Annotated in this window: 52 protein-coding genes (2 of these 52 only partly in view); 19 read left to right on the forward strand and 33 right to left on the reverse strand. The window is 69.9% G+C overall.

Annotation, left to right across the window (positions count from 1 at the left end; translation table 11 throughout):
• Together NVV32_RS12090 and NVV32_RS12095 are read right to left on the reverse strand one after the other, a co-directional pair.
• Window positions 1-137: the 5' end (the start) of a DUF3817 domain-containing protein gene (locus tag NVV32_RS12090; RefSeq protein ID WP_055768444.1), read on the reverse strand. The gene continues 352 nt to the left of window position 1, outside the view; the window shows 137 of its 489 coding nt (coding positions 1-137); the start codon lies at window positions 135-137; its stop codon lies off the left edge, out of view.
• Window positions 130-1,068: an SURF1 family protein gene (locus NVV32_RS12095; protein ID WP_422390319.1), complete on the reverse strand. Its 939-nt coding sequence runs from the start codon at window positions 1,066-1,068 to the stop codon at window positions 130-132. The genes NVV32_RS12090 and NVV32_RS12095 overlap by 8 nt, the downstream gene beginning before the upstream one ends.
• A gap of 131 nt (window positions 1,069-1,199) precedes the next feature.
• On the opposite strand from NVV32_RS12095, the gene NVV32_RS12100 reads away from it, so the two are divergent.
• A complete protein-coding gene (locus NVV32_RS12100; protein WP_422390320.1) occupies window positions 1,200-2,921 on the forward strand; it encodes an ABC transporter transmembrane domain-containing protein in 1,722 nt (573 codons plus the stop codon).
• Complete coding sequence (locus tag NVV32_RS12105; protein WP_422390321.1) at window positions 2,914-4,659, forward strand: ABC transporter ATP-binding protein; 1,746 nt, start codon at window positions 2,914-2,916, stop codon at window positions 4,657-4,659. The genes NVV32_RS12100 and NVV32_RS12105 overlap by 8 nt, the downstream gene beginning before the upstream one ends.
• 178 nt (window positions 4,660-4,837) lie before the next feature.
• Here the strand turns inward: NVV32_RS12105 and NVV32_RS12110 are convergent, their stop codons facing one another.
• The 4 genes from NVV32_RS12110 to NVV32_RS12125 form a co-directional block, all read right to left on the reverse strand.
• A complete protein-coding gene (locus tag NVV32_RS12110) occupies window positions 4,838-5,263 on the reverse strand; it encodes a PTS sugar transporter subunit IIA (protein WP_235498709.1) in 426 nt (141 codons plus the stop codon).
• A gap of 159 nt (window positions 5,264-5,422) precedes the next feature.
• On the reverse strand, window positions 5,423-7,147 hold the full coding sequence (locus tag NVV32_RS12115) for a glycerol-3-phosphate dehydrogenase/oxidase (RefSeq protein ID WP_422390322.1): 1,725 nt from the start codon (window positions 7,145-7,147) through the stop codon (window positions 5,423-5,425).
• A 60-nt stretch (window positions 7,148-7,207) separates the two neighbouring features.
• On the reverse strand, window positions 7,208-8,347 hold the full coding sequence (locus NVV32_RS12120; protein WP_055768435.1) for a GuaB3 family IMP dehydrogenase-related protein: 1,140 nt from the start codon (window positions 8,345-8,347) through the stop codon (window positions 7,208-7,210).
• 156 nt (window positions 8,348-8,503) lie between these two features.
• Complete coding sequence (locus NVV32_RS12125) at window positions 8,504-8,998, reverse strand: FBP domain-containing protein (RefSeq protein ID WP_055768431.1); 495 nt, start codon at window positions 8,996-8,998, stop codon at window positions 8,504-8,506.
• A 576-nt stretch (window positions 8,999-9,574) separates the two neighbouring features.
• On the opposite strand from NVV32_RS12125, the gene NVV32_RS12130 reads away from it, so the two are divergent.
• Window positions 9,575-10,276: an LmeA family phospholipid-binding protein gene (locus NVV32_RS12130; protein ID WP_055768428.1), complete on the forward strand. Its 702-nt coding sequence runs from the start codon at window positions 9,575-9,577 to the stop codon at window positions 10,274-10,276.
• 14 nt (window positions 10,277-10,290) lie between these two features.
• On the opposite strand, the gene NVV32_RS12135 is transcribed toward NVV32_RS12130, so the two are convergent.
• On the reverse strand, window positions 10,291-12,120 hold the full coding sequence (locus NVV32_RS12135; protein ID WP_055768425.1) for an ABC transporter ATP-binding protein: 1,830 nt from the start codon (window positions 12,118-12,120) through the stop codon (window positions 10,291-10,293).
• A 45-nt stretch (window positions 12,121-12,165) separates the two neighbouring features.
• Window positions 12,166-13,782 carry an IMP dehydrogenase gene (guaB, locus tag NVV32_RS12140; protein ID WP_422390323.1) on the reverse strand — a complete coding sequence of 539 codons (1,617 nt, stop codon included), beginning with the start codon at window positions 13,780-13,782 and terminating at the stop codon, window positions 12,166-12,168.
• A gap of 274 nt (window positions 13,783-14,056) precedes the next feature.
• Here guaB and NVV32_RS12145 point away from each other — a divergent pair, with 274 nt between their 5' ends.
• A complete protein-coding gene (locus tag NVV32_RS12145) occupies window positions 14,057-15,691 on the forward strand; it encodes a ribonuclease J (protein ID WP_055768417.1) in 1,635 nt (544 codons plus the stop codon).
• A 291-nt stretch (window positions 15,692-15,982) separates the two neighbouring features.
• Here the strand turns inward: NVV32_RS12145 and groL are convergent, their stop codons facing one another.
• A complete protein-coding gene (gene groL / locus NVV32_RS12150; RefSeq protein WP_055768414.1) occupies window positions 15,983-17,599 on the reverse strand; it encodes a chaperonin GroEL in 1,617 nt (538 codons plus the stop codon).
• A gap of 72 nt (window positions 17,600-17,671) precedes the next feature.
• On the reverse strand, window positions 17,672-17,968 hold the full coding sequence (groES, locus tag NVV32_RS12155) for a co-chaperone GroES (RefSeq protein ID WP_055768411.1): 297 nt from the start codon (window positions 17,966-17,968) through the stop codon (window positions 17,672-17,674).
• A gap of 241 nt (window positions 17,969-18,209) precedes the next feature.
• Between groES and NVV32_RS12160 the strand changes: the two genes are divergently transcribed.
• Complete coding sequence (locus NVV32_RS12160; RefSeq protein ID WP_422390324.1) at window positions 18,210-19,424, forward strand: THUMP-like domain-containing protein; 1,215 nt, start codon at window positions 18,210-18,212, stop codon at window positions 19,422-19,424.
• 113 nt (window positions 19,425-19,537) lie between these two features.
• Complete coding sequence (locus tag NVV32_RS12165; RefSeq protein ID WP_422390325.1) at window positions 19,538-20,257, forward strand: HAD family hydrolase; 720 nt, start codon at window positions 19,538-19,540, stop codon at window positions 20,255-20,257.
• A 6-nt stretch (window positions 20,258-20,263) separates the two neighbouring features.
• Here NVV32_RS12165 and NVV32_RS12170 read toward each other — a convergent pair whose 3' ends face one another.
• Both NVV32_RS12170 and NVV32_RS12175 read right to left on the reverse strand, forming a co-directional pair.
• Window positions 20,264-20,557, reverse strand: coding sequence for a DUF503 domain-containing protein (locus tag NVV32_RS12170; RefSeq protein ID WP_422390326.1), 294 nt, complete (start codon window positions 20,555-20,557; stop codon window positions 20,264-20,266).
• 24 nt (window positions 20,558-20,581) lie between these two features.
• On the reverse strand, window positions 20,582-21,598 hold the full coding sequence (locus NVV32_RS12175) for a LacI family DNA-binding transcriptional regulator (protein WP_422390327.1): 1,017 nt from the start codon (window positions 21,596-21,598) through the stop codon (window positions 20,582-20,584).
• Between the two features lie 481 nt (window positions 21,599-22,079).
• On the opposite strand from NVV32_RS12175, the gene NVV32_RS12180 reads away from it, so the two are divergent.
• The 5 genes from NVV32_RS12180 (at window position 22,080) to NVV32_RS12200 (ending at window position 25,026) form a co-directional block, all read left to right on the forward strand.
• A complete protein-coding gene (locus NVV32_RS12180; protein WP_422390328.1) occupies window positions 22,080-22,412 on the forward strand; it encodes a hypothetical protein in 333 nt (110 codons plus the stop codon).
• A 19-nt stretch (window positions 22,413-22,431) separates the two neighbouring features.
• Window positions 22,432-22,926: a Cys-tRNA(Pro) deacylase gene (gene ybaK / locus NVV32_RS12185; RefSeq protein WP_055768392.1), complete on the forward strand. Its 495-nt coding sequence runs from the start codon at window positions 22,432-22,434 to the stop codon at window positions 22,924-22,926.
• 98 nt (window positions 22,927-23,024) lie between these two features.
• A complete protein-coding gene (locus tag NVV32_RS12190; protein WP_422390329.1) occupies window positions 23,025-23,447 on the forward strand; it encodes a GNAT family N-acetyltransferase in 423 nt (140 codons plus the stop codon).
• Window positions 23,444-24,052, forward strand: coding sequence for a GNAT family N-acetyltransferase (locus NVV32_RS12195; RefSeq protein ID WP_422390330.1), 609 nt, complete (start codon window positions 23,444-23,446; stop codon window positions 24,050-24,052). Before NVV32_RS12190 ends, NVV32_RS12195 begins: the two co-directional genes overlap by 4 nt.
• A gap of 77 nt (window positions 24,053-24,129) precedes the next feature.
• A complete protein-coding gene (locus tag NVV32_RS12200) occupies window positions 24,130-25,026 on the forward strand; it encodes a DUF4394 domain-containing protein (protein WP_422390331.1) in 897 nt (298 codons plus the stop codon).
• A 148-nt stretch (window positions 25,027-25,174) separates the two neighbouring features.
• Here NVV32_RS12200 and NVV32_RS12205 read toward each other — a convergent pair whose 3' ends face one another.
• A complete protein-coding gene (locus NVV32_RS12205; RefSeq protein ID WP_422390332.1) occupies window positions 25,175-25,564 on the reverse strand; it encodes an FAD-dependent monooxygenase in 390 nt (129 codons plus the stop codon).
• Between the two features lie 141 nt (window positions 25,565-25,705).
• A complete protein-coding gene (locus NVV32_RS12210; protein ID WP_422392041.1) occupies window positions 25,706-26,449 on the reverse strand; it encodes a PhzF family phenazine biosynthesis protein in 744 nt (247 codons plus the stop codon).
• A gap of 806 nt (window positions 26,450-27,255) precedes the next feature.
• Between NVV32_RS12210 and NVV32_RS12215 the strand changes: the two genes are divergently transcribed.
• Window positions 27,256-27,606, forward strand: a complete 351-nt coding sequence (locus NVV32_RS12215; protein ID WP_055768377.1) for a histone-like nucleoid-structuring protein Lsr2 — start codon at window positions 27,256-27,258, stop codon at window positions 27,604-27,606.
• A 244-nt stretch (window positions 27,607-27,850) separates the two neighbouring features.
• Here NVV32_RS12215 and NVV32_RS12220 read toward each other — a convergent pair whose 3' ends face one another.
• From NVV32_RS12220 to NVV32_RS12230, 3 genes are all read right to left on the reverse strand, one after another.
• The gene (locus NVV32_RS12220) at window positions 27,851-29,305 is read right to left on the reverse strand and encodes an APC family permease (protein ID WP_055768374.1); all 1,455 of its coding nucleotides are present in this window, start codon (window positions 29,303-29,305) and stop codon (window positions 27,851-27,853) included.
• 313 nt (window positions 29,306-29,618) lie between these two features.
• Entirely contained in the window at window positions 29,619-30,452 is an 834-nt protein-coding gene (locus tag NVV32_RS12225) for a S1 family peptidase (protein WP_422390333.1), read from the reverse strand.
• A gap of 311 nt (window positions 30,453-30,763) precedes the next feature.
• Window positions 30,764-31,450 carry a hypothetical protein gene (locus tag NVV32_RS12230; RefSeq protein WP_422390334.1) on the reverse strand — a complete coding sequence of 229 codons (687 nt, stop codon included), beginning with the start codon at window positions 31,448-31,450 and terminating at the stop codon, window positions 30,764-30,766.
• A 289-nt stretch (window positions 31,451-31,739) separates the two neighbouring features.
• Here NVV32_RS12230 and NVV32_RS12235 point away from each other — a divergent pair, with 289 nt between their 5' ends.
• From NVV32_RS12235 to NVV32_RS12255, 5 genes are all read left to right on the forward strand, one after another.
• Complete coding sequence (locus NVV32_RS12235) at window positions 31,740-33,815, forward strand: beta-galactosidase (RefSeq protein ID WP_422390335.1); 2,076 nt, start codon at window positions 31,740-31,742, stop codon at window positions 33,813-33,815.
• Complete coding sequence (locus NVV32_RS12240) at window positions 33,793-34,731, forward strand: carbohydrate ABC transporter permease (protein ID WP_055768363.1); 939 nt, start codon at window positions 33,793-33,795, stop codon at window positions 34,729-34,731. Before NVV32_RS12235 ends, NVV32_RS12240 begins: the two co-directional genes overlap by 23 nt.
• A 95-nt stretch (window positions 34,732-34,826) precedes the next feature.
• Window positions 34,827-35,660: a carbohydrate ABC transporter permease gene (locus tag NVV32_RS12245; RefSeq protein WP_055769295.1), complete on the forward strand. Its 834-nt coding sequence runs from the start codon at window positions 34,827-34,829 to the stop codon at window positions 35,658-35,660.
• 85 nt (window positions 35,661-35,745) lie between these two features.
• Window positions 35,746-37,086: an ABC transporter substrate-binding protein gene (locus tag NVV32_RS12250; protein ID WP_055768359.1), complete on the forward strand. Its 1,341-nt coding sequence runs from the start codon at window positions 35,746-35,748 to the stop codon at window positions 37,084-37,086.
• A gap of 85 nt (window positions 37,087-37,171) precedes the next feature.
• On the forward strand, window positions 37,172-39,064 hold the full coding sequence (locus tag NVV32_RS12255; protein WP_422390336.1) for an amylosucrase: 1,893 nt from the start codon (window positions 37,172-37,174) through the stop codon (window positions 39,062-39,064).
• Between the two features lie 21 nt (window positions 39,065-39,085).
• Here NVV32_RS12255 and NVV32_RS12260 read toward each other — a convergent pair whose 3' ends face one another.
• The 5 genes from NVV32_RS12260 to NVV32_RS12280 all read right to left on the reverse strand — a co-directional run bounded on the left by NVV32_RS12260 (window position 39,086) and on the right by NVV32_RS12280 (window position 43,536).
• Window positions 39,086-39,883 (reverse strand): shikimate 5-dehydrogenase, encoded by a 798-nt coding sequence (locus tag NVV32_RS12260; RefSeq protein ID WP_422392042.1) that lies wholly within the window; start codon window positions 39,881-39,883, stop codon window positions 39,086-39,088.
• Window positions 39,884-39,936: 53 nt separating this feature from the next.
• Window positions 39,937-41,268 carry a hypothetical protein gene (locus NVV32_RS12265; RefSeq protein ID WP_422390337.1) on the reverse strand — a complete coding sequence of 444 codons (1,332 nt, stop codon included), beginning with the start codon at window positions 41,266-41,268 and terminating at the stop codon, window positions 39,937-39,939.
• Window positions 41,265-41,744, reverse strand: coding sequence for a hypothetical protein (locus NVV32_RS12270; RefSeq protein ID WP_422390338.1), 480 nt, complete (start codon window positions 41,742-41,744; stop codon window positions 41,265-41,267). Before NVV32_RS12270 ends, NVV32_RS12265 begins: the two co-directional genes overlap by 4 nt.
• An 86-nt stretch (window positions 41,745-41,830) precedes the next feature.
• Entirely contained in the window at window positions 41,831-43,186 is a 1,356-nt protein-coding gene (locus NVV32_RS12275) for a hypothetical protein (RefSeq protein WP_422390339.1), read from the reverse strand.
• A gap of 2 nt (window positions 43,187-43,188) precedes the next feature.
• On the reverse strand, window positions 43,189-43,536 hold the full coding sequence (locus NVV32_RS12280; protein WP_422390340.1) for a DUF6507 family protein: 348 nt from the start codon (window positions 43,534-43,536) through the stop codon (window positions 43,189-43,191).
• 236 nt (window positions 43,537-43,772) lie between these two features.
• Here NVV32_RS12280 and NVV32_RS12285 point away from each other — a divergent pair, with 236 nt between their 5' ends.
• Window positions 43,773-44,912, forward strand: a complete 1,140-nt coding sequence (locus NVV32_RS12285; protein ID WP_055768341.1) for a glutamate--cysteine ligase — start codon at window positions 43,773-43,775, stop codon at window positions 44,910-44,912.
• Window positions 44,913-44,989: 77 nt separating this feature from the next.
• Here the strand turns inward: NVV32_RS12285 and NVV32_RS12290 are convergent, their stop codons facing one another.
• The 7 genes from NVV32_RS12290 to NVV32_RS12320 form a co-directional block, all read right to left on the reverse strand.
• Window positions 44,990-45,232: a hypothetical protein gene (locus tag NVV32_RS12290; protein WP_422390341.1), complete on the reverse strand. Its 243-nt coding sequence runs from the start codon at window positions 45,230-45,232 to the stop codon at window positions 44,990-44,992.
• 116 nt (window positions 45,233-45,348) lie between these two features.
• Complete coding sequence (locus NVV32_RS12295) at window positions 45,349-45,669, reverse strand: HPr family phosphocarrier protein (RefSeq protein ID WP_422390342.1); 321 nt, start codon at window positions 45,667-45,669, stop codon at window positions 45,349-45,351.
• A gap of 91 nt (window positions 45,670-45,760) precedes the next feature.
• The gene (locus tag NVV32_RS12300) at window positions 45,761-47,737 is read right to left on the reverse strand and encodes a beta-galactosidase (RefSeq protein WP_422390343.1); all 1,977 of its coding nucleotides are present in this window, start codon (window positions 47,735-47,737) and stop codon (window positions 45,761-45,763) included.
• Window positions 47,738-47,827: 90 nt separating this feature from the next.
• Window positions 47,828-48,472 carry a hypothetical protein gene (locus tag NVV32_RS12305; RefSeq protein WP_422390344.1) on the reverse strand — a complete coding sequence of 215 codons (645 nt, stop codon included), beginning with the start codon at window positions 48,470-48,472 and terminating at the stop codon, window positions 47,828-47,830.
• Entirely contained in the window at window positions 48,469-49,389 is a 921-nt protein-coding gene (locus NVV32_RS12310) for a carbohydrate ABC transporter permease (protein ID WP_422390345.1), read from the reverse strand. Before NVV32_RS12310 ends, NVV32_RS12305 begins: the two co-directional genes overlap by 4 nt.
• Entirely contained in the window at window positions 49,386-50,369 is a 984-nt protein-coding gene (locus NVV32_RS12315) for a carbohydrate ABC transporter permease (RefSeq protein WP_422390346.1), read from the reverse strand. Before NVV32_RS12315 ends, NVV32_RS12310 begins: the two co-directional genes overlap by 4 nt.
• A gap of 19 nt (window positions 50,370-50,388) precedes the next feature.
• A complete protein-coding gene (locus NVV32_RS12320) occupies window positions 50,389-51,681 on the reverse strand; it encodes an ABC transporter substrate-binding protein (RefSeq protein WP_055768323.1) in 1,293 nt (430 codons plus the stop codon).
• Window positions 51,682-51,844: 163 nt separating this feature from the next.
• On the opposite strand from NVV32_RS12320, the gene NVV32_RS12325 reads away from it, so the two are divergent.
• On the forward strand, window positions 51,845-52,828 hold the full coding sequence (locus tag NVV32_RS12325; RefSeq protein WP_422390347.1) for an acetylxylan esterase: 984 nt from the start codon (window positions 51,845-51,847) through the stop codon (window positions 52,826-52,828).
• A gap of 25 nt (window positions 52,829-52,853) precedes the next feature.
• On the opposite strand, the gene NVV32_RS12330 is transcribed toward NVV32_RS12325, so the two are convergent.
• The 4 genes from NVV32_RS12330 to NVV32_RS12345 form a co-directional block, all read right to left on the reverse strand.
• A complete protein-coding gene (locus NVV32_RS12330; protein WP_055768316.1) occupies window positions 52,854-53,285 on the reverse strand; it encodes a DUF1801 domain-containing protein in 432 nt (143 codons plus the stop codon).
• A gap of 29 nt (window positions 53,286-53,314) precedes the next feature.
• Window positions 53,315-53,764 (reverse strand): BLUF domain-containing protein, encoded by a 450-nt coding sequence (locus NVV32_RS12335; RefSeq protein ID WP_235498671.1) that lies wholly within the window; start codon window positions 53,762-53,764, stop codon window positions 53,315-53,317.
• Between the two features lie 118 nt (window positions 53,765-53,882).
• A complete protein-coding gene (locus NVV32_RS12340) occupies window positions 53,883-56,447 on the reverse strand; it encodes a rhamnogalacturonan lyase (protein WP_422392043.1) in 2,565 nt (854 codons plus the stop codon).
• 136 nt (window positions 56,448-56,583) lie between these two features.
• Window positions 56,584-56,942, reverse strand: the 3' end of a protein-coding gene (locus tag NVV32_RS12345) for a mannitol-1-phosphate 5-dehydrogenase (protein ID WP_422390348.1). The gene runs 793 nt beyond the window's last position; 359 of the gene's 1,152 nt are visible here — the last part of the coding sequence; its start codon lies off the right edge, out of view; it ends in the stop codon at window positions 56,584-56,586.

The following is a 56,942-nucleotide window of genomic DNA, read 5'->3' on the forward strand; positions in this document are numbered from 1 at the left end:
GTGGCGTAGGCCAGCACCTTGTAGAGCTTCAGGGCCGAGCGGATCTGCGCATGGGTGCCGCCGAACCGACGCTTCTGCTTCGCCGGCGCGGACCGCCCGGTGGTCCGTGCGGAGGAGTTGCGGGCTGGTTCAGTCACGGTGGGCACCGCTTTCGTGAGGAGTGGTGGTTCTGGTGGCGTCGAAGCTCTCGGAACTGCCGCCGGGGCTGCCCTCGGTGAGGGCGCCACGGGCCTCCTCGGCGGCGTCCGCCGCGTCCTCGAGCATGCGGCGGTGGTCGTCGGCGACGAGCCGCCACCACAGGAAGAAGGCGAATCCGGCGAAGACGAACCATTCGATCGCGTAGAAGATGTTGAGCCAGTTGAGGGGGGTCTCCTGTGGCTGCGGGCCGACGACGACACGGGCCATGTCCGCAGCGAACGGGACCGCAACACCGCCCACCGACACGTCGGAGGCGACGACGAAGGCCGAGTAGGTCCGGACGTCCCAGAGATTCGCGAGCTCCGCCGTGGACAGCGTGGGAACCTCTCCCTCGACGGGTCGCTCCACCTCGGGCGCCTCGGGTGGGAGCAGCCGGCCGACGACGGAGGCAGGTCCCTCCTGCTCCGGCAGCGCCGAGGCGTCACCGTCCTCCTGCACCCAGCCGAGCACGACGGGTATGACCGCAGCCCCTGCTGCCGCGGCGTCGCCGGAGGCGGTATCACCGGAGGCGGACTCCGCGGGCGAGGCAGCTGCGTCGGATGCGCCCGCAGCCGGCGTCACGGCGAATCCCTGCACCACCCAGGAGCCTTCGTCGCCCTCGAGGAGCCTGTTCCGGACGAGGACCTGCGTACCGGGCAGGAACTCGCCGTCGAGCGAGACCATCTGGTCAGCGGCCGTGGCGTAGAGCGGGGTGAGGGGCTGGAGCACGTCCGTGAGAGGGCGGACCTGCTCGGTGGTGCTCGGTGCGGGCGGCGGCTCCTCGCGGGAGGAGGTGAACTGCCACTGGCTGAGGAGCACGAAGACCGAGGCGATCGCCATCGCGAGGATCAGCATGAGGATCCATCGAGGCTTGAGCGCGGTCTTCAACACCCCTCCACGGTACTTCGTACCTCTGTAGAACAGCGAATGACGATGAGGAGGATCACTGCAGGCACAGCGACCCGAAAACTGATTGGGAAATCCCTATCGCTTTGTGTGGACGCGGTCTAGGATGGATCCTCGTGCGCGCTTTTCCCTATCCCCTGACCTCCGAGCCGGACCTGCGCTCCCCCGCGCGCTACCTGCTCTGGCTGGGCGGCTTCCAGAAGGCGACGCTCGCCGCGGGGATCCTCCTCGGCACCGTCTGGATGGCATCGCAGGCCGTGATGCCCTTCGTCCTCGGCAGGGCGATCGACGACGGCGTGATCGGCGGGGACGCAGGCGCGCTCCTCGGGTGGGCAGCAGCACTGCTCGGGCTCATGGTGGTGCAGGCGGTCTCGGACACCGCGACCCACCGGGCCGGCGTCAGCAACTGGATGCAGGCGGCCTTCCGGTCCGTCCGCCTGGTCGGCCACAAGATCGCCCGGACCGGGGACGCCCTGCCCACCGCACTCTCGACGGGCGAGGTGGTCTCGACGGCGGCCTCGGACGCCTTCCGGCTCGGTGAGGTCTACGAGGTCCTGACCCGCCTGGCCGGGGCGGCCGCCGCCTGGGTGGTGGTGACCGTCCTGATCTGGCAGACCTCCGCCGTCCTCGGCGTCGTGGTGCTGATCGGCGTCCCGGTGTGCTGCGCGCTGCTGCTGTTCGTGGTGAAACCCATGCAGGCGCGGCAACGCGAGCAGCGCGAGGCCTCGGGCAGGATGACGGCGGTCGGCGCGGACACCGTGGCCGGTCTCCGCGTGCTGCGCGGGATCGGCGGGGAGCACATCTTCGTCGACCGCTACCGCGTGAAATCGGCCGCGACCCGCGACTCCGGTATCCGGGTGGCACACTCCCTCGCCGACCTCGAGGCCTCGCAGGTCTTCATCGCCGGGGCCTTCAGCGTCGTCTTCACCTGGGTCGGCGCGTCCCTGGTGCTCTCCGGTGACATCACGCCGGGCGAACTCGTGGCCCTCTACGGCTTCTCGATCTTCCTCATGACCCCCGTCCGCGCAGCGGCGGACTCCGTGGCCCGCTTCATCCGCGCCCATGTCGGCGCGCGCAAGATCATCGCCGTGCTGTCCGTGGACGCCAACGTCTCGGAGAGCGCGACCACCGTCCCGGCGCCCCCGCCCGGGTCCGTCCTCGTCGACGAGCGCTCCGGCGTCGTCCTCGAGCCCGGCCTGCTCACCGCCGTCGTCTCCCGCGAGCCCGCCGAGTCCACCGACGCCGTCACGCGCCTCGGCCGCTTCGAGGACGCCGTCCTCGAGGAGGCCACCGTGCGCTGGGGCGCCGCCGACCTGCGGCACGTCCCGCTCGCCGACATCCGTGCGCGTGTCGTCGTCAGTGAAGCGAGCCCCCACCTGTTCAGCGGTCCGCTCCGTGTCCAGCTCGACCCGCGCGGCACGCACGACGACGGTGCGGTCCTCGCCGCCCTCGAGGCGGCGAGCGCGCTGGACATCCTCGACGGGCTGGAGGGCGGGCTGGACCACGAGGTCACGGAGCGTGGCAGGGGCTTCTCGGGTGGTCAGCGCCAGCGCCTCGTCCTTGCACGCGCCTATCTCACCGAAGCGGAGAACCTGGTGCTGGTGGAGCCGACCAGCGCGGTGGATGCCCACACCGAGCAGCGCATCGCCGCGCGCCTCGCCGGCGCACGCCGGAGCGAGGGCCGGACCACCGTGGTGGTGACGGCGAGCCCCCTGGTGCTGCGGACGATGGACCGCGTCCTGTTCATGGAGGACGGGCGCGTCACGGACCGGGGGACGCACAAGGAGCTCATGACCCGCAACGACGAGTACAGGAACGTGGTGATCCGCAGTGAGTAGCACCGCGAAACTCCCGGTCGCCGCACCCCGGACGGTGCGGGACGAGGCGGCGCGCCTCATCCGGCACCACCGGAAGGGACTCGGTTCCGTGATCGCCCTGTACGTCGGGTCGGCCGTCGCGGGCCTCGCCGGGCCCCTGCTGCTCGGTATCCTCATCGACGCCCTCGCTGCGGGGACGACGTCGGGCTTCGTCGCGGCCGTCTCGCTCGGCATGCTCGGGTTCCTCGCCGTCCAGTCCGTCCTCCGCCGCTTCGCCGTCCGCTCGGGCATGGTCTTCGGGGAGCGTGTCTTCGCGGAGCTGCGCGAGGACTTCCTGCGGGACGTCACCGCCCTTCCGCTCTCCACCGTCGAGAAAGCGGGGACGGGCGATCTCGTGGCCCGCACCACCAACGACATCGACGCCGTGTCCCACACGGTGCGCTTCGGCGTACCGCAGGTCGTCGTGTCCGTCGTGACGATCGTCCTGACCCTCGGCGCCGCCGTCGTCACCTCGCCCGTGCTGTCCCTCGCCCTCCTCGTCGGGCTGCCGCTGCTCTGGCCGGCGACACGCTGGTACCTCAGGCGCAGCGCGGCCGGCTACATGCGTGAGCGCGAGACGTACGCCGTGGTGAACGGCACCATCACCGAGACCATCGAGGGCGCGCGCACCGTGGACGCGCTGAGCCTCGGGGGCCAGCGCCGCAAGGACCTCGACGACGCCCTCGGGTCGAGCTTCCGGGCCGAGCGCTACACGCTGTGGCTGCGCTCCGTGCTCTTCCCCGCCGCCGACATCGCCTTCTGGCTGCCCGCCGCGGCGGTGCTGCTGTGGGGCGGCTGGCTCGCCGGTCAGGGCCTCGTGACCCCGGGCGCGGTGGCAGCCGTCGCGCTCTTCGCGGTGCGGCTCATCGACCCCGTGGACCTGCTGATCATGTGGACCGACGAGATCCAGGTGGGTGCTGCCTCGCTGGCGCGGATCGTCGGCATCAAGGACGTCGAGCCGGACCGCCGGGCGACGACGGCGGAGCCTGCCGACGAGGACATCGTGGTCTCGGGTGCCAGCTACGCCTACCGCCCCGGCCACGACGTCCTGCACGCGGTGGACCTGACCCTGGTGCGCGGGGAGCGCCTCGCCGTCGTCGGACCGTCGGGGGCCGGGAAGTCGACGCTGGGACGCCTGATCGCGGGGATCCACCCGCCGACATCGGGCTCGGTCACCGTGGGCGGCGTGCCGCTCGTGGACCGGCCGCTCGACGACCTGCGGCGCGAGGTGGCACTCGTGACGCAGGAGCACCATGTCTTCGTGGGCTCGGTGTCCGACAACGTGCGGCTCGGGCGCGCGGACGCCGGCGACGGCGAGATCGAGGACGCGCTGCGCAGCGTCGGGGCGCTGGACTGGGTCAAGCAGCTCCCGGAGGGCGTGGAGACCGAGGTGGGTTCCGGTGCCTACGAGCTCGCTCCGGCCCAGGCGCAGGAACTCGCCCTGGCCCGGCTGATCCTCGCCGATCCGCACACGCTGGTCCTGGACGAGGCGACGTCGCTGATCGATCCGCAGGCCGCCCGTGATCTGGAGCGCTCGCTGAACGCGGTCCTGGAGGGCCGCACTGTCGTCGCGATCGCCCACCGGCTGCACACCGCGCACGACGCCGACCGTGTGGCCGTGGTGGAGGAGGGCCGCATCGCGGAGCTCGGCTCGCACGACGAGCTGCTGGCGCTCGGTGGGGCGTACGCCTCGCTCTGGAACTCCTGGCGGAGCGAGTAGGCGGAGCACGTCGGTGGAGCACTGAGGCGGGACCCCCGCAGCCGCGGCTCCGCCCTCCCGCCGGGCCTGGCCGTCGTTCCCGGGTTCTGAGGCAGGTCCGGCGTGTCGGTACAGGACACGCCGCGTCGGAGGACCGGAGGAACCGGACGGTGCGGACGAAGGGACGCCCGCCGGGGCCCTAGTGGTCGAAGAACACCAGCGAGGAGTTGATGAGCTCCGCGATGACCTCGGCGTCGTGCGCGCGACGCAGTGACTCGCGGAAGTTCTCCTTGAAGAGGCTGCGCGCGATCGTCGCGAGGACCTCCAGGTGCTCCGAGAAGGACTGCGCGGGGGTGGCCATGAGGAGCACGAGGGTGGCGGGCCCGTCCACCGCGCCGAAGTCCAGGCTGTGGCCGAAGCGCGTGACCCCGACGGCGATCGACGTCTGGTTCACGTATTCGCTGCGCGCGTGGGGCAGGCCGACGCCGCCCGGCAGGCCCGTCGCCATCTGGTGCTCGCGGGAGTTCACCTGGTCGAGGAAGGCCTGCAGGTCCGAGATGCGCCCGGCCGCATGCAGGCGGCTCGCGAGCTGCGCTGCCGCATCCTCCTTGGAGGCCGCCTCCATCTCGAGGATCACGAGGTCCGGTGTGGTCAGCAGGGCGTCGTGCAGCTCGGAGGACAGGTCGCTCACTGTGTGCCTTTCGAAGGTCCCGCGGCCGCGGCCACCGGGTGCCCGGTCGCCGCGCGCCGGTGAGGAGCGCTCGTCGCGGCCCGCCCGGCTCTCCTAGCTTAGCGGGACAATATCGTGCACACCCATGCGTGCACTGTCCGCCGAGACGTCGTCGGGCTGCTCCTGGCTGAGCCGCTCCGCATCCACCCGCGCGCGGTAGTGCGTGACCTCGCGCTCGGCCTGCTGCTCGCTCCAGCCGAGGATCGGCGCCATGAGTTCGGCCACGACGGGAGCCGCGGACACGCCGCGGTCCCAGGACTCGATGGAGATCCTGGTGCGTCGCGTGAGGACGTCGTCGACGTGCCGGGCACCCTCGTGGGTGACGGCGAAGACGACCTCCGCGCGGAGGTAGTCGTCCGCGCCGGGCAGCGGCCGGCCGAGCGAGGGGTCCTCGCGGATGAGGTCCAGCACCTCCGTGGCCTGCGTGCCGAAGCGCTGCAGGAGGTGTTCGACGCGCGCGACGTGCACGCCGGCGTCGTCGGCCAGCCTGGCCCGCATGTTCCAGGCCGCCCGGTAGCCCTCGGCGCCCAGCAGCGGGACGGTCTCGGTGCAGCTCTCGGGCACCTTCTCGTCGAGAGCGCGGGTCGCCTCGTCCACGGCGTCCTTCGCCATGACCCGGTATGTGGTCCACTTGCCGCCGGCGACGACGACGAGCCCCGGCACGGGGTGCGCGACGACGTGTTCGCGGGACAGTTTCGCGGTGGAATCGTTCTCACCCGCGAGGAGCGGCCGCAGCCCGGCGTACACACCCTCGACGTCCTCGCGCGTCAGGGGCCGCTTGAGGACCTTGTTGACGTGCTCCAGCACGTAGTCGATGTCCTTCGAGGTGGCTGCCGGGTGTGCCTTGTCCAGGTCCCAGTCGGTGTCCGTGGTGCCGATGATCCAGTGGCGTCCCCAGGGGATGACGAAGAGCACGGACTTCTCGGTGCGGAGGATCAGGCCCACCGTGGACTGGAAGCGGTCGCGGGGTACCACGAGGTGGATGCCCTTGGACGCCCTGACCTTCATCTGGCCGCGATCGGTGACCATCGCCTGGGTCTCGTCCGTCCAGACCCCGGTCGCGTTCACGACCTGCTTGGCGCGGATCTCGAACACGTCCCCGCTCTCCTGGTCCTTGACCCGGGCCCCGACCACGCGCTCGCCCTCGCGGAGGAAGTCGACGACGCTGACGCGGTTCGCGGCCCGGGCACCGTAGTGCTGCGCCGTGCGCACCATGTTGACCACGTAGCGGGCGTCGTCGACCTGGGCGTCGTAGTACCTGATGGAGCCCACCATGGCGTCGTCCTTGAGGCTGGGAGCGGCGCGGAGCGTGCCCTTCCGGCTCAGGTGCTTGTGGAAGGGGACACCGCGCGAGTTGCCGCCGGTCATGCTCATGGCGTCGTACAGGGCGATCCCCGCGCCCACGTAGGGTCGCTCGACGAAGCGCTTGGTCAATGGGTAGAGGAACGGGACGGGCTTGACGAGGTGCGGCGCGATGCGCTGGATCAGCAGTCCGCGTTCCTTCAGCGCCTCCTGGACGAGCGCGAAATCGAGCATCTCCAGATAGCGCAGCCCGCCGTGGATCAGCTTCGAGGAGCGCGACGACGTTCCCGACGCCCAGTCGCGGGCCTCGACGATTCCGGTGGAGAGTCCACGCGTGACGGCGTCGAGCGCGGCACCGACGCCCACCACTCCTCCGCCGACGATCAGGAGATCGAGTTCCCTGCCCGGCTCCGTCGTGTCCCTGAGCGCCCTCAGCGCGTCGTCGCGGTCCTGCGGACTGAGTGCACCGGATGCCATGGCCATACCCTTCGTCGGGAGGTTGTGAGCCCCTGGGGAGCTACGGCAACTGTAATCCCATCAGTCGTTGGAGACATAGGGCGAGAGGACCACTTCCACCCGCTGGAACTCCTTCAGGTCCGAATAGCCGGTGGTGGCCATCGCCCGGCGCAGCGCACCGATCAGGTTCGAGGTCCCGTCCGTGTGGTGCGAGGGACCCCACAGCACCTCCTTGAGCGGTCCGACGGTGCCGATGGCGACCCTGTCGCCACGCGGCAGTTCGTGGTGGTGCGCCTCCTGGCCCCAGTGCCAGCCCTGCCCGGGCGCCTCCTCGGCCCGGGCGAGCGCGGACCCGAGCATGACGGCGTCGGCCCCCATGGCGATCGCCTTCACGATGTCGCCGCTGACGCCCATCCCGCCGTCGGCGATGACGTGCACGTACCGACCGCCGGACTCGTCCAGGTAGTCGCGGCGGGCGCCGGCGACGTCGGAGATGGCGGACGCGAGCGGCGAGTGGATCCCGAGCGCGCGGCGCGTGGTGGTGGTGGCACCGCCGCCGAAGCCGACGAGGACGCCCGCGGCGCCGGTCCGCATGAGGTGCAGCGCGGGCGTGTAGCCGGCTGCGCCGCCGACGATCACGGGGACGTCGAGCTCGTAGATGAACTTCTTGAGGTCCAGCGGCTGCTCGTTCTTGGAGACGTGCTCGGCGGACACCGTGGTCCCGCGGATGACGAAGATGTCCACGCCCGCGGCGAGGACGGTCTTGTAGAACTGCTGGGTGCGCTGCGGGGTGAGCGATCCCGCGACCGTCACGCCGGCCTCGCGGATCTCGGCCAGGCGGCTGGTGATGAGCTCGGCGCGGATCGGTGCCTCGTAGAGCTCCTGCATGCGCAGCGTCGCGGCGGGGCTGAAGTCCCCGGCACTCAGCCCGGCGATCTCGTCCAGCACCGGCTGCGGATCCTCGTACCGGGTCCACAGTCCTTCGAGGTTCAGGACACCGAGGCCGCCGAGTCGACCCAGGGCGATGGCCGTGGCCGGGGACATCACCGAGTCCATCGGCGCCGCGATGACGGGCATCTCGAACTGGTAGGCGTCGATCTGCCAGCCGACCGAGACGTCGAGGGGGTCCCGGGTCCGGCGGGAGGGCACCACCGCCACGTCGTCCAGCGAATATGCCCTGCGTCCGCGCTTGCTTCGGCCGATCTCGATCTCGTAAGTCACTGCTCTAGGTTAGCCCAGCACGCGTACCGTCCCGGCGGCGTCGACGCTCCGTGACGCCGCCGGGACGGCCTGACGCCGGTGTCCCGGCGGCGTGACCAGGCGGGTCCGGCCGACCAGGTCGGAGGTCCCGCCCCAGGGCCGGGACCTCCGACCGGACTACTGCCGCCGCACGCGGTCCAGGAACTGCGCGGTCCGGTCCTGGAGTCCGGCGATCTGGCGGCGCACGACGACGGCGGGGTCCGGGTGGATCTCGCTCGCGGGAGGCTGCCGGCGGACGTTCGAGGAACAGACGAAGTCCGCGCAGATCAGGGTCCCGACGCTGTTGCCGTCGCGCCCGGACTGGCCGGCACGGCGGGCGACCCAGAGGAGGACATCCTCCTTCGAGTACACGTCGCGGCACAGCTCGCAGAGCACCGAGCGGTTCTTCCGCGCCCCGCCTTCGGGGGCGCGCAGGAGGATGCCCGTGAGCCCACGGTCGGTCGGCAGCACCAGGTAGCCGCGCAACGGCATCTTCTCGTCACGCCAGCCGAGGACGTCGAGCCCGTCCCAGTCGAGGGTGGCGAGGTTCCTGGGCGGCGTGAGCTTGGCGGCCTCGGACCGCGTGGCGTTGATGAAGGAGGAACGGATGGCGGAGCTGGAGACAGGAAGCATGGATGAACACCTTTGCAGAGGAGGATCGAGGGGATGCGCGCTCTGCCGGCGCCGGGCACGGGGGACCGCGTCGAGGGGTCCCGTGGGAGGAACCGCCGCGAGGCGGGCGGTCCTGCGGTGTCAGCCCTGTGGGCTGTCCGCTGCATGCTGGTGGGCCGGCGACGGCAGGGGCGCACAGCAGCCCCTTCGGGCCACCCCGCTCACCGCGGCGCTCCGGGCCTTCGAGGTCCCCAGCATGCTCAACCGTCCTTGTTCCGCGACCATCGTTCCGTGATCGTCCTGCCCGGCTATCCTCTCAGGAGCCGCGGACGCAGCGCAAAGCCGCCCCGCCGTCGGGATCAGCCCGCCGTCGTCGTCGGCCCTGGACCGCCCATGACCACCACGCCGGCGCAGTCGGCGCGTCGCCCGTCCCGCCCGTCCCCGCCGGCGCAGCCGGTCCGCGCCGCCCGGCGCGGCCCCGACGGTCGGCCGCGTGCCTCGATCCCGCCCCCTGGCCAGGGACCTGCAGGGACCTGCAGGGCCCGTTGCGCCGGGCGGCGTTTCGCCCTCCCCCACCGGACACGCCAGACTGGCCTCATGACATGGACACGCGCCCGGGACTGGCTGATCGGCGCGGCCGGGATGGTGGTGCTCGTCCTCATCGCGGGCAGCGTCCTCTGGTGGATCGTCAGTGAGCCGGCCGACGCCGGATCGGCCGGGCCCGTCCCGTCCGCGCCGTCGTCGTCATCCCCGGACGGCGGTGCCGGCGCCCCTGCGCCGCCCGCGGACCTGTCCGACGACGAGGTGTGGTTCGGGGACCTCCGGCTCGACGCGGGTACCGTGCTCGCCTCGGGCTCGATGCTGACGGACGTGCGCGCCGCCGGCCGTGACGTGGTGACGGGCCCGGACGGCCTGGTCGCCGCGGAGCTCACCGTCGACGCGACCGTCCCCTTCGACGTCGTCGCGGCCGACCTGGGCGGCGGTGCGGAGGTGCGCCCGGCGGAGGACGGTCAGGCTACCGTGGTCCGCACCGTCGAGGCACTCGGCCGCGACCTGCGCGTCACCGCGACCGGCACCGTCGACGTCGAGGACGGCCGCCTCGTCCTCGAGCCACGTTCCATCGACGTCGGGGGGCCGGACTTCCTCTCCGGCGCGATCGCAGCGATCGTCCGCAACTCCGTGTCCCTCGAGCACGAGATCGAGGGACTGCCGGAGGGTCTCGTCCTCGAGGACGTCGTGGTGCGCGACGACGGGTTCCGCGCTGCGCTCATGGGTGAGGACGTCCTCCTCCGGCCGTGACGCGGCGCTGCCCGTTAGTCCTCGGGGAGCTGGCTCTCGAACATCCGGAAGTACCGTCCGCGGAGCGCCACCAGTTCCCGGTGCGTGCCGGATTCGACGACCCGCCCGTCCTCGAGCATGTGCACGATATCTGCCTTCTCGATCGTCGCCAGGCGGTGGCTGATGGCGATGATGGTGCGGCTCCGGTCGGCGAACAGGCGGGTGAAGATGCGGTGCTCGGCGAGGGCGTCGATGGCCGATGTCGGCTCGTCCATGACGACGAACGGCGCGTCGCGGTAGAAGTTGCGGGCCATCGCGAGACGCTGCCACTGGCCGCCCGAGAGACCGCTGCCCTTCCGGCCGCGCGGGTCCTCCATCCAGTTGCTCACGTAGTTCTCGAAGCCGTTGGGCATCTTCTCGATGAACTCCATCGCCTCGGCGTCCCGCGCGGCGCGGCGCACCCGCTCGTCGTCACGCGGGCGGTGCACATCGCCGAAGTAGATGTTGTTCTCGGCGGTGGCGAACTCGTACCGCAGGAAGTCCTGCGACATCACCGCCAGGTGCTGGTGCCAGTCGTCGATCCCGATGTCCCGGAGGTCGCGTCCGTCGAGCAGCACCTCGCCCTTGCTGGGCTGGTAGAGGCCCGCGAGGACACGGATCAGCGTGGACTTCCCCGCCCCGTTCTCCCCCACGATCGCGACGTGCGTCCCACGCTCGAAGGACATCGAGACGCCCCTGAGCACCTCGGCCTCGCCGCCTGCGTAGGTGAAGTGGATGTCCCTGAGCTCGACGGCGGACGGAGCCGCCTCCAGGCGCCCCGTCGCCGAGGTGGACAGCGGGAAGTCCATGAACTGCTCGTAGTCCTTGAGGTTCGCGAGGTCCTCGTCGATGGAGCTCAGCGAAGACACGAGGTTGTTCGCGGTGCTCAGGGCCCGGCTGACGATCTGCTGCACGTAGAGGAACTGGCCCACGGGCTGCGCGCGGGCGATGATCTGCCCCACGATCCACACCAGGGCGAGGAGTTCCGCGCCGTACTGCAGTGCATCGGCGAGGAGCTGCTTGGGGATGTAGCGCTTCTGGAAATCGAGCCGCCGTTTCTCGTCGGCGTCCCGCAGCGTCGAGCGCAGCCCCATCAGGTAGCGGACGATCCCGTACAGGCGCATCTCGGCGATGTGCTGCGGCTTCATGAGGTTGTTCTCGATCATGCGCCGCTGGCGGCGCGAATCCACCTGCGTGTTCCAGTGCGCCATCTGCTCGCGCGAGAGGCGGAACTGCAGGTACACGCTGGGGATGATGGCGACGAGGACGATCAGCGCGATCCACCAGCTCACGAGCAGGAGCGCCCCGATCGCGAGGACCACGGACGCCAGCTGGGTGAAGATGGCCGCGATGCGGTCGAGCACCCGCGCGTAGGAGTCGGAGAAACGGCGCGCCCGGTCGTAGAGGTCCACCGTCTCCTTGTCGTCGTACCGCCAGAACTCGAGGGCGAGGAACCGCTCGTACATGCGGTCACCGACGATCGCACCGACGCGGAAACTGAGGACCTGCTGGATGTAGCGGTCCACGCTCGTGAAGGCACCCCACAGGAGCCCGAGGACGGCGGTGACGATCACGTAGGTGATGGCCGCCCGGCCGGCGTCGGGCTCACCCGCATAGGCGGCCGCGAGGGCCGTCGTCGTGAGTGAGGCGAAGTAGGTGGTCACGAGCGGCAGCACCGCGGAGATCAGGGAGCCGGCGACCTTCATCGCCACGGCGCCCGGCGACGCCTTCGCGCTGACGGCGAGGACCTGCCCCACAGCGCGCGCGTAGGGCCCGAGGCGGAGCTTGCGGCGGGCCGTGGCCTCGGGCTGCGGCAGTCCGCTCATACGGCATCAGCCCCCTCGGTGAGGGGGCTGATGCCGGGGGCTGCGCTACTTGGAACCGTAGTTGGGTGCCTCCACCGTCATCTGGATGTCGTGCGGGTGGGACTCCTTGAGCCCGGCCGCCGTGATGCGGACGAACTTGCCCTTCGCCTTCAGCTCCGGGATGGTGCGCGCACCGGTGTAGAACATGGTCTGGCGGAGGCCGCCGACGAGCTGGTAGGCCACGGACGCCAGCGGACCGCGGTAGGCCACACGCCCCTCGATGCCCTCCGGGATGAGCTTGTCGTCACCCGTGACATCCGCCTGGAAGTAGCGGTCCTTCGAGTAGGACGTGTTCTTGCCGCGCGTCTGCATGGCCCCGAGCGAGCCCATGCCGCGGTAGGTCTTGAACTGCTTGCCGTTGACGAAGATCAGCTCACCCGGTGCCTCGGCGGATCCCGCCAGGAGCGAGCCGAGCATCACGGTGTCCGCGCCGGCCACGATGGCCTTGCCGATGTCTCCCGAGTACTGGAGCCCGCCGTCCGCGATGACCGGGACCCCGGCGGGGATGGCCGCCTTGGCCGACTCGTAGATGGCGGTGACCTGGGGCACACCGACTCCGGCGACCACGCGCGTGGTGCAGATGGAACCCGGGCCCACGCCGACCTTGATGCCGTCCGCCCCCGCGTCGATGAGCGCCTGGGCACCCTCACGCGTGGCCGCCTGGCCGCCGATGATGTCGACGTGCGCCGCCGACGGCTCGGCCTTCAGGCGGGAGATCATCTCGAGCACACCCGCGCTGTGACCGTTGGCGGTATCGACGAACAAGGCGTCGACGCCCGCCTCGACGAGGGTCATGGCCCGCTCCCAGCCGTCGCCGAAGAACCCGATGGCGGCCCCCACCCGGAGGCGTCCGTCGTCGTCCTTCGTGGACAGGGGGTACTGCTCCGCCTTCGTGAAGTCCTTCACGGTGATGAGGCCCCGGAGGATGCCTTGGCCGTCGACCAGCGGGAGCTTCTCGATCTTATTCTTCGCCAGGAGGTTGATCGCGTCGTCACCGCTGATGCCCACGTGCCCGGTGACGAGCGGCATCTTCGTCATGACGTCGTGCACGCGGGTGGTCGGGAAGTCCCGCTCGAGCACGAAGCGCGTGTCCCGGTTGGTGACGATCCCGAGCAGGTGCCCGGCGTCGTCGACGACGGGCAGGCCCGAGACGCGGTAGTGGCCGCAGAGTTCGTCCAGTTCCTGCAGGGTGGCAGCGGGACCGATGGTCAGCGGGTTGGTGATCATGCCGGACTCGCTGCGCTTCACGCGGTCCACCTGGTCCGCCTGGTCCTGGATGGACAGGTTGCGGTGGATGACGCCGAGGCCGCCCTGCCGCGCCATGGCGACGGCCATGCGGGACTCGGTGACGGTGTCCATGGCCGAGGAGAGCAGGGGCGTCCGCACCGTGATGCGCTTCGAGATGCGCGAGGAGGTATCGGCCTCGGAAGGGATGACGTCGGTGTGGCCGGGGAGGAGGAGCACGTCGTCGTACGTCAGGCCGATGAATCCGAAGGGGTCGTGGGTCTGGTTCTGGCCGGACTGCTCGCTCACTGCTGCGCCTCTTTCGGTGTCGCCCGATGGGAGTGGGGTGGGGCCTTCGGCGCTGACGCCGGCGGGCTCTGCCAGTCTAGAACGGTTCATCGGGGTGCCCTATTCCGGTGACAGCGCTCACGTCACCGGCCGGGCGAGCCGCCCGGCCGGACCGGATCCGCCGATGCGGCACCGGACGTCGTACCCTAGAAGGAGTATCCGCCCGGCTCGACCGGGACCACTTCAGGGATCTGCCGGGTTGGCCGGCCTCGACGACACACGTCCGGCGGCCTCTCCCCTGCCCCCGCCACCACTGAGAGAAACCTAATCTGTGAATAAAAGACCTGCCGCACTGACAGCACCACGGGACCTGGCCAAGGGAGCCATGCGCATTGTCGCCCTGGGTGGGATCGGTGAGATCGGTAGAAACATGACCGTGTTCGAGTTCGACGGCAAACTGCTGATCGTCGACTGCGGAGTCCTGTTCCCCGAGGAGCACCAGCCCGGCATCAATGTCATCCTCCCGGACTTCTCCTACATCCGGGACCGGCTCGACGACGTCGTGGCCGTCGTCCTGACGCACGGGCACGAGGACCACATCGGCGGTGTCCCGTATCTCCTCAAGGAGCGCGCGGACATCCCCCTGGTCGGCTCGCGCCTCACGCTGGCCTTCATCGAGGCGAAGCTCAAGGAGCACCGCATCACCCCGAAGACCGTCCAGGTCAAGGAGGGTGACCGCCGGACCATGGGCGGTTTCGACCTCGAGTTCGTCGCGGTCAACCACTCCATCCCCGACAGCCTCGCCGTCGCCATCCGCACCGCCGCCGGCATGGTGCTGCACACGGGTGACTTCAAGATGGACCAGTTCCCGCTCGACCGCCGCATCACGGACCTGGGCGCGTTCGCCCGCCTCGGCGCCGAGGGCGTGGACCTGTTCCTGACGGACTCCACCAACGCGGACGTCCCGGGCTTCACGACGTCGGAGAAGGACCTCGGCCCGGCCATCGACGCCGTGTTCCGCACCGCCCCGCGCCGCATCATCGTCTCGAGCTTCGCGAGCCACATCCACCGCATCCAGCAGATCATCGACACCGCGCACCGCCACCGCCGCAAGGTGGCGTTCGTGGGACGCTCGATGGTCCGCAACATGACCATCGCGGCGGACCTCGGCTACCTCAACATCCCGCAGGGCCTGCTCGTGGACTTCAAGAAGCTCGAGCGCAGCGACGACCACAAGGTGGTGCTGATCTGCACCGGTTCGCAGGGCGAGCCGATGGCCGCGCTGTCCCGCATGGCCAACAAGGACCACGCCATCCGGATCAGCGAGGGTGACACCGTCCTGCTCGCGAGCTCGCTCATCCCGGGCAACGAGAACGCGATCTACGGCATCATCAACGCCCTCACCGAGATCGGCGCCAACGTGGTCCACAAGGGCAACGCCAAGGTGCACGTCTCCGGCCACGCCAGCGCCGGCGAGCTCGCCTACTGCTACAACATCGTCAAGCCGCGCAACGTCATGCCGGTCCACGGCGAGTGGCGCCACCTCCGCGCGAACTCGGAGATCGCCGTCGCGACCGGCGTCGATCCCCGCAACGTGGTCATCGCCCAGGACGGCGTGACCGTCGACCTCGCGCGCGGCCGCGCCACGCTCTCGGGCAAGGTCGACGCCGGCCTCGTGTTCGTCGACGGCGACAGCGTCGGCGGCATCACCGAGGAGGACCTCGTGGAGCGCCGTCGCCTCGCCGAGGAGGGCGTGGTCACGGTCCTCGCCATCATCGACCCGGACAACGGGGAGATGGTCGAGTCGCCCGAGTTCTTCACGAAGGGCTTCTCCTGCTCCGACGAGGACCTCGACAAGGCCGGAGCCGCCGTCGAGAAGGCACTGCGCGACGCCGCGTCCAACCGCCAGGGCGGCCGCCGGCAGGACCCCGAGGACATCATCGAACGGGCCACGGCCAACTGGATGCGCCGGTTCTACAACCGCCAGCCGGTCGTCACGGCGATCGTGGTCGACGCCTGATCCCACGGCTCCGGGCCCGACGCCCGCAGCGCCCGAAGCCCCGGCACTCGAAGGAGTGGCCGGGGCTTCGTCGTCCGTCGTCGGGACGTCGTCGCCCGGATCCCCCTGCGGGCTGTGCGGAGTGGGAGTGTTCGACCCTGCCCCTTGTCGCGGGATCCTGCCTGGGCTCGATGCGCCGGGCAGGGCATCCGGGGTGACCGCGCGGAAGAGGCCACACGCAGCAGCACCCCGGCTCGATGAGCCGGGGTGCTGCTGGACGTGCCGGGAGCGTGTGCCGTTCAGGCAGGCGTCCTAGTGCGAGTGGCCGTGGCCCTCGTCGCCCTCGGACTCCTCGGGCTTCTCGACCACGAGCGTCTCGGTGGTCAGCACCAGCGCCGCGATGGAGGCCGCGTTGCGCAGTGCGGAGCGCGTCACCTTCACGGGATCGATGATGCCCGCGTCCACGAGGTTCTCGTACTCGCCGGTCGCGGCGTTGAAGCCGTGACCCACCTCGAGATCGGAGACCTTGGAGACGACGACGTAGCCCTCGTGTCCGGCGTTCTCCGCGATCCAGCGCAGCGGCTGCGCGAGGGCACGGCGCACGAGGCCGATCGCCGTAGCGGCGTCGCCCTCGAGTGCGAGGACGGCGGGGTCGGTGTCGAGCGCCTTGCCGGCGTGGACCAGTGCGGATCCACCACCGGCGACGATGCCCTCCTCGAGAGCGGCACGCGTGGAGGACACGGCGTCCTCGATGCGGTGCTTCTTCTCCTTGAGCTCCACCTCGGTGGCAGCGCCGACCTTGATCACGCCGATACCGCCGGCGAGCTTGGCGAGGCGCTCCTGGAGCTTCTCGCGGTCCCAGTCGGAATCGGTGCGCTCGACCTCGGCGCGGATCTGCGCCACGCGGTCGGCGACGTCGGACTCGCTGCCGGTGCCGTCCACGATCGTGGTGGCGTCCTTGGTGACGGTGATCCGGCGGGCGGAGCCGAGGACCTCGAGACCCACCTGGTCGAGCTTGAGGCCGAGATCGGGCGAGACGACCTGCGCACCCGTGAGGGTCGCGATGTCCTGCATCATGGCCTTGCGACGGTCACCGAAGCCGGGAGCCTTGACGGCGACGACGTTCAGGGTGCCGCGGATCTTGTTGACCACCAGGGTGGACAGGGCCTCGCCCTCGATGTCCTCGGCGATGATGAACAGCGGCTTGCCGGCCTGCAGGGCCTTCTCCAGCAGCGGCAGGAACTCCTGCAGCGAGGAGATCTTCCCGGAGTTGATGAGGATGAGCGCGTCCTCGAGGACGGCTTCCTGGCGCTCCGCGTCGGTCACGAAGTACGGGGAGAGGTATCCCTTGTCGAACTGCATGCCCTCGGTGAGGACCAGCTCCGTGACGGTCGAGGAGGACTCCTCGATGGTGATGACGCCGTCCTTGCCGACCTTCTCGAAGGCCTCGGCAAGGAGGTCTCCGACCTCGGTGCTCTGGGCGGAGATGGACGCGACATTGGCGGTCTGCTGACCGACGACCTCGCGTGCGTTCTCCAGCAGGCGCTTGGCGACGGCCTCGACCGACACCTCGATGCCGTGCTTGAGCTGTCCGGGAGCCGCGCCGGCGGCCACGTTGCGGAGGCCCTCCTTGACGAGTGCCTGGGCGAGGACGGTCGCGGTGGTGGTGCCGTCACCGGCGACGTCGTTGGTCTTGGTGGCGACCTCCTTGGCCAGCTGCGCGCCGAGGTTCTCGTAGGGGTCGTCGAGTTCGATCTCGCGGGCGATCGTGACGCCGTCGTTCGTGATGGTGGGGGCGCCCCACTTCTTGTCCAGCACGACGTTGCGTCCGCGGGGGCCCAGCGTCACCTTGACGGTGTTCGCGAGCTTGTCCACGCCGGCCTCGAGGGCACGGCGGGCGGCGTCGTTGAATTCCAACTGCTTTGCCATTGTTGATTCCTTTCAGGCTTGTGCAGCGAGAAAAACCCCGGCCACTGCGGGCCGGGGCTTCTCAAGGGGTTACTACTTGACGACGACTGCGAGGACGTCGCGGGCGGAGAGCACGAGGTACTCCTGGCCGCCGTGCTTGACCTCGGTTCCGCCGTACTTCGAGTAGATGACGATGTCGCCCTCGGCGACGTCGACGGGGACGCGGTTGCCGTTGTCGTCGACACGACCCGGTCCGACTGCCACGACCTCGCCCTCCTGGGGCTTCTCCTTGGCCGTGTCCGGGATGACGAGGCCGGAAGCAGTGGTCTGCTCGGCTTCGAGGGGGCGGACAACGATGCGATCCTCAAGGGGCTTAATAGAGACCGACACTCGGGCTCTCCTTTGCGTTCGATACCAATGGATTGGGGCCGTCGGGATGGGCGTGAACCGTCGTCGCGGTGCCGGCGAACGCTTCCCTCGGGATTAGCACCCACAGGGAGTGAGTGCCAACTCTGACTGTATGCAAGGGCTGGCACTCGGTCAAGGCGAGTGCCAAATGTCGACGGTCCGACGACGCGATGGCGCAGGCGGCCGGACCCGGTCCGACGGCTGCGTCGCCTAGGCTGGCACCATGGCTTCGGACAACATCGCGGACATCCTGACCCCCGAGGGCTGGGAGCTGCTGAACTCGCTCGGGCCCTACACCGAGGCCGACAGCCTCCGTCTCACCGAGCAGCTGCGGAAGGCCGGCCACGCTCCCGGCGTGGTCGCCGCCGCCCTGACGCAGTCGCGCCTGCGGGCCAGGGCCTCGGCGAAGTTCGGGCCGTTCGCCGACCACATGGTGTTCACCACCGCCGGGCTCGAGCAGGCCACACGCCTGAGCGTCGCCGCACAACATGCACGGCGCTTCGTCGACGCCGGACTCGTCAAGGTGGCGGACCTCGGCTGCGGGCTGGGGGCCGACAGCATGGCGCTGGCCACCCTCGACCGCGAGGTCACCGCCGTCGAGCTCGATGAGACCACGGCGGCCGCGGCCACCATGAACCTGATGCCGTTCCCCAACGCCCGCGTCGTGAACGCCGACGCCGCCTTCGTCGACACCGCCGGGTACGACGGCGTGTGGCTGGATCCGGCGCGGAGAACGACGACGACGTCGGGCACGTCCCGCCTCTTCGATCCCGAGGCGTTCTCCCCCCCGCTCTCCTTCGTCCAGCAGCTCGCCGACAGCGGCATGCCCGTCGGCGTGAAGATGGGCCCCGGCATGCCGCACGAATCGGTCCCCGGGACGTGCGAGGCGCAATGGGTCTCCGTGGACGGCGATGTCACGGAGGTGGCGCTCTGGTTCAACGCGCTCCGCCGGCCGGGCGTCCGGCGCGCAGCGCTCCTGCTCGGGGCCCGGGGAGCGGCGGAAATGGTGTCGGAGGCATCCTTCGGGGACGGCCCGACGGCGGCGGTCGGGGAACCCGCGGGCTACCTCTACGAGCCCGACGGCGCCGTCATCCGCGCCGAGCTGGTGGCGGACCTCGCACAGCAGCTGGGCGGGCACCTGCTGGACCCGATGATCGCCTACATCTGCGCGCCCATGCTCACGGACACGCCCTTCGCCCGGGCCTACCGCGTCCTCGAGGTCCGCCCCTACAACGTGAAGGCGCTGAAGGCGTGGGTCCGGTCCGAGGGCATCGGCGTGCTGGACATCAAGAAACGGGGGACCTCCGTCACCCCGGAGGAAGTCCGGAAACAGCTCCTGACCGGGTCCGGCAAGGGCCGCAGGAAGGCGACCCTCGTCCTGACGCGGATCGGCGAGGACCGGGTGGTCATCGTCGTCGAGCCGGTCCCCGCCCCCTGACCGAGCCACACATCCGGGACGACCGCAACCCGGCGGCGCCCTTCCCGCGGGCACGCCGGGCTTCCTAGACTCGTGGGGAACCAGGACGGGCGGCGGAGGGACGGAGCACAGGCATGACGGACAGTGCCAGCAGCACGGACGACCGGCCGACACGGCACGGGGTCCTCTTCGACGTGGACGGAACGCTCGTCGACTCCAACTACCAGCACACGATGGCGTGGTGGCAGGCCTTCCGCCGCTTCGGCCACGACCTGCCGATGGCGGAGATCCACCGTGCGATCGGCATGGGCGGGGACAAGCTCGTGGCCCACCTGCTGGGCGACGATCGCGACACCGAGCAGGACGGCGAGCTCGATGCCACGCGCTCCGCGGTGTTCTCGACCTTCTGGCCCGGGCTCCGGAGCTTCGAGGGCGCGGGCGAGCTGCTGCGGCGCTGCGCCGACGAGGGCCTCACCGTGGTCCTCGCCTCCTCCGCCTCGCACCAGGAGCTGGCCGTCTCGCGCGGGATCATCGGCGCGGACGAGGCCATCAGCGCCGCGACGAGTTCGGGAGACGCCGAGAACAGCAAACCCGATCCGGACATCCTCCAGGCAGCGCTGACGGCGGGCGGACTGGACGCCGCGAACACGGTGTTCGTCGGGGATTCCGTCTGGGACGTGCTGGCGGCCTCGGAACTGGGCATCCCGACCGTCGGGCTCGCCTCCGGCGGCACGAGCGCGGCCGAGCTCCGCGAGGCAGGGGCCGTCGAGGTGCACAAGGACATCCGGGCGCTCCTGACCGCGTTCGACGACGGTGCGCTGCACCGGCTCGCAGCGGCCGGCGCGAAGCCGTGAGCGCGCCTAGTCCTCGCTGTCGAGCAGTCGCCGCCGAGCACTGAGCAGCTCGATCTCCGGACGGGACGCGACGTGCCGCTCCACGCGGTCCAGCACGTCCACCACATGCTGCCGGTCGCCGCTGACCAGTCCGACGCCCACGATCACCCGCCGGTGCAGGTCCTGGTGGCCCACCTCGGCGGCGGACACCTCGAAGGAGCGCCGGAGGTCCGCGACGATCGGCCGCACCACGGACCGCTTGCCCTTGAGGGAATGCACGTCACCCAGCAGGATGTCGAACTCGATGGACCCGATCCACATGCTGATGCTCCTGACCTGCGGCTACTAGGCGGAATCGCGCCAGACGACGGCGGTGTCCAGGACCTGCACCGCACTGGGCAGGCCCCGGATCTGCGCGAGGACGAGCTCGGCCGCGGTGCTGCCCAGCAGGTCAGCGGGCTGCCGGACCGTCGAGAGCTGCGGGCGGGTCCGCAGCGCCCAACTGCTGTCGTCGAACCCCACGATCCCGACGTCGTCGGGCACCTTCCGCCCCGACTCCTGCAGCGCCGTCATGGCCCCCGCGGCAACGGCATCGGACGCGGCGAACACGCCGTCGATCTCCGGGCACCGGCGCAGCAGTTCCTGCATCCCCTGAAGCCCCGCGGCGTAGGTGTAGAGCGGGTACTCCACCACGAGCGACGGATCGAAGCGCGAACCCATCGCCTCGCGGAAGCCGGCGAAGCGGTCCTGTCCGGAATCGCGGTCCATCGCACTGGCGATCATCCCGATGCGCCTGCGGCCCGTCGCCACGAGCCGCTCGGTGATGGACCGCGCGGCCGCGGAGTTGTCGATGGCGACGTAGGGGAGGTCCGGGGTCCCGGGTGGGTGGCCGACGAACGCAGCCGGTACCCCGATGTCGCGGACGGCGGACGCGATGGGATCCGAGGCGCGCGCGGACACGATGACGGCGCCGTCCACGAGCCCGCCCCGCAGGTAGTCGGCCACGCGGCGGCTGTCGCGGTCGGAGTCGATGATGAGTGAGACCAGCTGGTAGTCCGCCCTCGAGAGCACCTCGTTGGCCCCGAGCAGGATCGAGCCGATGTTGGGATCCTCGAACAAGAGCGAGTGGGGTTCGTGGATGATCAGCGCGATGGCGCGGGACTCCTGCGTGACGAGATTCCGGGCGGCCGAGTTGCGCACGTAGCCGACGCTCGCGATCGCCTCCTCGACGGCGATCCGCGCCTCGTCGGACACATAACGCTCGCCGTTGACGACGCGGGAGACGGTCCCTCTGGAGAGCCCGGCCGCGGTCGCGACATCGTTGATGGTCGCCCGGCGGTTCCGGGTGCGGGGCGGGGGCATACGTGTACTTTAGCCGAGCCCCCGGGGCCGCCGGCGTGGAACAGGCGTAGGGTGGGGAGCAGTTGTCTAGAAGAAGGCGGCTGACCTCGGTTCTTCTCGTTGGTCGCCGATCCTCGGATCGCGTGCCGGTCAGTAGAGCACCATCCCCGATCGGGGGCGTGCACCATGAACGACCAGGAAGCCCTTCTTCCACAGCCACCCGCAGGCTGCCGTTCCAGCCGTCCTGCGGATCCGTCCGTTCGCCGTCCAGGCGTGAGCCGCACGGCCCTGCCGTGCCCGCCCGGCATCGTCGACCCAGTGCTCCGCACCCGGATCAGCACCCCCTCATGACGCGGTGGACGCCCATCGTGGCACTCCTCCCGCACCTCCCGCTCCGGGCACTGCACGTCACTCCCCCCTGCCTCGGCCCCTGCGAGCGATTCCACCCCCGCCGGCCCATCCCTTCCCGGCACCTGTACGCCATACTGCAAAGGACCACCCCATGACGCAGCACATCCCCACCTTCCTGCAGGACTGCACCGCCGTCACCGCCGACGGTTCCCTCGTCCCCGCCGATGAGCTCGAGGGACTGTACCTGTACTGGTGCTCGACCCGCACCGACACTCCCCTGACGACCGAGGACCTCATCACGGCCCTCGTCGCGCAGGAGGGCGTGGAACGCCTGCGGCACAACGGTGTGGACTGCGTCGAAGGACTCGTCCTCACGGGTGCTGTGATGGCAGAATTCATCCTCACCTGCCATTTCACGGGTGCGTGGGGCCAGCCCGATCTGTGGGACCTCAGCGCGGCACGGGACGTCGCGACCGCCTCGTAGGACGTTCGAAGGAGACACCGTGGCCCGACGGACCGCCGGCCAGCGCAGCACCCCCGCGCTGGCCGCCCTCTCCGACGCCGGGATCGCCTTCACCGCTCATCCCTACCATCACGACGACGGCGTCTCGTCCTACGGCCTCGAAGCCGCCGAAGCGCTCGGCGTCGAGCCGTCCCGGGTCTTCAAGACCCTCATGGCCAGTGTGGACGGGGTGCTCGCCGTCGCCGTCGTCCCGGTCAGCGGCTCCCTGCACCTGAAGGCACTCGCAGCGGCCCTCGGTCGGCGCAGGGCCGTGATGGCGGACCCGGCCGACGCGCAGCGGCGCTCCGGCTACGTCCTCGGGGGGATCTCGCCGGTCGGGCAGCGGCTTCCCTCGCCCGTGGTGATCGATGTGACGGCACTGCAGCACTCCACCGTCTTCGTCTCGGGAGGGCAGCGGGGGCTCGACGTCGAGCTCTCCCCCGCGGACCTCATCGCGGTGACCGGAGCGCTGACGGCCCCGATCGCCGACCCCTGAGGCACGGCCTCCACACCCGAGCCGACTGATCCGGCGCCTGCCACGGCCGCCCGCGCCGAGCCCGCTGCCGGCCCGCCGTCGGCCGCTACGGTGGAGGCGTGACCACGATCAGCGAGAGCATCCCCCCGACCGCCGAAGCCCTCACGCTCTACGCCGCGGTCGGCTGGACCGCGTACACCCGTGATCCAGCCCGGCTCGAACGCAGCCTCGCCGGGTCGCACCTGGTGCTCACGGCCCGGGACGACGCCGGCACGCTGCTCGGTCTCGCCCGGACCGTCTCGGACGGCAAATCCATCTGCTATCTGCAGGACATCCTCGTCGCGCCCGCCGCGCGGCGGAGCGGGATCGGGAGGGCACTGCTGCAGGACATCAGGGACCGCTACCGGCAGTGCATGTTCCTCGCGCTCACCACCGATGCCGAGGGCACCCCGGACGCCACCGGCTCACACCCCTTCTACGCCTCGATGGGTTTCCGCCGACACGCGGATCTCGGTCTCGCCGCCTTCGGTCTCCGGCCGTGAACCATCCGCCGTCGGAGCTACCGGCGTGGCCGGCTACAGCGCCGTCCGCCGGACAGGTGATGCTCCGGCGGTTCGAGGACCGGGACGTACCGATGGTGCAGGAGCTCTCGACCGATCCCTATGTACCCCTGATCGGGACCCTCCCGCCGTCGTGTGACCGCGCCGGTGCCCTGGCCTACATCGCGCGCCAGCGGCAACGGCACGTCGAGGGTGCCGGGTTCTCCTTCGCCGTCGCAGAGGCAGGCAGCGGCCAGGCACTCGGCATGATCGGGCTGTGGCTGCGTGACCGCGCCCTCGGTCGCGCACAGGTGGGGTACGCCGTCATGCCCCGGGCCCGCGGCCGGGGCGTCGCCACCGACGCCCTGCGCGCCCTCGTCCCGTTCGCCTGGACCCTCCCGGAGCTGCACCGCCTGGAACTGCACGTCGAGCCGTGGAACACCGCCTCGGCGAGCGCCGCCACGTCGGCGGGATTCGCGGTCGAGGGGCTGCTGCGAGGCTACCTCGAGATCGGCGGCCGACGACGGGACCTCATGTCCTACGCCAGGATCCGCGACGTCCCGTCGGGCACGGAGGCGCCGCATCTCGCGTCCCTGGGCGGGGCGTGAACGCCGCTCCCCCGGAACGCGTATACCCCTCACGAGTCGCCGAACCCCGGGGACCGGCGCTTCCCGAGGAGAACACGATGAAGAAGAAGACCACACTGGGTGTCCTTGCCCTCGCCACGATCGCTGCGGTGGGCCTGGTCCCGGCCGTCGCCAGCGCAACGGGCGGATCCTCCCAGGCCGGCAGTGCGTCCGCGCAGCACTCGAACGGCGGCGGGAACGGAGCCGGCAAGCTGCGTGTCGTGGGCCTGGCCGACGGCGGGACCGCACTGGTGCACTTCGAGACCGCGAAGCCCGGTAAGGTGCGCGGCGAGGTCGGCGTGACCGGTCTGACCGGAGGTGACACGCGCCTGATCGGCATCGACTACCGCGTGCAGGACGGCCACCTCTACGGCGTGGGCAACAACGCCGCCGGCGCCGGCGTGTACCGGATCGATGCGGGGACAGGCCTGGCGACCCTGGTCACCCGGCTCACCGTCGCCCTGAGCGGCTCGACGTTCGGCGTCGACTTCAACCCCGCCGCGAACGCGCTCAGGATCACCAGCGACAGCGGCCAGAACCTGCGCCAGCCCTTCGCCACCGCAGGTGCGCCGACCGTCGTGGACGGCGCGCTGAGCTATGCGGCGCCGGCGATCGCCGCCGGGATCAACGGCGCCGCCTACACCAACAACGACCTCGATCCGAACACCGCGACCACGCTGTTCGACCTGGACACCGCCCTGAACCAGATCGCCGTGCAGTCTCCCGCCAATGCCGGATCGCTGGCCCCGACAGGGATGCTCGGTGTCGATGCCGGTGGCGATACCGGCTTCGACATCTACTCCACGCTCCGGGACGGCACCACCGTCGGAGTCACGGGCTTCGCCGCCGTGAACGGCTCCCTCTACGAGATCGCCCTGCTCAGCGGCACGGCGACCTCCCGCGGCACGATCGGAGCAGCGGTGACCGATATCGCCCTGCCCCTGGACCAGCGCTGACGCGCGGCCCCGTCCTGGACCGGGCGCGGCCGTCGCGTCCTCGTCCGGGGTGGGGCCGCCCGTCCTCCGAGCCCCGATTCCGGCAGCGGAGCGGGCCCCGGGCAGGACGGGCGCCCCGGCCTGAGGCCCTCATCCTGCTCGCTTCCGCTCAGTGCGATGCTCTCCAGGCGAGGACCGATGCTCCTGCCGTCACTGCCGGTCCGGCCGGCACCATCCTCATCATCGTGTTGCGGATGGCGACACGAATCCTGCCCTCGACGTCGGCTCCGATCCGCCCGGCACCCCGTGACCGCCGGACCATCTTCTGCGTACGCGGGCGGCGGGCTGCGTCGAACCTGCCTAGTGCGACCTCCAGGGACTCTCCCTCCCTGACCGGTCGGCCGACCAGGAGACCGATGCACGCGCCGTCCTCCAGGGAGGAATGCGCTCCCTGCCCCATCGTGGGGAGCATGGCATGCGCCGCGTCGCCGACGAGCGCCCCTCGTCCATGGACGTAGGTCCCGAGGTGGGGTGCCAGGTCATGGACGTCATGGCGCATGACCTGATCGGCCGGCGTCCGATCGATCAGAGGCCGGACAGGGTCGGCCCACCCCGTGAAATGCCGTGCGTCCTGTCTGCGTCCTGTCTGCGTCCTGTCTGCGTCCTGTCTGCGTCCTGTCTGCGTCCTGTCTGCGTCCTGTCAGGGGATCGACGTCGCCACGAGGGGCACGGCGCCGCCCCGGACCGTCAGGCCCCCCGAGGGTGGAACGAGCACCGTGATCTGCGACGGGCGGCCCACGTCGGCGCCCTGATGGACCGTCAGCGTTGCCGGCGGCGCGACTTCGCCGAGGTGCCGCAGGTAGGCGCCCAGCGAGGCCGCCGCTGATCCCGTCGCGGGATCCTCGCGGACGCCTCCCGGGGGGAACGGATTGCGGGCGTCGAAGAGGAGCGTGTCCCGCCGATGCACGACGGCGACGGTCGCCTTCCAGCCCTGGGCTGCCATGAGCTTCCTCAGCCCGGTGAAGTCGTAGTCGAGCCCGCGCAGGACGCCCGCGCTCCGCACGGGGACGACCGGATGGACGTTGCCCGCGTAGGCGAGCAGGACGGGCAGGCTCTGGTCGAGGTCCGTCCCACCGAGCCCCAGGCGGAGCAGCAACTCCGCGCGCACACCACCGTCGATTTCCTCGACGCGCGGCTCGACCGTCACGAGCGACGCCACGAGACGTCCGTCCACCAGCTCCGTGACGAGGTCGATCGGCCCCACCGGCGTGTCCAGCAGGAGTCGCCCCATGCCCTCACGCTCCGCGAGGGCCACGCCCGCGGCGATCGTCGCATGGCCGCAGAAGGGTACTTCCGCCTCCGGGGCGAAATAGCGGAGCTGTGCTCGACCGGCGGATCGCCGCAGGACGAACGCGCTCTCCGCGTACCCGATGTCCGCGGCGATGGCCTACATCTCCGCCGGATCGAGATGGTCGGCGTCGAGCACGATCCCGGCCGGGTTACCGCCGTCGGGCGTGTCCGTGAAGGCGGCGTAGCGGCGGATCTCCTTGCGCACAGACTAGCGGGCACACCGCGTGGTCCGCCGGGCCTGCGCGGGTCGCCCGCTGTCGTCGACGTCGATGACTCGATGAAGGGGCAGAGCGGAGGACTCCTCACCGGTGAGATGCAGAAGCACGTCATCCGATGTCAGCGGTGCGATGTCTTCCCCGACGGTGAAGGCCAGCGGTATGCAGTCCGAGCACCATCGATATCGTCGGTCACGAGCACCTAAATCCCATCGGCGATGTCAGGTCAACCCCTTCGCCTGGCTATCCCTCCTCCGGAAGGACGCCACACCGTCGGATATCTTTCCCCGCAATGAGCAGGATCGATATCTGCGCTGTCGAGGAAGGTCTCCGCCGTGACCGCACCGATTCCGGCAGCCGTATGGAGAGACCACGTGCAGCCGATTTCCACTTCTGTCAGACCTGGCATAAGAGCTCGAATTCCTCTGCGCCGGCGACGTCCACGGCCGGAGGGGGTGCACCTCCGCTGCAGCCCGCGCAGAACAGCGCCACTGCAAGGACGGACGACGTCGACAGAGTTGTGGCATGTGCCGCTCGGTTCTCCCGGAACGCGCCGACGGAGGAAAAGCACAGCGGTGTCGTGTGCGGTGATGTGGATGATCAGAAGCAGGCTTAGTCATTTCCGGGATAGAGTCAGGAGAAGGGGAACACATTCATCGATAACGAGTAATTCAGGAGCAGAACAATGGCACAGCGCGTCCAGGTGGAATTGGTCGACGACCTCGATGGTGCGGAAGCACAGGAAACCGTGCGATTCGGCGTCGACGGCACCGACTACGAGATCGATCTCACGGCAGAGAATGCGGAAAAACTGCGCTCGGTCCTGTCCCTCTACGTCGACAAGGGGCGGAAGTCCACGGCGGGCCGGCGCGGGCAGAGTGGACAGGGTCGCCAGGCGACGACGACGTCGACCACCAAGTCCAAGCGCGAGGAGACGCAGCAGATCCGCCAGTGGGCCAAGGACAACGGGCACAACCCCAGTTCGAGGGGACGCATCACCCAGTCCATCATCGACGCGTACAACGAAGCTCAGTAGACGCCGGGTCGCACCCGACCAGGGGCGAAGAGGACCGTGGCCGGACGGGATGATCTGACGGCGGAGTCCGACGGGCGAGTGCCGAACGGAGCACCCGAGGTCTCGCCGATCACCGAGAGTGCCGGGCACTTCGGACTCGATCCCACGCTACGTCCCGGTCGGCGCGTGTCCGTTCGCCGTCGTGACCGCTCCTGTCGGGTCGCTGCTGCCGGGCGATGAGCCTGCTTGGTCGGCGTCCTGTCGCTCAGCCGTCCAGGCTGCTCAGGTCACCCGCGGTCGTGTTGGTGCGCCGATTGACGAGCCAGGTGACGAGCCACAGCACCACCCCGATCGCCATGAGGCCGCCCGCGATCTGGTACTGGACGACGTCGCGCCCCACCCAGGGACCGGCCAGGAAGGCGCAGAGGAGCGCGGCCACGATCGGCAGCGGTCCGGGCGAGGTGAAGAAGACCTTGCGATTGACATCGCGCTTCCGCCGCAGCACCACGCAGGCGATGTTCACGACGGTGAAGACGCACAGCAGGAGGAAGGCCGTGGTGCCGGAGAGGTTGGCGACGATGTTGCTGTCCGGGTCGCTGGTCACGTACAGGATCAGCCCGAGGGCCAGGACGGTCGAGAACGCGATCCCGGCCCAGGGTGTGCAGCGCACCGGGAGCACCTTGCCGAGCGGGCGGGGAAGCACGCCCTGACGAGCCATACCGTAGATCAGCCGGCTGGCCATGAGCATGTTGATGAGTGCGGTGTTCGCGACCGCGAAGACGGCGAGGAACGGGAAGATCCTGTCGATCGGGAAGTCCGGCGAACCGGCGCGGACCACCTCCAGCAACGCCGCGCCCTCGGCCTCACGGATCCCGGCGAGTTCGGTGGGGCTGAGCACCGTGACCACCGAGATGGCCACCAGCATGTAGAAGATGACGGCGATCCCCAGGCCGGTGAGCATGGTGCGCGGGAAGATGCGCTCCGGGTTCTGGGTCTCCTCCACCATGTTCACGGAGTCCTCGAACCCCACCATGGCGAAGAAGGCGATCGACGTCGCCGCGGTCACGGCGAGGAACAGTCCCTTGTCCTGCGCGTCGGTGAACACGAAGATCTCGCCGACGTTGCCCTTCCCCTGAGCCATCGCCAGGAAACCGACACCGATCACGATGCACAGCGCGGTCATCTCCACGAGCGTCAGCACCACGTTGAACTTGACGCTCTCGCCGACCCCGCGGAGGTTGATCACGGCCAGCAGCAGCATGAAGGCGAGGGCGACGATGGTGATGACGCCCTGCCCCGGCATCTCCAGCCACCCGTTCACCTCGAGGCCGCCGAAGAAGTTCTGGGCGAGGACATTGGCCGATGTCGCAGCGCTCGTGATCCCGGAGCAGACGACGGCGAATGCCACGAGGAACGTGACGAAGTGGATGCCGAACGCCTTGTGGGTGTAGAGCGCCGCCCCGGCCGCCTGGGGGTACTGCGTCACGAGTTCCAGGTAGGAGAAGGCGGTCATGGTCGCGACGATGAAGGCCAGCAGGAACGGGAGCCACACGATTCCGCCGACGGTACCGGCCATGGTCCCGGTCACGGCGTAGACCCCCGCCCCGAGGATGTCGCCGACAATGAAGAGCAGGAGCAGCTTCGGTCCGAGGACCCGCTTCAGTTCCGGCTCGCCGGTCGTGGTCGGAGCGTCGGACACGTGCTCGGCAGAAGTACTCATGGTCGGCCTCCCCTAGGTTTTCCACCTCACTGTGGCCCTGTTCAGTCTGCTTAGCAAGCACTCGCCCGCAGAAATGCCGCTCGTGACGCGGGGCGGGGACCAGCAGCCGGCCTGGGCCGGTCCGGGGGTCCAGGCCCGCGGCATCGTTCACGGCTTTCCGGGGGCAGGGTGCGTGTCGCGCCGGGACACGCCGGTGATGAGGGACGATCGCGCGAAAAGACGTGCACGACGGCGCGGGAGCCCGGTGTGAAGGACGCGGCAGGAGCCGCCCCCACGAACGGGAACGGCTCCTGCCGCGTGGGCTCGGGCGGGGTCAGAGGGTCGCTTCGAGCCACTCCTGGACCACGGGAATCTCGACCCGCTGGTAGCCGCCGAGGTAGCGGCAGTTCGAGGTGTACCCGTAACTCGTGACCGCCACGAGGTAGCCATCGAGGAAGACGGGCCCCCCGGAGTCACCGAAACAGGTCCCTCCTCCCCCGCGGTTGTCATTCGGGTTGCCCTGCAGCTGCAGGATCTGCGGCGTCAGCTTCTGTCCCGGAGAGGTGGTGCTGCGCCGGATCAGAGGGTAGGACATGGGCTGCGGCTTCTGCGGACCCGTCGCCGGCTTGCGCACCTCGGTCCCGTATCCCACGACCTCGAAGAGGGTCCTGTTGAGCACGGGCGACGCGAACCGGTCGAGGTACCGGAGCGGGGCGACGACGGCCGGCTCGATGCCGACCACGGGCTCATCGAGGACGATGACGCCGACGTCGTTCCAGTTGTCCGTATCCGTGAAGTCCGAGTACTCGGGGTGGGTCAGGGCCGTGCCGGAGAAGAACCCTGCCGCCGTGATCTCCTCGTCGGTGTATCCGGCGGAGGGGTCTGCGGCCACGGGCAACGGCAGCGGGGGCGTCTCGGCGACGACCGTGTCGAACGTGACCAGGGTGCTGCCGACGGCGGGTTCCGTGCAGTGCGCGGCCGTGAGGAGGACCGTCGGCTCGATCAGGGTGGCCGAGCAGCGGTACCGCGAACCGTCCTCGTCGTACGCGAGGATCAGTGCCACAGCGGGGTGCGCCTCGCCGTCGGGCTGACCCCCGGTGATGGCTGCGGCGGGCTGGATGCCGACTGCGGCGAGCGCCACCGCCGACGTGGCGAGGAGCGCGGACATTCGAAGGAGACGTCTCATCATTGCGACCTTTCCGAAGCGGGTGGTGCGAGAACCGTACAGCCGCTCCCGTAGCTGCGGCCACTGATTCCGAACGGCTTCTCGGATCGGTGCGACGGGCGTCCAACCGACGACGGATCGGCCTTGGTCCGGCCCGCCCTCGGTGGCGCTCCGGCGGCAGCGCAGGAAGGATGCGACGGCGGCAGCGCAGGAGCGGTGCGAAGGAACGGCGCGTCGGCGGCATCGCAGGTGCGCAGGATGGGTGCGCAGGATGAGTGCGCAGGATCGGTGCGCAGGATCGGTCCAGGGATGATCTAGCGGTCCTCCCCGCCGCGACGCCAGACCCGTACCTGGCCGATCGCCTGGAATCCCGCAGCCATGGCGCGGTCGAGATCGGTGCCGTGCTCGTAACCGACCACCGGCACGCCGGGGTCCATCGCCTGCGCGACGGCAGGCAGGTCACCCCAGACGGCGCCGCGCGCCTCGGGCGTGGTGAAGACATTCGACAGCCCGACGACGGACGCGCTCCTGAAGAGGATCGCCCCGCCCACCACGGTCGCCCCGTCGCGGGCGAGGAGGATCCGCACCGCGGTCTCGCCGAGGAGTCCCGGACGGAGCAGGCCCGGCAGTTCGGCGGCGTCCTCCCAGGCGGCCGCGCCGGGACGGTCGTCGACCCGGGTCCACGCCAGCGCTGTGCCGGCGGCGTCGTCCGGCACCCGGCGGATCCACGACGCGGTGAAGACCGGCTCGAAGCCGGCAGCACGGAGATCGAGCGAAGCCCAGCCGTCCTTCACGGCGCAGGCGGGGCGATCACCCAGACCATCCACGAGTGCCGAGGACGTCTGCCCCGGACGCAGCGTCATGGCGTCGGGATAGAAGCGCGGCGGCGTCGTCCCGGTCCGCCAGATGCCGTTCCCCACCGTGACCGGGACGCCGTGGGCGCGGCACACGGCAGAGCACCAGTCCGCGTTGTTGCCCACGGCCGCCACCAGACCACTCACAGGCCGACCCTAGCGTCGCGTCCGATGCTGCGCGAGAGCGGGCCGCCGCACCGATGACCTCAGGACGGCGCAGGGATGGAGCGGGGCGGGTACCGAACCGCGTCGACGCGGACCACCGCCCGGCCGACCGGACCGCACCGTGCGTTGACAGCCCGTGTGACGACGCTTACTCTGGGAACGTTCACAGATCCTCGATGGAGAGTCCTGCCGCCCAGTTGTGGGAGCGTTCACAGAATGCGCCGGCGCCTCCCCGACGACGGGATCGGCACCGCAGCATCGAGGAGCAGGCTTGGCACGCACAACCACCGTCGCAGCACTGTCCGGGACCGGGCAGCTCGTGTACGGATGCGATTACAACCCCGAGCAGTGGGACCGGTCCGTCTGGGACGAGGACGTCCGCCTCATGAAGGAAGCCGGCGTCAACCTCGTCGCCGTCAACATCTTCGGGTGGGCAGAGATCGAACCCGAGCAGGGCATCTTCCGCTTCGACGACCTCGACGCCGTCATGGACCTCCTCGCCGCGAACGGGATCGGCGTGAATCTCGGCACCGGGACGTCATCGACCCCGGCCTGGCTGACCACGGCACACCCGGAGATCCTGCCGCGGACGGCCGACGGCACCGCCCGCTGGCCGGGCGGCCGGCAGGCCTTCTGCCCCAGCTCGCCCATCTACCGCGAGCGTGCCCTCGCCCTCGTCGAGCAGGTGTCCACCCGCTACGGCCACCACCCCGCCCTGCGCCTGTGGCACGTCTCCAACGAACTCGGCTGCCACAACTCGCTGTGCTACTGCGACGTCTCCGCGGACTCGTTCCGCGGGTGGCTCCGCACGCGCTACGGCACCCTGGACGCGCTCAACGCCGCCTGGGGCACCGCCTTCTGGAGCCAGCGCTACTCCGCGTGGGAGCAGATCCTCCCACCGAGGCTCACGCTGTCCGCGACCAACCCCACCCAGACGCTCGACTTCAACCGCTTCAGCTCGGACGAACTCCTCGCGCACTACCGCGCGGAGGAGGCCGTCCTCCGGCGCACCAGCGATGCGCCCGTCACCACCAACTTCATGGTCGCCGCGCACATCCGGAACCAGGACTACTGGTCCTGGGCGCCGCACATGGACGTCATCGCGAACGACCACTACGTGGACCACCGCCTCGAGGCCCCCCTCGCGGAGCTCGCCTTCACCGCGGACGCCACCCGGGGGCTCGCCCAGGGCCGTCCCTGGCTGCTGATGGAGCATTCCACCGGAGCCGTGAACTGGCAGCCCCGCAACATCGCCAAGGGGCCCGGCGAGATGCTCCGCACCTCCCTCACACACCTCGCCCGCGGTGCCGATGGCCTGTGCTTCTTCCAGTGGCGCGCGTCGCTGCAGGGCAGCGAGAAGTTCCACTCGGCGATGGTCCCGCACGCCGGTACCGACTCGCAGACCTGGCGCGACGTCGTCGACCTGGGGTCCTCGCTCGGCAGGCTGGGTGAGCTCGCCGGCACCACGGTGCACGCCGACGTGGCCCTCGTCTTCAGCTGGGAGGCCTGGTGGGCGCACGACCAGGAATCGCACCCCTCCGGGGACGTCCGGTACATCGAGCAGGTCCACGCGGCCTACCGGGCGCTGTGGGACGCGGGACTGACCGTCGACGTCGTCGCTCCCGGAGCGGACCTCTCGGGCTACAAACTCGCGGTGGTCCCCCATCTCTACCTGATCCGCGACGAGGACGCCGACAGGATCAGCGCCTTCGTCCGCGCCGGCGGTTCGGCGTTCGTCACCTTCTTCAGCGGGATCGTCGACGAGAACGAACGCGTGCGTCCGGGGGGCTACCCGGGCGCATTCCGGGACCTGCTCGGCATCCGGTCCGAGGAGTTCTTCCCGCTCCACCCGGCACATCCGCTGACGCTGGACAACGGGTCACCGGCGTCGCTCTGGTCCGAGTCGCTCCACCTCACGACGGCCGAGGCCGTCCTCCGCTACGCGACCGGCCACCACGCAGGCGCTCCGGCCGTGACCCGCAATCGCGCCGGGGCCGGCGAGGCCTGGTACGCCGCGACCGTGCTCGACGGCGGGGTCCTGAAGGACCTGCTGCTGCGGGCGGCCGTGGCCGCCGGCGTCCACCTCCCGGAGGCACAGTCCGGGCTGGAGTGCGTGACCCGGCGCGGCAACGGCCACGACTACGTCTTCCTCATCAACCATTCCACCGAGGACCGCAAGCACCGGGTCCGCGGGATGGAACTGCTGACCGCCGAGGCCGTGGCCGACGTCGTCGTGGTTCCCGCGGGCGCGGTCCGCGTCGTCCGCACCGATACCCCGGAATCAGCACTCCCCCACACCGACGGCTCGCCCCAGGGCCGAAAGGATGCAGGCCATGACCGTCATTAGCACCCCGGCCGACGCGCCCAAGGCGCCACCGGCCACGCGGAAGAACCGCTCGTCCGGAGCGCAGCGCCGTGCGGTGGCCTTGTTCATCGCCCCGTTCGCGCTGCTGTTCCTCGCCTTCTACGCCGTCCCGATCATCTACGCGATCGTGCAGTCACTGCTCACGGTCGAGCGCGACGGCACCTTCGGACCGCCGCGCCAGGTCTTCGGCGGCCTCGTGCAGTACGAGCAGGTCTTCCAGAACACGGCGTTCTGGGAATCCGTGGGCCGCGTCCTCCTGTTCGGCGTGGTGCAGGTGCCGATCATGCTGGGGCTCGCCCTGCTGTTCGCCCTGCTCCTCGATTCCCCGCTGCTGAAGGGCAAGAAGTTCTTCCGCCTCGCGTTCTTCGCCCCGTACGCCGTCCCGGGCGTCATCGCGGCGATCATGTGGGGCTTCCTCTACTCGCCGTCACTCTCGCCCTTCGGCGCCGTGACCTCCAACGTCGACTTCCTGGGCGGGAACCTGGTGCTCTGGGCCATCGCGAACATCGTGACGTGGGTCTACGTCGGCTACAACATGCTGATCATCTACTCCTCGCTCCTCGCGATCCCCACCGAGATCTACGAGGCGGCACGGCTCGACGGCGCCAGCAACCTCCAGATCGCCTGGCGGATCAAGATCCCCCTCGTGATCCCCGCGATCATCCTCACCGCGGTGTTCTCGATCATCGGCACCCTGCAGCTGCTCGCGGAACCGCAGACCCTGCGCAGCTTCAGCTCGGCGATCAACAGCACGTTCACCCCGAACCTCGCGGTCTACACCACGGCGTCGGTGCCGAACTACAATCTCGCCGCGGCGTTCTCCGTGGTCCTCGCCCTCGCCACGTTCATCCTCTCCTTCGTCTTCCTGAAGTCCACCCAGCGGAAGGTCACCCAGTGACGGCAGCCCCAGCCACCACCCCCAGGAGCCGCCGCGGCGGGAGCACGACGGCGCCCGGTGCCGACACGCATGCTCGCGGGCCGCGCCAGAGCATCATGTCCCGCAGCGCAGCGATGCTCATCATGGGAGTCTTCACCCTCTATTTCCTGACGCCGATCTGGTGGCTCCTCACGACGTCCACGAAGACCGGCGGCGAGATCACCTCCACGGCTCCGCTGTGGTTCACGGCGAACTCCTTCGGGACGTTCTTCGGGAACCTCGGCCGCCTGTTCTCCTACGGGGACGGCCTCTTCGGCCGCTGGCTGCTGAACTCCGCCCTGTACGCCGGAGTCGGTGCCCTGATCGGCACGGTCATCGCGGCGATGTGCGGGTACGCCCTGGCGAAGTACGAGTTCAGGGGCCGGGAGGCGATCTTCAACATCGTCCTCAGCGGTGTCCTGGTCCCGGCGACGGCGCTCGCCCTGCCGCTGTTCCTGATCTTCAGCCAGGTCGAGCTCACCAACACCATGTGGGCCGTCTTCCTGCCGAGCCTCGTGAGCCCGTTCGGCGTGTACCTCGCACGCATCTACGCCGCGGCGAGCGTTCCCGGCGAACTGCTCGAGGCGGCCCGCCTCGACGGCTCGGGCGAGATCCGCACGTTCTTCACGGTCTCCACGCGCCTGATGGCACCGGCCCTCGTGACGATCTTCCTCTTCCAGTTCGTGGCCATCTGGAACAACTTCTTCCTGCCCCTGATCATGCTCCGCGACCAGGCGCTCTTCCCGGTGACCCTCGGCCTCTACGCCTGGAACAGCCAGATCAGCCAGATCCCCGAACTGCGTTCCCTCGTGATCGTCGGAGCGCTCGTGTCGATCGTCCCGCTGATCATCGCCTTCCTCGCGCTCCAGCGGTTCTGGAGCAGCGGCCTGGGCGCCGGCGGCGTCAAGTAGCACCACCGATCTTCCCGACCAGCACCACAGGTGTCGGGGCGTCCGCCCCCGCACCGCACTGCTCAATCAACCGATAGGAAAGACAATGCGCGCGCATTACGGAAAAGTCACCGCGGCCTTTGCCATGATTTCTGCGCTGGCTCTCTCCGGCTGTTCAGCCGGCGGAGACAGCTCCGGAGCCGAGGCAGGGGCCGAGGCAGCCCCCTGCGAGGCCTCCGACGGTCCCGTGACCCTCGAGTTCACCACCTGGGTGCCGGGTATGGACCAGGTCGTCGAGCTCTGGAACGAGGCGAACCCGGACATCCAGGTCACTGTCCAGACCGGGCCCAACGGCAACTCGGGTACGTACCAGAACTTCTTCAACCAGATCCAGGCCGGCAACGCCCCGGACCTCGGCCAGATCGAGTACGACGCACTGCCGAACTTCCGCGTCCAGGACGGCCTGGAGAACATTGCCGGCTGCGAGGGTGTCGCCGACGCCCAGGACCAGTTCGTGGACTGGACGTGGGGCCAGGTGACCTTCGGCGAGGAGGGCTCGGTCTACGCGGTCCCCCAGGACAGCGGTCCCATGGCCATGTACTACCGCGCCGACCTCTTCGAGGAGGCCGGCATCGAGGTGCCCACCACGTGGGAGGAGTACGCCGCGGCGGCCGAGGAGATCAAGGCCCAGGGTTCCTACATCACCAACTTCCCGAAGACCGACGTCAACTGGTTCGCCGGCATGGTGTGGCAGAACGGCGGCCAGTGGTTCGCGAACGACGGCGAGAACTGGGACGTCAACCTGACGAGCCCGGAGTCCGAGGAGGTCGCCACCTACTGGCAGGACCTGCTGTCCGAGGACCTCGTCTCCACCCTGCCCTCCTTCTCCGACGAGTGGAACGCGTCCTTCAACACCGGCCAGCAGTGGACCTGGGTCTCCGCGGTCTGGGGCGCGACCACCCTGTCCGACGGCGCGCCCGACACCGCCGGCAAGTGGGCCGTGGCCCCGATGCCGCAGTGGGAGGACGGCGGCGAGACCGCAGGCAACTGGGGCGGTTCCTCCACCGCAGTGCTGAAGGGCTCGGAGCACCCGGCTGAAGCCGCGAAGTTCGCGCTCTGGCTGAACACCGATCCCGAAGCCCTCGCCCTCGCCAACGAACTCGGCGGCCTCTACCCGGCCGCGAAGTCGGCCACCGAGCTCGAAGCCTTCGCCGGCGGTGTCGACTACTACGGCGGACAGAAGATCTACGACGTCTTCGCCGAAGCCTCCTCGAACGTGAACCCGGACTTCACCTGGGGACCGACCATGACGCAGACCTACACCGACGTCTCCGACGGGTTCGGTGCCGCCATCGGTGGTTCGGGCACGCTGATGGACGCCCTCGAGACCGGCCAGCAGAAGACGATCGACTCGCTGAAGGCGCAGTCGATCCCCGTCTCGGAGTAACTCCGCGCCGAGCACCAGATCATGGAGCGCCGCGTCCCGTAAGGGACGCGGCGCTTCCTGCATCCGCCTGGAATAGGGTTGACGGATGACCACGCCACGGGCCGAGGACCGCATCCGAGCAGAGCTGCAGTCCGCCCGTTCGGCGGACACGCCGGATGCCGAGTGGAGGTCCTTCGAGGCCCGCTTCGACACGGAGTTCCCGCGCGTGCAGTCCCTGTTCCACCGGATCTACGGGCCGGACGCGGACGCGGAGCTGGTGCAGGTGGTGCTGGACGCCGCCCGCTCCTGGCAGGAGCGCCCGGCGGACCTCAAGGACATCGACGCGTCGCGGGCCATGGCACCCGAGTGGTTCAGGTCGAACAGGATGCTCGGGGGCGTCTGCTACGTGGACCTGTACGCCGGCGATCTCGCCGGTGTACGCGAGCGCATCCCCTACTTCCGCGAACTCGGGCTCACCTACCTGCACCTGATGCCGCTCTTCCTCGCGCCCGAGGCGAACTCCGACGGCGGCTACGCCGTGTCCAGCTACCGGGACGTCGATCCCCGGCTCGGGACCATGGACGACCTCGCGGACCTCGCCCGGGAGCTCCGCGAGGAGGGGATCGCCCTCGTGGTCGACTTCATCTTCAACCACACCTCCAACGAGCACGACTGGGCGCGCAGGGCCGTTGCCGGCGACCCCGACTACGCCGACTTCTACTGGATCTACCCGGACCGCGAGCTGCCCGACGCCTACGAGCGGACGGTACGCGAGATCTTCCCCGACGACCACTCCGGCTCCTTCGTGCAGCTCGAGGACGGACGCTGGATCTGGGCCACCTTCTACTCCTTCCAGTGGGACCTGAACTACCGCAATCCGAAGGTCTTCCGGGCCATGGCCGGCGAGATGCTCCACCTCGCGAACCAGGGCGTCGACATCATCCGGATGGACGCCGTCGCCTTCATCTGGAAGCAACTCGGCACCACCTGCGAGAGCCTGCCCGAGGCACACCTCCTCCTCCAGGCCTTCAACGCCGTGTGCCGCCTCGCGGCGCCGTCGCTCCTGTTCAAGTCGGAGGCGATCGTGCACCCCGACGAGGTGGTGCAGTACGTCGACCCGGGCGAGTGCCAGCTGAGCTACAACCCCCTGCAGATGGCCCTGATCTGGAACTCGCTCGCCACGCGGGACGCCTCCCTCCTCGCCCAGGCGCTGGAACGCCGGCACGACCTCCCCGACGGGACCGCGTGGGTCAACTACGTCCGCAGCCATGACGACATCGGGTGGACCTTCTCCGACGAGGACGCCGCGGAACTCGGGATCGACGGCCACGACCACCGCCGGTTCCTCAACGCCTTCTACGTGGACCGCTTCCCGGACAGCTTCGCGCGCGGTGTCCCGTTCCAGGACAATCCGCGCACCGGCGACTGCCGTATCTCGGGCACCACGGCCTCCCTCGCGGGACTGGAGGCCGGCGACGGCGCCGCCGTGGCCCGCATCCTCCTGGCCCACTCCATCATCCTCAGCACGGGCGGCATCCCGCTGCTCTACCTCGGGGACGAGGTGGGCCAGCTGAACGACTACTCCTACGTGGACGATCCCGCGAAGGCCGGGGACAGCCGCTGGGTGGGACGGCCCGCCTACCCCGCCGAGCGCTACGCCGCGAGGACGGACCCCGCCACCGGGGCAGGCGCCCTCTTCAGCGGCCTGTCGGGACTCATCGGCATACGGAAGCGCACGCCCGAGTTCGCCGGCGGGCGGCTCCTGCCCTTCCACACGCACAACCCGCACGTCCTGGGGTACCAGCGACCCGGGCTGCTCGACGGCGAGCACTCCACCGTCGTCGTGTTCGCCAATGTCGCCGACACCCATCAGGTGATCGCGTCCACCACGCTGTCCGGGCTGCCCCGGACGGCCGTCGACCTCATCGGGGGCGGGGTGATCCGCCTCGACACCGCGCTGACCCTCGAACCGTACGCCGTGCGGTGGCTGCGGGTCTGACGACGGCGACGGCCGCGTGCGTCAGGCCTCCCGGCGCGAGAACTCCCCCGCCGCACGGACCTGCTCCGGCGTGGGTCTGATCCCCGTGTACAGCACGAACTGCTCCTCCGCCTGCAGGGCCACCACCTCGGCCCCGGTGATGACGGGCTTCCCGGCCGCCCTCGCGGCGAGGACCAGGGGCGTCTCCGACGGGGAGGCGACGACGTCGAACACCACCCGCGCGGCGTCGACCGCGGCCTGCGGGAAGGCGAGGGCATCCGCGTCCGCGCCCGCCATGCCCAGGGGGGTCACGTTGAGCAGGAGATCGGCCACCGCATCGCCGACCTCGGCACGCCAGTCGAAGCCGTACAGGCCGGCGAGCGCCCGCCCGGTCCGCTCGTTGCGGGCGACGACGGTGACCCGCTCGAACCCGGAGTCCCGCAGGGCGGCGACGACAGCCTTCGCCATGCCGCCCGAACCCCGGACCAGCACGGAGGATGCCGACGGGACAGCGTGCTCGCGGAGCAGCCGTTCGACGGCCAGGTAGTCCGTGTTGTAGGCGGTCAGGACGCCGTCGTCGTTCACGATGGTGTTCACGGAGTCGATCGCGGTGGCCGACGGGTCCATCCGGTCGACGAGCGGGATCACGTCCTCCTTGAAGGGCATGGACACGGCACATCCCCGGATGCCCAGGCCGCGCAGCCCCGCGACGGCGGCCGGGAGGTCGGTGGTGGTGAACGCCTTGTAGATGTAGTTCAGCCCCAGCTCCTCGTAGAGGTAGTTGTGGAAGCGCGTGCCGATGTTGCTCGGCCGGGCTGCCAGGGAGATGCAGAGGGTCATGTCTTTGTTCAGGATGGGCACCCGGCCATTCTCCCTGCCGTGCGGCGTCCGGCCTAGTAGGCGCCCAGGCGCACCATGCCGTCGTGCACGTGACGGGCCAGGACGCTCCACACGGCGGCGGACTGGAACGGTTCGAGCTCCACGCCTCCTGTCCCGTTCACGAAGACGAGGTGCTGACCCGCCGTGCCTGCCGAGAGCCACGTGCTCGCCGGCGCCTCCGAGCCGGCGTCCTGCAGCGACCAGGCGAGCCACGGCTCCCGCCACAAGCGGACCAGGCCCGGATCGCGGCCCGGCGGACTGGTGACCGGGCCGTTCTCGAGCCGGCGGGCGAAGGCCTCCGCGGTCAGGGCGAGATGCTCGCCGGTGTAGCTCCAGGCGGGTCCCACGCCCAGCCAGGAGACGATCAGGGCGGGCAGGCTCGCGGCGTTCACGGCCTGCACCCGGCTCCGGCCGAGCGCCGGGGTCGCAGGGTCCCCTGCCGGCGCCGGTCCGGACACCAGGAAGGCACCGGCCGGGCCGACCCACGCCGTGAGGGAGGTCGCGAGATCGGCGCGGGAGGCGCCGACCGTGAAGGAGAAGGTCCGCTCCCTCAGCGGGGCGAGCAGCTGCCGTCCCGCCGTCGTCGGCACACCCGTCGCGTCGAGCAGACCGGCTGCGACGAGTTCGGCACGCAGCGGACCCTCCTCGGCCGGATGGACGGCGCCCACGCGGTCCTCGGCACGGCTCATCAGCAGGCCGAGGGCCTCGTCACCGACGAGGTGGCCGCCGGCGACGAACGGCTGCACGGCGGCGATGCGGGAGAGATCCTCGAGGGGACGCCCCAGGTGCTCGGAGGCGGTCCGGTCGAGGGCCGGCTCGGGACCTGTCGCCGCCGGAGCCCCGGCCGGCGGCGTGGTGGGCGGCGTGGTGGGCGGCGTGGTCGGCCCTGCCTCGACGGTCGCCAGGGAGACCATCCGGTGAAGGAGGGGTTCCATCCCGAGCAGCTGTTCGGGCGCGAAACTGCAGGTGATCTCGAGGGACAGCCCGCCGATCACGCAGAGCCACCGCACGGCGCAGACGGCCTGGCCGGCCTCCTCGTACGTGATCTTCTGGCGGCGGGCGGGATGTCCGCCGAGGGTCGCTTCCTCGTGCCCGACCACATGGGCTCCCGGCAGGGACCGGAGGGAGGAGATGACGGCCCTCGTCGCGAGCAGGGCGAGTGATGCACCGCCGCTCTCACCGAGGCGCACGACGAGATTCGGCCGGAACGTCCCCTCGGGGACCTCGGGATGCGCGAGCACCAGTGCGGCGCCGCGCTCGGACAGCCGCTGCCAGGCGCCGAGCCGCGGGACGGAGACGGGGCCGGCCGTCTCCCAGGTCCACCCCTGATCGAGCTGCGTGGTCATGGCGCCTTCCGGTCCTGCGTCGGGTCCTGCATCGGGTCCTGCATCGGGGTGTCCGTCCGGGTCGGTGTCCGGTCCCGGGGTGCGCCGTCCTGCTGCCCGCCCTCCTGTCCGTCCGTCGGCCCGTACTTCCGGGAGAAGGCGTCCGTCCCGTTCCTGATGCGGTCGTCGGACTCCCTCATCCAGCGGGGCTGGAGGAAGCGTGGCATGAAGAAACAGCCGAGCAGGCCCAGAGCCAGGCAGGCGGTCAGGACGAGACCGACCAGCCCGGCTGCGGGCTGGGGCAGGTCGAGCAGGGCGTCATCGACGGCGATACCCACCAGGAAGACGCCGATCGGCAGCATCGCCAGGCTGGGCTTGCCCGGCAGGAACCCGTCCCCCACCACGAGGAAGGTCCAGGTCCGGCGGATCGTCGCGATGCTCGCGACGATCAGGAAGAGGCCCAGCGGGAGGGCGGTGAACAGGAGGATCGGGGACATCAGGGGCTCCGTGGGGCGAAGGGGCGGGCAGGATCACAGGGTCCTCGGCCGGGCGTCGGCGTCGAACGCTCGGCGGCGCGGCCAGCCTAGCCGAAGACCGAGTCCCATCCGTCCGAGATCGCTCCGCCGATGTCGGACACGACCTCCTTACCGGCGTCGTACGCCGCCTCCGCACCGTCCGCGACGGCGTCCTTGACACTCTCCCCGCCCAGCCAGTCCGGCAGTTCCTGGTCCGCCAGGTAGGAGATGCCCATGCCTACGCCGAAGCCGATCACCGTACCCACCGGACCGCCGATCATGGTCCCGACAGCGGCGCCCGTCATGCCCGCACCGACGTCGAACGCGGTCTTCGCCCCACCGCGCACCACGCCGAGCTCGGTGGCCCGGGCGTTCCGGTCCGCCTCGCTCATCTCCGGGTGCTCGACGAGCAGACGGTCGTAGGCCTTGCCGCGCTCGTCCGCGATGGTCAGTCCCGCCATCCCCACCGCGAGCACGCCGCCGCCGATCCTGATGCCCTTCAGCCCGTTCGGCAGCTCGCCGAAGGTGGGCCTCGGCGCCGCCGGATCGGGGATGCGCCAGTTGGAGGGGTTCGCGTCCACGCGCGCCCGGTAGGCCGCTGAGCTGTCGTAGAGCCGTTGGTTCACCGACGGACGCCAATCCACCGCGGGCACGAACCCGTTGCGCGTGTAGGCCTCGGACACCGTGCGGCCGTAGTCGGGGTGGTCCGGGCTGCTGATGTGGACGTCGCGGCCGTCGATGGTCAGGTACCGGCTCCCCGCGATCTCCGCCGGCGTGAGCGGCAGGTTCGGATCGAGGGGTGTGAACCTGAAGTCCTGCCACGGCATGGGGACCTGGCGGTAGGCCGTGATGTCGACGCGCTTGAACGTGTAGGTGCCCGAGTAGTTGGTTCCGCCCGCGACGACCAGTCCCACCTCGGGCCCGCTCAGGGTGCTCACCGTGTCGTCGGTGGTGCCGTCGATGCCGTTGAGTGCCGCGACGCACGCGAGGACCGCGTCGTCGTAGTCCTGCGCCAGCGCAGTGATGTCGTGCTGCAGCAGGCCCTGCTGCAGCTGGTCGACGTCCGAATCCGGATCGGCGGGATCGACGCGTGGCGGGTCCGCCTCGAAGGCGGCCACCTCGCCGAGCAGGGCTGAACGCCGGGCCTCGAGCTGCCGGACGGTGTCCGCGAAGGCCGTCAGCGCCGTCTTCGCCTGCGCGGCGGCGAGTTCGAGGACGTCCCCGTGGGGTGTGATGCTGCTGAACACCGCGAGGACGTCGACCTGCTCGGGTGCGCTGTAGGAGGCGGACAGTCCCGACCAGCTGGTGGCCAGGCCGTCGACGGCGGTGCTGACCGCGGTCCCCGCTGTGGCGATCTCCGCGGCTGCGGCGTCGAGGTCGGCGGTCAGCGCCCAGTCGTCCAGGCCGCTCGTGTCGAAGCCCACCGTCACTCCTTCGCGTCGTCGATGTCGAGGGAGGGCATCTCCGTCACGCGGGCGCGGGCGGTGTCCGCCATGGCGGCGTCCCCCTCCACATAGGCGTTGATCGCAGCACCCACACCGTTCACGGCGTTCTCCACCCTGGTCGTCGCGGCCTCGCACTGGAGGACCAGCACGTTGTTCCATAGGGCGATGAGGGCTCCGCCGATCTGCTGGCTGCGGGAGGCCGTCATCGCCGCATCGATCGCCGAGCTGAGGTCGGCGCGCGCGGTGTCGATCTCCACACTCTCGGCCGTCACGCCGGCCAGCACGCCCCGGCATGCGGCCACGTCGATGTCGTACCCCGGTATCGCCATATCCATTCCCCCATGCGTTCAGCTCCGGACGGCGGCCTGAGCGCCGCGTCCCTCCTGCACTCTAGGTGCTGATGCGGGTTCCGGGCGATGGGGAGAACTCCCCATCCTGTCCCACCGTCGACCCGGGGACGCATCGCTGCACCCGGCTCCGTCACTACACTGGGGACAGTCCTCCCTGCGACGGCGCATCGACGAGGCGTCCGCACCCCTTCCCGTACCGTTCCAGGAGCGTCTCCTTGAAGATCGATTTCGCCCAGTCAGCGCAGTCCACCCTCGGCGTCGAGTGGGAGCTCGCCCTCGTGGACCGGTACAACGGCGAACTCGTCTCAGTGGCCGACCAGGTGCTCCGCGGGGTCAGCGCGAACCACCCCGAGCTCCAGGAGGACGAGGAGCACCCGCACATCAAGCAGGAGCTGCTGCTCAACACCGTCGAGCTGGTCACGGGGATCTGCAGCACCGTGGCGGAGGCGAAGGAGGACCTCTCCCGTTCCCTCGCCGCCGTGCGGGAAGTGACCGACCCCATGGGCATCGAACTGTTCTGCGCCGGATCCCACCCCTTCAGCGCGCCCCGATCCCAGCCCGTCACGGACAAGGAGCGCTATGCCAAGCTGATCGACCGCACCCAGTGGTGGGGCCAGCAGATGGTCATCTACGGCGTGCACGTCCATGTGGGCCTCGACGCGCGGGACAAGGCCCTGCCGGTGGTCGACGGACTGACCAACTACTTCCCCCACTTCCAGGCGCTCTCGGCATCGTCCCCGTTCTGGGGCGGCGAGGACACGGGCTACGCGTCGCAGCGGGCCCTCATGTTCCAGCAGCTGCCCACCGCGGGACTCCCCTTCCACTTCGACGACTGGTCGGGCTACGAGTCCTACGTGCAGGACATGTCCACCACGGGCGTCATCGACTCCGTCAGCGAGATCCGGTGGGACATCCGCCCCGTGGGCAACCTCGGGACGGTGGAGATGCGCGTGTGCGACGGCCTCTCGACCCTGCAGGACGTCGGGGCCGTCGCTGCCCTCACCCAGTGCCTGGTCCACGAGTTCTCGCGGGCGCTCGACGCCGGCGGCACCATCCCCACCATGCAGCCATGGCACATCCAGGAGAACAAGTGGCGGGCTGCCCGCTACGGCCTGGACGCGATCATCATCCTCGACGCCGACGGCAACGAGCAGCTCGTCACGGAGCACCTCGTCGAGGTCCTGAACCGGCTCGAGCCCATCGCCGCCGAGCTCGGCTGCAGCAGCGAACTCGCCGACGTCGAGGACATCATGCGGCGCGGCGCCGGCTACCAGCGTCAACGGCGGATCGCCGAGGAGAACGACGGCGACCTCCGCGCCGTCGTGCTCGACATGGTGGAGCAGTTGCGCGCCTAGTGTCCGCGCGGCCGGTCCTGCAGGAGCTGCCGGCCGGTCGCCCGCCTGCCGTGGCCTGCCGTGGCCTGCCGGTGGCCCTATCGTCCGCCGGTGAAGCGGTCGTCGGTCGTCGGGTTGTCCGCCGGGGCATCCTCGAGGCCGAGATTGCCGGCGGCCGTCTGCGGGGAGGGGTCGCCGTCGGGCACGGCCTGGTTCGCGATGAGGTCGACCTCGTCGGCCGCCGTCAGGGGCCCGTCCTGGATCTGGCCGACGTCCGTCGGATCGATCCCCTCGGTGCTGCCCAGGTCCTTCAGATGGTGGTTCCCGCTCGGCTGTTCCATCCACCGAGCCTAGGCCGGAGCACCGTCCGGCCGCAGGGCGGACGGCCGCCCACGAGGTCGTTGCGCCCACCGGCACTCTGTGGGACGTGCCGGCATCGACCGGTGGGGTGATGCGCCTAGGTGACGGGTGGAGTTGCCACGAGCAGGGCCACGACCCCGGCGAGGACTCCCTCCGCCCCCGGACCGGAGCACGTCACCAGGACGGTCTCTCCCGCTCCGAGGCCGAGCCCGAGGACATCCAGCAGCCGGGCAGCGTCGGCGGCGTTCTGCGGCTCGGCGGATCGGTGGAGGCGCACATCGCAGCCCGATCCCTCCACGAGGTCCGCCATCCGTCGGGCGAGGGCGGCATGAAGACCATGGGGATCGCCGATGACCACCTCGTCCACCATGTCCTGCCTCCTGCCCGATCCGCTCGCGTGGCCCGCGATGGGCTGCACGCGTCCGTCCTGCGGGCCCAACGAGAAATCTACCCGCCTCCGCTGCAGGGATCGACCGGAAATCCGGCGCGGACCCGGCTCTCCCGTCCGGTCAGTCGCCGGTGCGGACGACGGCGTACCCGAAGGGCTGCAGGCTCACGCCGTCCACCGCTCCGCCGCCCAGGACGTCCTCGCCGCGGAGGCCGACCTCCGCGGTCCGGTTCCCGTGGTTGATCACGGTCAGCAGCGAGCCGCGCCGGATGGCTTCGACCGTCGGTGGCAGGTCCGGCAGTACGGGTTCCACCCCGGCACCGGCGAACACCTGCTGCAGCACCTGGCGCGCGCCGCCGGCGTCGGGGACGGTCGCGAGATAGTAGGCGCGGCCGTCCCCCCGGGCCGCGACGGTGAAGGCAGGACGGCCCTCCTCACGCCCGCCGTCGAACCGTGCCAGGACGTCGGCATCCACCGCGTGTGCCTCCTCCGCCAGGAGGGAGCCCTCGAAGGCGATGGCCTCGCCCCGCACCCGCGCATGCTGCTGGCCGGGACCCGCGGATCCCGGGGGCACCAGCGCGCCGAAGTCGTCGACGACGATCCCCAGCAGGTCCCGCAGCTGGGTGCCGAAGCCGCCGGGGCGGAACCTGTCGTGCTCGTCGACGACATCGGAGAACGCCGTGACCAGCAGATGCCCACCCGCGTGGACGAAGCCCTGCAGGTTGGCGGCGGCCTGCGCGGTGAGGAGATAGAGGTGTGGCGCGAGGACGACGTCGTACGGCGCGAGGTCCGCCGTCGGCGGCAGGAGGTCGACCTGCACGTGGAGGCGGTGGGCGGCGTCGTACCAGCCGCGCAGCAGCGACAGGTAGTCCAGCGGTACGGGGTGGTCCGGGTTCTCGATCGCCCACCAGTTCTCCCAGTCGATCAGGAGCGCGACGAGCGCCGAGCCGTCGCCGGCCGGCAGATCGGGCAGGCTCGCGAGGGTGCGGCCGAGGGCCGTCACCTCGCCCCACGTGCGCGTCCGCGTCCCGGCGTGCGGCAGCATGCCGGAGTGGAACTTCTCGGATCCGGCCCTCGACTGCCGCCACTGGAAGAACAGGATGCCGTCCGCCCCGCGTGCGACCGCTTGCATGCTCTGCGCGGCGAGCTGGCCCGGTGCCTTCGGGGCATTGGTGGGCCGCCAGTTCACGGCGTTCGAGGCCTGTTCCATGAGCAGCCACGGCGTCCCCGGCTTGAGCGAGCGCATGAGGTCGCCGTGGAACGCCCCCTCGCGGAAACTCTCAGGGTCGTTCGGGTCCGGGTAGAGATCGTCACTGATGACGTCGAGTTCCGCCGCCCACTGCGCGTAGTTCACGGGCTTGAACGCGCCCATGAAGTTGGTGGTGACGGGCTGCGTGGCCCCGGCCGCCCGGATGATGTCCCGTTCCATCCGGTAGCACTCCAGGAGCATGTCCGAGGTGAAGCGGCGGTAGTCGAGCAGCTGGCCCGGGTTGTGGCTGTACGGCGCGTGCCGCGGCGGGAAGATCTCCGCGAAGGTGCCGTAGCGCTGTGACCAGAACATCGTGCCCCAGGCCTCGTTCACGGCGTCGATCGAGCCGTAGCGCTGCTGGAGCCAACCGCGGAACGCGTCACGCGCGGCGTCGGAGTAGTCCGTGTTCAGGTGGCAGCCGTACTCGTTGTTCACGTGCCAGAGGACCACGGCGGGGTGTCCCGCGTAGCGTTCGGCGATCCTCGTCACGAGAGCCGCAGCGAGCCTGCGGTAGGCGGGCGACGACGGCGCATAGTGCTGCCGGCTGCCGTGCCAGTAGGGTGTCCCGTTCTCGTCGGCCGCGAGCATCTCCGGGTAGGCGACGGTCGCCCAGGGCGGCGGTGAGGCCGTGGCCGTGGCGAGGTCCACGGCGATGCCGCCCTCGTGCAGCAGGCCGATGACGCGGTCCAGCCACGCGAAGTCGAACTCGTGCTCGGAGGGCTGGATGCGCGCCCAGGAGAAGATGCCGAGGCTCACCAGCGTGACGCCGGCCTCGCGCATCCGGGCGACGTCCTCGGGCCACACCTCCTCGGGCCATTGCTCGGGGTTGTAATCGGCGCCGTAGTGCACGTGGTCTCCTGTGATCTGCCGGTGCTGCGGATGATGCGGGTGGACGGGATCAGATCCGGGTCGGATCGGAACGCGGTGCCGCCGGGGCCGTCAGGAGCGTCGCCGGCGCTCCCGCACGGACGTCGCCAGGGCCGCGAAGACCAGGCAGCCTACACCCGGGACGATCAGCGGCGGAAGTTGCCAGGCGACCACGGCGGTGAGCACGACGGCGGCGGCGAGCCACAGGATCCCCGCCGGGTCCTGGCGTGCGTCGCTGAGCCACAGGAGCACCGCGGCGCGCCAGGAGCGCGTCGCGTACCAGCGCGCCGTGGTGCCCGCGACGCCGCAGAGCAGCCCGACGAGGAGCAGGATCCCGGCCCCCAGGACGAGGGGCCCGCCGGGCAGGAGGCCCGAGCCGGCGACGACGATGTCCAGCAGGAGCAGCCCCGCCGCGACCAGCACGCCGATCCCCGCCGGCCAGCCGGTGCGCAGCGCTGCGGTGAAGTCGGCCACGAACTGCCGCACCGTGGAGTCCTCTGCGCGGAGGAAGCGGTGGAGATGCGCGGACCCGGCCGCGAGGGACGCCGGGAGCGTGATGATCCCCAGGGCGGCGACACAGCACAGGACGCCGACCCAGAGCACCTCGCCGAACAGGGCGAACCTCGCCGTCGCCCCGGGCCAGCGCACGGCGCTGCCGTCGCGGACGGCCGAGAGGCGCCCGCGCTCGGCAGCAGCGTCCCGCCGGCCCCGGGTCATCCCTTCAGGCCCTGGGTGGCGACACCGTCCACGAGGAACCGCTGGAAGATGATGAAGAACAGCATGACCGGGAGCAGCGCCAGCACCGAGATGGCGATCGTGGCGCCGTAGTCGGACGTGCTCGTCTGGTCGTTGAAGATGTTCAGCGCCAGCGGCAGGGGGTACTTGTCCGGGGAGTTCAGGTACAGGAGCGGACCCAGGAAGTCGTTCCAGCTCCAGATGAACGCGAAGATCGACGACGTGATCAGGGCCGGCTTGATGAGCGGCAGCGTGATGGACAGGAAGATCCGCCCGTGGCCGCAGCCGTCGATGCGCGCGGCCTCGTCGAGCTCACGGGGCAGGTTGCGGATGAACTGCACCATCAGGAAGACGAAGAACGCCTCGGTGGCGAGGAACTTGCCGGCGAGCAGCGGCCAGAAGGTGTCGATCAGGCCGAGGTTCCGGAAGATGATGTACTGCGGGATGATCAGCACGTGGAACGGCAGGAGCAGCGTCCCGATCATGGCGGCGAACAGGATCTTGCTGCCCTTGAAGGTGATGCGCGAGAACGCGTAGGCGGCCATCGACGAGGAGATCACGGTACCGATCACGGCGCCGACGGCGAGGATCAGCGAGTTCAGGAAGAACTTCCACGTGGGGATGCCGGCGATGCCCTGCATGACCTTCACGAAGTTGTCGAAGGTGGGGTTCTCCGGGAGGAGCCCCTGGTTGCTGCCGAACTCCGCATTGGGTTTGAACGACGCCGAGAACATCCACAGGAGCGGATAGAGGACGACAGCCGTCAGCGCCAGGATCCCTACGATCCAGAGGGCTGTCGGGAGGTGGCGGCGCATGGGCCGCCGGCGCGGCCCGGACTGCCTCCGGTGGTCCGGGTCCACCGGCACCGGGACGGCGGGGTTCGATTCGATCGTGGTCACTTGGAGTCTCCTGCGTAGTGGACCCAGCTCTTGGAGGTGCGGAAGAGGATGAAGGCCAGGACTCCGACCGCGAGCAGGAGGACCCAGGCCATGGCCGAGGCATAGCCCATCTGGTTGTTCGCGAAGGCCCGGGTGTAGAGGTACACGGTGTAGAAGTTCGTGGCTCCCCCGGGTCCGCCGGTCCCGGAGCCGATGATGTAGGCCGAGGCGAAGATCTGGAAGGCGTTGATCATCTCCAGCAGCAGGTTGAAGAAGATCACCGGCGAGAGCATCGGCACCGTGACGCTGATGAACTTGCGCCAGGACTTCGCGCCGTCGACCGACGCCGCCTCGTACAGTTCTGCGGGGACGCCCTTGAGCCCGGCGAGGAAGATGACCATGGGGGCGCCGAACTGCCACACGGCCAGCAGGATCATCATCGGCATGATCAGCGACGGGTTACCGATCCAGCCGCCCATGTTGATGCCGAACAGGTTCAGCGTGGTGTCCACCGGTCCCTCGGTGGAGAACATGGCTCGCCACACGAGGGCGATGCTCACGCTGGCACCGATGAGGCTCGGCGCGTAGAACGCGGAGCGGAAGAATCCCGTGCCCCGGGCCTTGTAGTTCAGCAGCATGGCCACGGCGAGCGCGGCTGCGAGCTTGATCGGCGTCCCGACGAGCACGTAGATCAGCGTGATCCTCACCGAAGCCCAGAACCGCTCGTCGCCGGCCATCCGGGTGAGGTTCTCGAGGCCCGTCCACTCCGGGGCGGTGAAGAGGTTGTAGTCCGTGAAGGCCAGGTACAGCGAGGCCAGCATGGGACCGAGGGTGAGCCCGACGAAGCCGAGCAGCCAGGGCGAGAGGAACACGTAGCCGGCGACCGTGTCCCGGTTCCTGCGGCGGGGCCGGGGCGAGCCCGTCCGGCGATGGTCCGCCGGACGGGCACCGGATGCGGCGGTGCGTGGTGTTGCCGGCGCATGCGCCGAATCCGTGGTCACGGGCTGACTCCTTGTCCTGCTAGTTACCGAGCGTGACGGCGGCCTCGTCGAAGAACTGCTTCGCGGCGTCCTCCGGCGTGACTGCGCCCAGGCCGATCGACTTGCCGAGGTCCCAGAAGGTCTGCTCGATGGCGCCGAAGCCGTTGACGGGTGCCGCCGGGGCGTCACCGATGCGGTCCTCGATCGAATCGAGGTAGTCCTTCACGGCCTGGTCGGGTCCCTCGAGGTTCGCTCCCTCGAGCTGGGTCTCCGAGGCGGGGATACCGAGCGTCGCACCGAAGATCTCGCCGACCTCGGGGCTGTTGATGAGGAAGTCCACGAATGCTGCGGCAGCTTCGGGATGTTCCGTCTGGGCGGACGCAGCCTGCATGAGGCCGACCTTGCGGTACAGGTCCTTCTCGTCGGGGTTGCTCGTGGGAGGGGCCACGATGGTGATCTCCTCGGCCCCCGAGTCGCCGAGGTAACCGCCGAGGAAGTTGCTCCAGCTCATCTCGCTGGTCGTGATGGATCCGCCGAAGCCGGAGACCGGGTTGATCTCCTCCAGCTTGCTCTGCGGGACGGTGACGCTGTCGCGGTTCTCCTGGCCCTCGGTCCAGTGCTCGGCCAGCTCCTCCTGCGTGAAGTTGAGCTCACCTTCCTCGGTGAACAGTTCACGGCCCTGCTGCCGCAGCTTCAGCTCGAGGTCCTGGATGCGCTGGGTCGTGTCGGTGCCGCCGTAGACGGTCCCGCCACCCGCCTCGGTCACGGCGGCCATGTAGGCGTCGTAGTCCTCCCAGCTGGTGCCACCCTCGTAGGGTTCCACCCCGGTGTCCGCGAGCAGACCCGGGTTCTGGAACACGGACCAGGCGCTGTAGCCGGTGGGGATGGCGAAGGTCCCGTCCTCCAGCGTGCCGGTCGCCAGGAGGGTCTCGTCGATCGCGTCGGTCGTGACGCCGTTGCCGAAGTAGTCCTCGAGGTTCAGCAGCAGGCCGTTGTCGCCGTACTGGCGGAGGTAGGTGTAGTCGAACTGCATGACGTCGGGCAGGCCACCACCGGCAGCCTCGGTCTGACGCTTCTCCCAGTAGGAGGGGTAGTCGGTGAAGGTGTCGTTGATCGTGATGTTCGGGTATTCCTCCTCGAACGCGGCGATCGCCTTGTCGTACCGCGCAGCGCGGTCGTCGTTACCCCAGAAGGTGTAGTTGAGGGTGATCTGCTCCTCGGTGTCGAGGGCGGCCGGCTCATTCCCGCCACCGCCGCAACCGGTCAGGACCAACCCGGTGGCCGCGAGGGCCGCGACACCCGTCAGGGTGCGCCGTGTAAGAGTGCGGAACATCGTTGTCCTCCTGGAAAACTTCATCGTCAGCCATCGTGGGACGCTTCGGGAAAGCGTTATCCCACAGCGTAGATTGAATCGTATCAATGGTCAACAGTCGGATGAGGGCGGGACATCGTCGCCCACTATCCTCGCTCATCCGGCACGTGAAAGGATGCACCCCATGCCCCAATTCGACATGCCGCTCGCCGAACTGCAGCGATACCGCCCCGAGCGTGACGAGCCCGCCGACTTCGATTCCTTCTGGGACCGCACGCTCGGGGAGCAGCGCATCCATCTGGCACCCCCGATGTTCGAGGAGGTCGATGCCGGGTACTCGCAGCTCGTCACCGAGGACGTGACCTTCGCCGGCTTCGACGGTCAGCCCGTGAAAGGCTGGCTGCTACGACCCCGGCACGTGGAGGGCCCGCTGGCGGCGATCATCACGTACATCGGGTACGGTGGCGGCCGCGGCCTCCTCGGCGAATGGACGGGCCTGCCGAGCGCCGGCTACGCCCACTTCGTGATGGACCTGCGCGGCCAGGGTGCCGGGCACAGGACGGGGGACACGAAGGACGGCCCCCTCGCCGGGCCGCACTCCGGCGGCTTCATGACCCTGGGCATCGAGGACCCCGACACCTACTACTACCGGCGGCTCTTCGTGGATGCGGTGCACGCCGTGTCGGCGGCGCAAGACCACCCCGCCATCGATGCGTCGCGGATCGTCATCTCGGGCGGGAGCCAGGGCGGGGGTATCACCCTCGCCACGGCGGCACTCACCCAGCGTGTGAACGGCGTCCCTCCGGTGGCCGCGATCGTCGACGTCCCCTTCCTCGCGCACATGCGGCGCGCCACCGAGATCGTGGACACGGCGCCCTACGCGGAGATCTCGAGATACCTCGGGACCAGGCGCAACGACGTCGACGCCGTCTTCCGGACGCTGAGCTACTTCGACGGCGTGAACTTCGCCGCGCGCAGCACCATGCCCGCACTGTTCTCCGTGGGACTGCTCGACGACGTGTGCCCGCCGTCGTGCGTCTTCGCGGCGCACAACCACTATGCAGGCCCTACCCGGATGAAGGTCTACCCGTACAACGGCCACGAGCAGGGCGGCGCCTTCCAGGACGTCGAGCACCTGGCGTTCGTCCGTGAAATCGTGGCCGGCTGAACGTGCGGCGTGCTGCGAGCGGTCCTCAGGACTGCCGGGGTACGTGCAGGACCGTCGTCGCGTGGTCGTAGCCACCCGCGACCAGGAGACGCAGCACGCCCGGGTCGACGTCGGCCAGGGTGTTCACGTAGAGGCATCCCGCTCCACGCCGGTGCTTCCCGAGACGCGCGAGCAACTCCCCCGCGCCGGGGCCGTAGGTCAGTCCGTACAGGACGAGGTGCGCCTTCCGCGGGGAGAATCCGACGGCTGCGGCGTCACCCTGGTGGCCGGAGGCGTATCTGTAGTGGTAGGAGCCGAAGCCCACGATGGACGGTCCCCACATCGTGGCGGGCGCACCGGTCACCGCGCCCATCAGGGCTGCGAGCGCCTCCCCGTCCCCGCGGCGAACGGGGTGCTGGACGGCTGCGAGGAAGGCCGCGGGGTCCTCAGCGGTGGGTCGCGCGACGGGATCGCCCATGGGTCAGGACTCCGGCGCCGTCGGGACCATCAGCGCAGCTGGACGGCACGGTCCTGGAACCAGCGGATCAGTTCCTTGAGCGCCTGCAGCGAGTGCGTGGGTTCCTGCTCGCGCTCGAGATCCGAGAACGTGCTCCGGTAGCCCGGCACGTCCTCCTCGAGGGTCTCCGACACGGGCTCGTAGCCCATCGTCCAGTCGGGGAACTGGCGTTCGTCGATGGTCTCCTGCAGCAGGACCCGCACGTCCGTGTGCTCGGGGTCCGCGGCGATGATGGACATCCGGCGCCGCAGCTGGTCCTCCGGCCCTTCGAGGACCTGCAGGAAACGCCCGTTGCGGTAGAGCAGCATGCCCGTGAGCTCGTGACGGGCGTTGTTCGCCCTGCACAGCGCGAGCAGGGCGCCGAGGCCCTCGTCGTCGTAGGGATGAGCAGCGCTGCTGGAGTAGACGATCGACAGCAGGTCACGGGAAGCGTTGGTCACACCTGCCAATCTAACCGACAATCACGGCGTGGAACGAGCCACTTCCTCCGGGCATGGATCCGGCAGGGCCGCGTACCCGTCCGCACGCGGCCCTGCCGGACACTTCCGTCCGCCCCCGTCAGTGCAGGGTCGGCAGGACCAGGGACGCCGAGCGCTCCAGCGTCGTGCGCGCCTGTCGTTCGACCGAGCCCGGCTTGTCCCTGCCCAGCCGGTCGATGAACTTCTCCACGGCACGAGCGGCCTGCCCCGCCTGGTCCCGGTCCACCGCGCGCCGTGCCTGATCGAGCGGGGCGCGGAGCTGCTGCGCGGCCGGCCCGGTGACCCGGCCGGAGGCGATGAACTCCTCGAGCTGCCGCTGCAGGGCCGGCAGGGCGCCGGGCAGGAAGGCGTCCGGCACCGGCACCGACGCGAGGTCGGTGTCGGAGGCCAGGTAGAAGCTCGTGTATGCGGGCTGGTTGTAGGCCGTGTTCTGCCGGGCGATCTCCGCGCGGTACTGGGGGTCGTGCATCAGCGTGTACAGCTTGCGGTCCGTCACCTCGGTGCTCGTGAAGATCCTGATCGCCGAGCTGTCCGCCGTCCGGACGAGGAGTTCCTCGCGCCAGTCGCCGAACACGTCGGCGACGAGCGACGGATTGCCCTTGGTTCCGTTGTTGGTCCGTGTGTCGGTCGCCGTCAGCAGCCGGCCACGGCGTGCGTCATCGATGGTGGGGGTCTGGTTCCCCGATCCGTTGACGAGCTGCGTGGTGCCGTCCCCGGCCCAGCGGATGCTCATGTTGGTGCCGTACCCGGCGGGCTGCAGGAGCGTGCCCGAGGCCGAGCGGAGTCCGACGGCCCAGTTCTCCAGGCCCCGGACGGCCGGATCGACGTCACCGATCATGCCGCGTCCGGTGTCCTTGCCCGTGTACCCCCCGAAGAGCACCTCGCCGTTCGAGGCGTCACGCATGGCCCATCCGTAGGGTGCACCCGTGGCGCCCTCGTGGACCGAGAAGATCTCCTGGCCCGGACGGTCGGGGTCGATGTCCGTGACATGCATCGCATCGCCGTGACCGAGCTTCGCCACCGTGCCCGGAGCGGCGCTCCCGGCGGGGAGGGTGTCGAAGGAGCTGTAGAGGAGCGAGCCGTCGTCGTCGATGGTCGCGCTGCCGTAGACGATCTCCTGCCGCCCGTCGCCGTCCACATCGGCTGCGCTCAGGGAGTGGAAGCCCTGCCCGGTGAGGGTCCCGAAGTCGGGGCTGGTGCCCGTGCCACCGTGCGGTCCGTCGTTGAAGGGGTTGGACATGGGGACGTGGCCCGAGTCCACGGACCAGTCGCGCGTCAGCTGCTCACCGTCCCAGCGGTAGGCGACGACGGTGGCCCGCGTGTAGTAGCCGCGTGCGAAGACGGCCGACGGGTTCTCACCGTCGAGGTAGGCCACGCCCGCGAGGAAGCGGTCCACGCGGTTGCCCGGCTCGATCCGCGCCATCGCGTAGTCGCCCCACATCAGGCCGTCGTCACCGCGGCCGGGCTCGTAGGGCACGGTCTCCAGTTCGGCTCCGGTGGCCCCCTCGAACACGCTCAGGTACTCGGGCCCGTCCACGATGAAGCCCTCGAACGCGCGGAGGTTGTTGCGGGCACTGCGGGACGGGGCGTAGACGTCCATGAAGTAGTCGGCCATGGCCCGCGCGTCGGCGTCGGAGAGCGGGTACTCGTACCGGGGTTCGATCCCGAAGGCCTCCTCGAGGGTGGCGGGCCAGTTCCCGGCGGCCACCTCGGGGTGGTCCTGCCAGCCGGAGAAGAGGTCGACGACGTGCTCGTAGTACCCCGCGGCACTGAGCCGGTAGTCGTCGGTGTCGCCGAAACCTGCAGCGACGTCTGCCTGGGGCAGGGTGACGTACTCCTCGGAGAGCACGCCACCGTCCGGGCCGTAGGTGGTGGTCTTCGTGCCGGGCGCCGTCTTCAGCATCAGCTCCGAGCGGCCGTCGCCGTCGAAGTCGGACACCATGAACTGCGTGTAGTGGGCGCCGGAGCGGATGTTCACCCCGAGGTCGATCCTGCTGAGCAGTCGACCGTCCGCGGCGTACGTGTCGACATAGGTGTTGCCCGTGTACCCGACCTGCGACACGTCCTTCGAGTTCGAGGGGTCCCACTTCACGAAGTACTCGTAGGAGCCGTCACCGTCCACGTCCCCGACGCTCATGTCGTTCGCCGCATAGGTGTAGGCCTCCCCTGCCGGCGTGACACCGTCGGCCGGTCGGTCCAGCGGGAGGTCGGTAGACGCCTGGGCCCAGGGGTCCACCTCGGCGCTGTGGTCCACCTCGAGTCCGTCGACGACGGCTGCGACGCTGTAGCGCGCAGCACCCGCTGCGGCGGGCCCGGTGACGGAGGGATCAAGGAAGTTCGTGCTGTCCGTGACCGTCGCGATCGGTCGTCCGTCCCGGTACACCGTGAAGTCGGGTCCGCCGGCGCCGGCCGCTCCCTCCGCCGCCTCGGTGGCACTCAGGCGCCAGCTGAGGAAGACGCCCTGCGGCGTGGCGGCGGCGACCAGGCCGCGGTCGAGGTATTCGAGCTGGACCCCGCCGATCGGCGCCGCGTTCGCCGTCCCCCCGCCCTGGGCGAGGGCGGGGACCGACAGGCCGGCGGTGAGGAGGACTCCGGCGGTCAGGGCGACGCAGACGGGCCGTGCTGTTTTCTGTACCGAACTCATCATTGAATCCTCTATTTGGAAAACGCTTTCCTTAACACGCTAGGAGTCCCCCCGGGATCCGTCAAGGGCAGGCACGCGAAAAGGGGGCGGCCGAAGCCGCCCCCTCTCCCCCTTCCCTGCGATGCAGGTCCGGGCCCTACGCCGGGTGGTGCCCCGGCACGTGCTGCGCGATCAGGTCCCGCACCGGGGCGTACAGCGGGTGATCCGCCCCGAGGCCGGTGATCGACGTCGTCGCCTCGTCCGGGGATTGGGATACGAGGATCTCGGCCAGCGCCGCGACCTCCGGATCGTCCTGCGCCGTGAAGGTCAACGCCGCCCGCATCGCCTCGAGCAGGGCTGCCGGGTGGACGCCCTGCTCAGCCAGTTCGGCAGCCGGTCCCACGAAGCGCTCATGACGGCTCAGCTTCCGCAGCGGCGCTCGTCCCACGCGCACCACCGTGTCCGGCAGGTGCTGGTTCGTGAAACGGCGCAGGATCTTCTGGACGTACGCTTCCT

The sequence above is a fragment of the Arthrobacter sp. N1 genome (genome assembly GCF_048288285.1).
Lineage (GTDB): Bacteria > Actinomycetota > Actinomycetes > Actinomycetales > Micrococcaceae > Arthrobacter_D.

What these genes read in the sequence shown, in the direction of transcription:
- guaB (WP_422390323.1), bottom strand. Translation starts at nt 13,782, where the DNA reads ATGAACCGTTCTAGACTGGCAGAGCCCGCCGGCGTCAGCGCCGAAGGC.
- NVV32_RS12255 (WP_422390336.1), top strand. Translation starts at nt 37,172, where the DNA reads ATGACCACGCCACGGGCCGAGGACCGCATCCGAGCAGAGCTGCAGTCC.
- NVV32_RS12180 (WP_422390328.1), top strand. Translation starts at nt 22,080, where the DNA reads ATGACGCAGCACATCCCCACCTTCCTGCAGGACTGCACCGCCGTCACC.
- NVV32_RS12115 (WP_422390322.1), bottom strand. Translation starts at nt 7,147, where the DNA reads ATGGCATCCGGTGCACTCAGTCCGCAGGACCGCGACGACGCGCTGAGG.
- NVV32_RS12280 (WP_422390340.1), bottom strand. Translation starts at nt 43,536, where the DNA reads ATGGCGATACCGGGGTACGACATCGACGTGGCCGCATGCCGGGGCGTG.
- NVV32_RS12265 (WP_422390337.1), bottom strand. Translation starts at nt 41,268, where the DNA reads ATGACCACGCAGCTCGATCAGGGGTGGACCTGGGAGACGGCCGGCCCC.
- groL (WP_055768414.1), bottom strand. Translation starts at nt 17,599, where the DNA reads ATGGCAAAGCAGTTGGAATTCAACGACGCCGCCCGCCGTGCCCTCGAG.
- NVV32_RS12160 (WP_422390324.1), top strand. Translation starts at nt 18,210, where the DNA reads ATGGCTTCGGACAACATCGCGGACATCCTGACCCCCGAGGGCTGGGAG.
- NVV32_RS12325 (WP_422390347.1), top strand. Translation starts at nt 51,845, where the DNA reads ATGCCCCAATTCGACATGCCGCTCGCCGAACTGCAGCGATACCGCCCC.
- NVV32_RS12340 (WP_422392043.1), bottom strand. Translation starts at nt 56,447, where the DNA reads ATGAGTTCGGTACAGAAAACAGCACGGCCCGTCTGCGTCGCCCTGACC.
- NVV32_RS12165 (WP_422390325.1), top strand. Translation starts at nt 19,538, where the DNA reads ATGACGGACAGTGCCAGCAGCACGGACGACCGGCCGACACGGCACGGG.
- NVV32_RS12270 (WP_422390338.1), bottom strand. Translation starts at nt 41,744, where the DNA reads ATGTCCCCGATCCTCCTGTTCACCGCCCTCCCGCTGGGCCTCTTCCTG.
- NVV32_RS12305 (WP_422390344.1), bottom strand. Translation starts at nt 48,472, where the DNA reads ATGACCCGGGGCCGGCGGGACGCTGCTGCCGAGCGCGGGCGCCTCTCG.
- NVV32_RS12320 (WP_055768323.1), bottom strand. Translation starts at nt 51,681, where the DNA reads ATGTTCCGCACTCTTACACGGCGCACCCTGACGGGTGTCGCGGCCCTC.
- NVV32_RS12245 (WP_055769295.1), top strand. Translation starts at nt 34,827, where the DNA reads ATGTCCCGCAGCGCAGCGATGCTCATCATGGGAGTCTTCACCCTCTAT.
- NVV32_RS12130 (WP_055768428.1), top strand. Translation starts at nt 9,575, where the DNA reads ATGACATGGACACGCGCCCGGGACTGGCTGATCGGCGCGGCCGGGATG.
- NVV32_RS12125 (WP_055768431.1), bottom strand. Translation starts at nt 8,998, where the DNA reads ATGCTTCCTGTCTCCAGCTCCGCCATCCGTTCCTCCTTCATCAACGCC.
- NVV32_RS12250 (WP_055768359.1), top strand. Translation starts at nt 35,746, where the DNA reads ATGCGCGCGCATTACGGAAAAGTCACCGCGGCCTTTGCCATGATTTCT.
- NVV32_RS12330 (WP_055768316.1), bottom strand. Translation starts at nt 53,285, where the DNA reads ATGGGCGATCCCGTCGCGCGACCCACCGCTGAGGACCCCGCGGCCTTC.
- NVV32_RS12240 (WP_055768363.1), top strand. Translation starts at nt 33,793, where the DNA reads ATGCAGGCCATGACCGTCATTAGCACCCCGGCCGACGCGCCCAAGGCG.
- NVV32_RS12215 (WP_055768377.1), top strand. Translation starts at nt 27,256, where the DNA reads ATGGCACAGCGCGTCCAGGTGGAATTGGTCGACGACCTCGATGGTGCG.
- NVV32_RS12110 (WP_235498709.1), bottom strand. Translation starts at nt 5,263, where the DNA reads ATGGAGGCGGCCTCCAAGGAGGATGCGGCAGCGCAGCTCGCGAGCCGC.
- NVV32_RS12135 (WP_055768425.1), bottom strand. Translation starts at nt 12,120, where the DNA reads ATGAGCGGACTGCCGCAGCCCGAGGCCACGGCCCGCCGCAAGCTCCGC.
- NVV32_RS12220 (WP_055768374.1), bottom strand. Translation starts at nt 29,305, where the DNA reads ATGAGTACTTCTGCCGAGCACGTGTCCGACGCTCCGACCACGACCGGC.
- NVV32_RS12145 (WP_055768417.1), top strand. Translation starts at nt 14,057, where the DNA reads ATGCGCATTGTCGCCCTGGGTGGGATCGGTGAGATCGGTAGAAACATG.
- NVV32_RS12290 (WP_422390341.1), bottom strand. Translation starts at nt 45,232, where the DNA reads ATGGAACAGCCGAGCGGGAACCACCATCTGAAGGACCTGGGCAGCACC.
- NVV32_RS12260 (WP_422392042.1), bottom strand. Translation starts at nt 39,883, where the DNA reads ATGACCCTCTGCATCTCCCTGGCAGCCCGGCCGAGCAACATCGGCACG.
- NVV32_RS12225 (WP_422390333.1), bottom strand. Translation starts at nt 30,452, where the DNA reads ATGTCCGCGCTCCTCGCCACGTCGGCGGTGGCGCTCGCCGCAGTCGGC.
- NVV32_RS12200 (WP_422390331.1), top strand. Translation starts at nt 24,130, where the DNA reads ATGAAGAAGAAGACCACACTGGGTGTCCTTGCCCTCGCCACGATCGCT.
- NVV32_RS12175 (WP_422390327.1), bottom strand. Translation starts at nt 21,598, where the DNA reads ATGCCCCCGCCCCGCACCCGGAACCGCCGGGCGACCATCAACGATGTC.
- NVV32_RS12170 (WP_422390326.1), bottom strand. Translation starts at nt 20,557, where the DNA reads ATGTGGATCGGGTCCATCGAGTTCGACATCCTGCTGGGTGACGTGCAT.
- NVV32_RS12205 (WP_422390332.1), bottom strand. Translation starts at nt 25,564, where the DNA reads ATGCGCCATGACGTCCATGACCTGGCACCCCACCTCGGGACCTACGTC.